Origin of the sequence: Pseudomonas sp. NPDC087626, from assembly GCF_044743405.1 — a bacterium.
Classification (GTDB): domain Bacteria; phylum Pseudomonadota; class Gammaproteobacteria; order Pseudomonadales; family Pseudomonadaceae; genus Aquipseudomonas.
This window is the reverse complement of the sequence record NZ_JBIUWJ010000001.1, coordinates 327,194-377,767: the sequence shown is the minus strand read 5'-3', so window position 1 is coordinate 377,767 and position 50,574 is coordinate 327,194. Positions and strand designations below refer to the sequence as shown.

47 protein-coding genes are annotated in these 50,574 nt (G+C 60.7%); 23 read left to right on the top strand and 24 right to left on the bottom strand.

Features of this window, described 5'->3' with window-relative positions; genetic code table 11:
* Positions 1-483: 483 nt before the first annotated feature.
* Positions 484-1,683: a tyrosine--tRNA ligase gene (gene tyrS, locus ACIOVD_RS01730; protein ID WP_095170513.1), complete on the bottom strand. Its 1,200-nt coding sequence runs from the start codon at positions 1,681-1,683 to the stop codon at positions 484-486.
* A 209-nt stretch (positions 1,684-1,892) separates the two neighbouring features.
* Between tyrS and ACIOVD_RS01725 the strand changes: the two genes are divergently transcribed.
* Entirely contained in the window at positions 1,893-3,311 is a 1,419-nt protein-coding gene (locus ACIOVD_RS01725) for a peptidoglycan DD-metalloendopeptidase family protein (protein ID WP_401125706.1), read from the top strand.
* A 3-nt stretch (positions 3,312-3,314) separates the two neighbouring features.
* Positions 3,315-4,406, top strand: a complete 1,092-nt coding sequence (locus ACIOVD_RS01720; protein ID WP_095170517.1) for an anhydro-N-acetylmuramic acid kinase — start codon at positions 3,315-3,317, stop codon at positions 4,404-4,406.
* 73 nt (positions 4,407-4,479) lie between these two features.
* Here ACIOVD_RS01720 and erpA read toward each other — a convergent pair whose 3' ends face one another.
* Complete coding sequence (gene erpA / locus ACIOVD_RS01715; RefSeq protein ID WP_027617200.1) at positions 4,480-4,830, bottom strand: iron-sulfur cluster insertion protein ErpA; 351 nt, start codon at positions 4,828-4,830, stop codon at positions 4,480-4,482.
* A 166-nt stretch (positions 4,831-4,996) separates the two neighbouring features.
* Positions 4,997-6,031, bottom strand: coding sequence for an N-acetyl-gamma-glutamyl-phosphate reductase (gene argC / locus ACIOVD_RS01710; RefSeq protein WP_095170518.1), 1,035 nt, complete (start codon positions 6,029-6,031; stop codon positions 4,997-4,999).
* Positions 6,032-6,166: 135 nt separating this feature from the next.
* Here argC and hemJ point away from each other — a divergent pair, with 135 nt between their 5' ends.
* The 6 genes from hemJ to coq7 all read left to right on the top strand — a co-directional run bounded on the left by hemJ (position 6,167) and on the right by coq7 (position 10,613).
* Entirely contained in the window at positions 6,167-6,598 is a 432-nt protein-coding gene (gene hemJ, locus ACIOVD_RS01705; protein WP_095170520.1) for a protoporphyrinogen oxidase HemJ, read from the top strand.
* 33 nt (positions 6,599-6,631) lie between these two features.
* Positions 6,632-7,600: an NAD(P)H-dependent flavin oxidoreductase gene (locus ACIOVD_RS01700; RefSeq protein ID WP_401125701.1), complete on the top strand. Its 969-nt coding sequence runs from the start codon at positions 6,632-6,634 to the stop codon at positions 7,598-7,600.
* An 81-nt stretch (positions 7,601-7,681) separates the two neighbouring features.
* Complete coding sequence (locus tag ACIOVD_RS01695) at positions 7,682-8,587, top strand: DUF805 domain-containing protein (RefSeq protein ID WP_095170524.1); 906 nt, start codon at positions 7,682-7,684, stop codon at positions 8,585-8,587.
* Between the two features lie 62 nt (positions 8,588-8,649).
* The gene (locus tag ACIOVD_RS01690) at positions 8,650-9,438 is read left to right on the top strand and encodes an SDR family oxidoreductase (RefSeq protein ID WP_159998201.1); all 789 of its coding nucleotides are present in this window, start codon (positions 8,650-8,652) and stop codon (positions 9,436-9,438) included.
* An 81-nt stretch (positions 9,439-9,519) separates the two neighbouring features.
* Entirely contained in the window at positions 9,520-9,858 is a 339-nt protein-coding gene (locus ACIOVD_RS01685) for a histidine triad nucleotide-binding protein (protein WP_095170527.1), read from the top strand.
* Positions 9,859-9,965: 107 nt separating this feature from the next.
* On the top strand, positions 9,966-10,613 hold the full coding sequence (gene coq7 / locus ACIOVD_RS01680) for a 2-polyprenyl-3-methyl-6-methoxy-1,4-benzoquinone monooxygenase (RefSeq protein ID WP_095170529.1): 648 nt from the start codon (positions 9,966-9,968) through the stop codon (positions 10,611-10,613).
* A 109-nt stretch (positions 10,614-10,722) separates the two neighbouring features.
* On the opposite strand, the gene ACIOVD_RS01675 is transcribed toward coq7, so the two are convergent.
* Complete coding sequence (locus ACIOVD_RS01675; protein WP_005792019.1) at positions 10,723-11,145, bottom strand: OsmC family protein; 423 nt, start codon at positions 11,143-11,145, stop codon at positions 10,723-10,725.
* Between the two features lie 238 nt (positions 11,146-11,383).
* On the opposite strand from ACIOVD_RS01675, the gene crp reads away from it, so the two are divergent.
* A complete protein-coding gene (crp, locus tag ACIOVD_RS01670) occupies positions 11,384-12,028 on the top strand; it encodes a cAMP-activated global transcriptional regulator CRP (RefSeq protein WP_095170531.1) in 645 nt (214 codons plus the stop codon).
* On the opposite strand, the gene ACIOVD_RS01665 is transcribed toward crp, so the two are convergent.
* The 4 genes from ACIOVD_RS01665 to ACIOVD_RS01650 all read right to left on the bottom strand — a co-directional run bounded on the left by ACIOVD_RS01665 (position 12,025) and on the right by ACIOVD_RS01650 (position 15,278).
* Positions 12,025-12,726, bottom strand: a complete 702-nt coding sequence (locus ACIOVD_RS01665; RefSeq protein ID WP_095170533.1) for a lipoyl protein ligase domain-containing protein — start codon at positions 12,724-12,726, stop codon at positions 12,025-12,027. The two genes, crp and ACIOVD_RS01665, sit on opposite strands and share 4 nt — an antisense overlap.
* Positions 12,727-12,792: 66 nt before the next feature.
* On the bottom strand, positions 12,793-13,629 hold the full coding sequence (trpC, locus tag ACIOVD_RS01660) for an indole-3-glycerol phosphate synthase TrpC (RefSeq protein ID WP_095170535.1): 837 nt from the start codon (positions 13,627-13,629) through the stop codon (positions 12,793-12,795).
* Positions 13,626-14,675, bottom strand: coding sequence for an anthranilate phosphoribosyltransferase (gene trpD / locus ACIOVD_RS01655; RefSeq protein WP_095170537.1), 1,050 nt, complete (start codon positions 14,673-14,675; stop codon positions 13,626-13,628). Before trpD ends, trpC begins: the two co-directional genes overlap by 4 nt.
* A 9-nt stretch (positions 14,676-14,684) precedes the next feature.
* A complete protein-coding gene (locus ACIOVD_RS01650; RefSeq protein ID WP_095170539.1) occupies positions 14,685-15,278 on the bottom strand; it encodes an aminodeoxychorismate/anthranilate synthase component II in 594 nt (197 codons plus the stop codon).
* A gap of 401 nt (positions 15,279-15,679) precedes the next feature.
* On the opposite strand from ACIOVD_RS01650, the gene estP reads away from it, so the two are divergent.
* On the top strand, positions 15,680-17,590 hold the full coding sequence (gene estP, locus ACIOVD_RS01645) for an esterase EstP (protein WP_095170541.1): 1,911 nt from the start codon (positions 15,680-15,682) through the stop codon (positions 17,588-17,590).
* A gap of 65 nt (positions 17,591-17,655) precedes the next feature.
* Here the strand turns inward: estP and trpE are convergent, their stop codons facing one another.
* The 10 genes from trpE to ACIOVD_RS01595 all read right to left on the bottom strand — a co-directional run bounded on the left by trpE (position 17,656) and on the right by ACIOVD_RS01595 (position 29,899).
* Entirely contained in the window at positions 17,656-19,137 is a 1,482-nt protein-coding gene (trpE, locus tag ACIOVD_RS01640) for an anthranilate synthase component I (RefSeq protein ID WP_095170542.1), read from the bottom strand.
* Positions 19,138-19,207: 70 nt separating this feature from the next.
* Positions 19,208-20,026 (bottom strand): phosphoglycolate phosphatase, encoded by an 819-nt coding sequence (locus ACIOVD_RS01635; protein WP_095170544.1) that lies wholly within the window; start codon positions 20,024-20,026, stop codon positions 19,208-19,210.
* Positions 20,023-20,697, bottom strand: coding sequence for a ribulose-phosphate 3-epimerase (rpe, locus tag ACIOVD_RS01630; protein ID WP_095170546.1), 675 nt, complete (start codon positions 20,695-20,697; stop codon positions 20,023-20,025). The genes ACIOVD_RS01635 and rpe overlap by 4 nt, the downstream gene beginning before the upstream one ends.
* An 80-nt stretch (positions 20,698-20,777) precedes the next feature.
* The gene (locus ACIOVD_RS01625) at positions 20,778-21,926 is read right to left on the bottom strand and encodes an iron-containing alcohol dehydrogenase (RefSeq protein WP_095170548.1); all 1,149 of its coding nucleotides are present in this window, start codon (positions 21,924-21,926) and stop codon (positions 20,778-20,780) included.
* A 146-nt stretch (positions 21,927-22,072) separates the two neighbouring features.
* On the bottom strand, positions 22,073-22,897 hold the full coding sequence (locus tag ACIOVD_RS01620) for an ABC transporter permease (RefSeq protein WP_095170550.1): 825 nt from the start codon (positions 22,895-22,897) through the stop codon (positions 22,073-22,075).
* Between the two features lie 13 nt (positions 22,898-22,910).
* Positions 22,911-24,158, bottom strand: a complete 1,248-nt coding sequence (locus tag ACIOVD_RS01615) for an ABC transporter permease (protein WP_095170552.1) — start codon at positions 24,156-24,158, stop codon at positions 22,911-22,913.
* 139 nt (positions 24,159-24,297) lie between these two features.
* Positions 24,298-25,341, bottom strand: coding sequence for an ABC transporter substrate-binding protein (locus tag ACIOVD_RS01610; RefSeq protein ID WP_095170554.1), 1,044 nt, complete (start codon positions 25,339-25,341; stop codon positions 24,298-24,300).
* 44 nt (positions 25,342-25,385) lie between these two features.
* Positions 25,386-26,510: an ABC transporter ATP-binding protein gene (locus ACIOVD_RS01605; RefSeq protein ID WP_095170555.1), complete on the bottom strand. Its 1,125-nt coding sequence runs from the start codon at positions 26,508-26,510 to the stop codon at positions 25,386-25,388.
* Positions 26,511-26,849: 339 nt separating this feature from the next.
* Positions 26,850-27,479 carry a response regulator transcription factor gene (locus tag ACIOVD_RS01600; RefSeq protein ID WP_084318557.1) on the bottom strand — a complete coding sequence of 210 codons (630 nt, stop codon included), beginning with the start codon at positions 27,477-27,479 and terminating at the stop codon, positions 26,850-26,852.
* A 17-nt stretch (positions 27,480-27,496) separates the two neighbouring features.
* The gene (locus ACIOVD_RS01595) at positions 27,497-29,899 is read right to left on the bottom strand and encodes a PAS domain S-box protein (RefSeq protein ID WP_401125689.1); all 2,403 of its coding nucleotides are present in this window, start codon (positions 29,897-29,899) and stop codon (positions 27,497-27,499) included.
* Between the two features lie 74 nt (positions 29,900-29,973).
* Here ACIOVD_RS01595 and ACIOVD_RS01590 point away from each other — a divergent pair, with 74 nt between their 5' ends.
* On the top strand, positions 29,974-30,963 hold the full coding sequence (locus ACIOVD_RS01590; RefSeq protein ID WP_401125686.1) for an alpha/beta hydrolase family protein: 990 nt from the start codon (positions 29,974-29,976) through the stop codon (positions 30,961-30,963).
* 27 nt (positions 30,964-30,990) lie between these two features.
* On the opposite strand, the gene ACIOVD_RS01585 is transcribed toward ACIOVD_RS01590, so the two are convergent.
* The 3 genes from ACIOVD_RS01585 to ACIOVD_RS01575 are packed head-to-tail and all read right to left on the bottom strand — an operon-like array spanning position 30,991 to position 33,453.
* A complete protein-coding gene (locus ACIOVD_RS01585; RefSeq protein WP_401125684.1) occupies positions 30,991-31,758 on the bottom strand; it encodes a TerB family tellurite resistance protein in 768 nt (255 codons plus the stop codon).
* A 1-nt stretch (position 31,759) separates the two neighbouring features.
* Positions 31,760-32,431 carry an N-acetylmuramate alpha-1-phosphate uridylyltransferase MurU gene (gene murU, locus ACIOVD_RS01580; protein WP_159998213.1) on the bottom strand — a complete coding sequence of 224 codons (672 nt, stop codon included), beginning with the start codon at positions 32,429-32,431 and terminating at the stop codon, positions 31,760-31,762.
* Positions 32,428-33,453 carry an aminoglycoside phosphotransferase family protein gene (locus ACIOVD_RS01575; protein WP_401125681.1) on the bottom strand — a complete coding sequence of 342 codons (1,026 nt, stop codon included), beginning with the start codon at positions 33,451-33,453 and terminating at the stop codon, positions 32,428-32,430. The genes murU and ACIOVD_RS01575 overlap by 4 nt, the downstream gene beginning before the upstream one ends.
* A gap of 130 nt (positions 33,454-33,583) precedes the next feature.
* On the opposite strand from ACIOVD_RS01575, the gene ACIOVD_RS01570 reads away from it, so the two are divergent.
* The 11 genes from ACIOVD_RS01570 (at position 33,584) to ACIOVD_RS01520 (ending at position 47,760) form a co-directional block, all read left to right on the top strand.
* Positions 33,584-36,385 carry an LPS-assembly protein LptD gene (locus ACIOVD_RS01570; protein ID WP_159998217.1) on the top strand — a complete coding sequence of 934 codons (2,802 nt, stop codon included), beginning with the start codon at positions 33,584-33,586 and terminating at the stop codon, positions 36,383-36,385.
* Positions 36,366-37,682: a peptidylprolyl isomerase SurA gene (surA, locus tag ACIOVD_RS01565; protein ID WP_143501275.1), complete on the top strand. Its 1,317-nt coding sequence runs from the start codon at positions 36,366-36,368 to the stop codon at positions 37,680-37,682. Before ACIOVD_RS01570 ends, surA begins: the two co-directional genes overlap by 20 nt.
* Positions 37,679-38,668: a 4-hydroxythreonine-4-phosphate dehydrogenase PdxA gene (gene pdxA, locus ACIOVD_RS01560; protein WP_159998219.1), complete on the top strand. Its 990-nt coding sequence runs from the start codon at positions 37,679-37,681 to the stop codon at positions 38,666-38,668. The genes surA and pdxA overlap by 4 nt, the downstream gene beginning before the upstream one ends.
* A complete protein-coding gene (gene rsmA, locus ACIOVD_RS01555) occupies positions 38,665-39,477 on the top strand; it encodes a 16S rRNA (adenine(1518)-N(6)/adenine(1519)-N(6))-dimethyltransferase RsmA (RefSeq protein ID WP_095170572.1) in 813 nt (270 codons plus the stop codon). The genes pdxA and rsmA overlap by 4 nt, the downstream gene beginning before the upstream one ends.
* 208 nt (positions 39,478-39,685) lie before the next feature.
* On the top strand, positions 39,686-40,066 hold the full coding sequence (apaG, locus tag ACIOVD_RS01550; protein WP_095170574.1) for a Co2+/Mg2+ efflux protein ApaG: 381 nt from the start codon (positions 39,686-39,688) through the stop codon (positions 40,064-40,066).
* Positions 40,066-40,947 carry a symmetrical bis(5'-nucleosyl)-tetraphosphatase gene (locus ACIOVD_RS01545; protein WP_401125677.1) on the top strand — a complete coding sequence of 294 codons (882 nt, stop codon included), beginning with the start codon at positions 40,066-40,068 and terminating at the stop codon, positions 40,945-40,947. The genes apaG and ACIOVD_RS01545 overlap by 1 nt, the downstream gene beginning before the upstream one ends.
* Positions 40,948-40,980: 33 nt before the next feature.
* Positions 40,981-41,310, top strand: coding sequence for a thiosulfate sulfurtransferase GlpE (gene glpE, locus ACIOVD_RS01540; protein ID WP_159998223.1), 330 nt, complete (start codon positions 40,981-40,983; stop codon positions 41,308-41,310).
* 286 nt (positions 41,311-41,596) lie between these two features.
* Complete coding sequence (locus tag ACIOVD_RS01535; protein ID WP_095170580.1) at positions 41,597-43,519, top strand: PrkA family serine protein kinase; 1,923 nt, start codon at positions 41,597-41,599, stop codon at positions 43,517-43,519.
* A gap of 117 nt (positions 43,520-43,636) precedes the next feature.
* The gene (locus tag ACIOVD_RS01530) at positions 43,637-44,908 is read left to right on the top strand and encodes a YeaH/YhbH family protein (RefSeq protein ID WP_095170582.1); all 1,272 of its coding nucleotides are present in this window, start codon (positions 43,637-43,639) and stop codon (positions 44,906-44,908) included.
* The gene (locus ACIOVD_RS01525; protein WP_095170584.1) at positions 44,905-46,467 is read left to right on the top strand and encodes a SpoVR family protein; all 1,563 of its coding nucleotides are present in this window, start codon (positions 44,905-44,907) and stop codon (positions 46,465-46,467) included. Before ACIOVD_RS01530 ends, ACIOVD_RS01525 begins: the two co-directional genes overlap by 4 nt.
* A gap of 63 nt (positions 46,468-46,530) precedes the next feature.
* Positions 46,531-47,760 carry a multifunctional CCA addition/repair protein gene (locus tag ACIOVD_RS01520; RefSeq protein ID WP_320333136.1) on the top strand — a complete coding sequence of 410 codons (1,230 nt, stop codon included), beginning with the start codon at positions 46,531-46,533 and terminating at the stop codon, positions 47,758-47,760.
* 78 nt (positions 47,761-47,838) lie between these two features.
* Here the strand turns inward: ACIOVD_RS01520 and folK are convergent, their stop codons facing one another.
* Positions 47,839-48,357: a 2-amino-4-hydroxy-6-hydroxymethyldihydropteridine diphosphokinase gene (gene folK, locus ACIOVD_RS01515; RefSeq protein ID WP_401125674.1), complete on the bottom strand. Its 519-nt coding sequence runs from the start codon at positions 48,355-48,357 to the stop codon at positions 47,839-47,841.
* Positions 48,348-48,701 carry a dihydroneopterin aldolase gene (gene folB / locus ACIOVD_RS01510; protein ID WP_095170590.1) on the bottom strand — a complete coding sequence of 118 codons (354 nt, stop codon included), beginning with the start codon at positions 48,699-48,701 and terminating at the stop codon, positions 48,348-48,350. The genes folK and folB overlap by 10 nt, the downstream gene beginning before the upstream one ends.
* Before the next feature lie 74 nt (positions 48,702-48,775).
* Between folB and plsY the strand changes: the two genes are divergently transcribed.
* On the top strand, positions 48,776-49,345 hold the full coding sequence (gene plsY, locus ACIOVD_RS01505; protein WP_401125672.1) for a glycerol-3-phosphate 1-O-acyltransferase PlsY: 570 nt from the start codon (positions 48,776-48,778) through the stop codon (positions 49,343-49,345).
* Between the two features lie 34 nt (positions 49,346-49,379).
* Here plsY and tsaD read toward each other — a convergent pair whose 3' ends face one another.
* Entirely contained in the window at positions 49,380-50,405 is a 1,026-nt protein-coding gene (gene tsaD / locus ACIOVD_RS01500; protein ID WP_095170594.1) for a tRNA (adenosine(37)-N6)-threonylcarbamoyltransferase complex transferase subunit TsaD, read from the bottom strand.
* Between the last annotated feature and the right edge of the window lie 169 nt (positions 50,406-50,574).

Below are 50,574 nucleotides of genomic sequence, written 5' to 3'. Positions count from 1 at the left end.
GGTTTTTAAGAAACCCTAAACTTGGCTCAGCAATCGTTGGTTACATCTTTGATTTCTCGCGGAGTAACTTGTGATGCTGATAATCTTTTTGACTATCAGTCTGACAGCACAAGCACCCACACGAATTGCTTGATTCAGTTGTTAAAGAGCGGTTGGTTAAGATCTTTCGTCTCAACCGAGGCGCGCATTCTACAGCAGCCTCATTTGCTGTCAAGCGGTATTTTCAGAAGTTTTTGAAGATTTCCTCAACAACTTCAACCACTTGCGCTTCCGATCACTCGGTAGCGGGAGGCGAATTCTACAGCGTTACACGCTGCTGTCAACACCTCTTTTTCAACTCCTTTCGTGCCTCGATGAACTGAAGCAACCTGCTGCCGAAAACTGCGTAACTCATTGTTTACCAAGGAGTTTTCCGTTTCGACTGCGCCGGAAGTGGGCGAATTATAGACCGTTACAATTCGCCGTCAAGCCCTTATTTCAGCATTACTCGGATTTAAGCGTAATACGCGCAAATGCTTTCTTGCCGGCCTGGCAAACATGGGTCGCGCCCAGTACGTATATAAAGGTGCGATCAACCACTTCACCATCAATGCGCACACCGCCCGAACCGAGCAGGTCACGAGCAACTGCCGAGTTCTTTACCAGCCCTGCCTTATTAAGGACGGCTGCGATCGGCATATCCTCAGTGGCTGTCAGTTCGATTTCCGGCAAGTCGTCTGGCAGCTCGCCTTCTTTCATGCGATTACCCGCAGCACGGTGAGCATTGGCCGCAGCCTCTTCGCCGTGGAAACGCGCAACGATCTCTTCCGCCAGCTTGATCTTGATATCCCGCGGATTGGCACCTGCCTCGACATCAGCGCGCAATGCATCGATCTCTGCCATGGAGCGGAAACTGAGCAGCTCGAAGTAACGCCACATCAACGCATCCGGAATCGAGACCAGCTTGCCGTACATGACGCCCGGCGCTTCCTGGATCCCGACGTAGTTGCCCAGGGACTTGGACATCTTCTTCACGCCATCCAGCCCCTCAAGCAACGGCATGGTCAGAATGCACTGGGCTTCCTGACCATAGCCGCGCTGCAGCTCACGCCCCATCAACAGGTTGAACTTCTGGTCGGTACCGCCCAGCTCGACGTCGGCGCGCAAAGCCACCGAGTCGTAACCCTGGACCAACGGATAGAGGAACTCGTGAATCGCGATAGGCTGGTTGGTCGAGTAGCGCTTGTCGAAGTCATCGCGCTCGAGCATCCGCGCCACGGTGTACTGCGAAGTCAGGCGAATGAAGTCCGCCGGCCCCATCTGATCCATCCAGGTGGAGTTGAACGCCACTTCGGTCTTGGCTGGATCAAGGATCTTGAACACCTGAGTCTTGTAGGTCTCGGCATTCTCGAGGACCTGCTCGCGGGTCAGGGGCGGACGGGTTGCGCTCTTGCCGCTCGGATCACCGATCATCCCGGTGAAGTCACCAATCAGGAAGATCACCTGGTGACCCAGATCCTGGAACTGGCGCAGCTTATTAATAAGCACCGTGTGGCCCAGGTGCAAATCCGGCGCAGTCGGGTCGAAGCCAGCCTTAATACGCAGCGGCTGGCCACGCTTGAGCTTCTCGATCAGCTCGGACTCGACCAACAGTTCTTCCGCACCACGTTTGATCAGCGCTAGCTGCTCTTCAACCGACTTCATAACCAACCTGCAAGGCTCAGATTCAAAGGGACCCAACCATACAAGATCGCGCACCAAATACAAGTTTTGCCCGGCGCACGGCCAGCAATCCACGAACAGAGCACTCGCGACTTGCTTAAGAGATGATTTGGTTATATTTTATACAGTTATTTCATCTTCATCATGTCATTCATCTTTTCCAATTCATCTTTTCCAAAGTCAAATTACCTATGACCACAGAACCGTCTAAAGCGCCGCCGCTTTATCCGAAGACCCACCTGCTCGCTGCGAGCGGCATTGCCGCCTTGCTCAGCCTGGCGCTCCTGGTGTTTCCATCCAGTGACGTCGAAGCCAAAAAGACCACTCTGAGCCTTGAGCTGGAAAGCCCCCTAGAACAACTGACACAAGATCAAGACGCTGCCGACGCCGCTCAAGCCACAATTGAACCCGTAGAACCGCCCTTCGCCCAGATCGAAAACAGCACCGAAGACACCCCGCAAACCGCTGAAGCGGCCCCTGCACCGGTGGTCGAAGAGAAAAAGGCACCAAGCCACCGCGAAGTAATTGTCGCCAAGGGCGACACGCTGTCCACGCTGTTCGAGAAGGTTGGACTGCCCTCCACTTCCGTCAACGAGATCCTGGCCAGCGACAAGCAAGCCAAGCTCTTCACCCAGCTCAAGCGCGGCCAGAAACTCGAGTTCGAACTGGGTCCAGACGGCCAGTTGACGACGCTGCACAGCAAGATCAGCGACCTCGATAGCATCAGCCTGACCAAGAATGCCAAAGGCTATGCGTTCAATCGCACTACGGCCAAGCCGACCGTACGTACCGCTTATGTCCACGGCGTGATCAACAGCTCGCTGTCCCAGTCGGCAGCGCGTGCCGGCCTGTCCCACAGCCTGACCATGGACATGGCCAGCGTGTTTGGCTACGACGTCGACTTTGCCCAGGACATTCGCCAGGGTGACGAGTTCGACGTGATCTACGAACAGAAAGTGGTCAACGGCAAGGCTGTCGGCAATGGCCCGATCTTGTCCGCCCGCTTCACCAACCGCGGCAAGACCTACACCGCCGTGCGCTACACCAACAAACAAGGCAACAGCAGCTACTACACCGCCGATGGCAACAGCATGCGCAAGGCGTTCATCCGTACACCGGTGGACTTCGCCCGTATTAGCTCGCGTTTCTCCATGGGCCGCAAGCATCCAATTCTGAACAAAATTCGCGCCCACAAAGGCGTCGACTACGCCGCACCGCGCGGTACGCCGATCAAGGCTGCCGGCGACGGCAAGGTCCTGCTGGCGGGCCGCCGCGGTGGCTACGGCAACACCGTGATCATTCAGCATGGCAATTCCTACCGCACCCTGTACGGCCACATGCAAGGCTTTGCCAAAGGCGTGAAGACCGGCGGCAGCGTCAAGCAGGGCCAGGTGATCGGCTACATCGGCACCACCGGCCTGTCGACCGGGCCGCACCTGCACTATGAGTTCCAGGTCAACGGCGTTCACGTCGACCCTCTGGGCCAGAAGCTGCCGATGGCCGACCCGATCGCCAAGGCCGAACGTGCGCGCTTCCTGCAGCAGAGCCAGCCACTGATGGCGCGCATGGAGCAAGAAAAATCCACCCTGCTCGCTTCGAGCAAACGCTAAGCCATGGCGCTCTATATCGGCCTGATGTCCGGGACCAGCCTGGATGGCCTGGACATTGCGCTGATCGAGTACGAGGGGGCGATCAAGCTGATCGCCACCCACTACATCCCCATGCCTGACTCCCTGCGCACCGAGCTGCTTGGCTTGTGCGCCAGCGGGCCGGACGAGATCGCCCGATCAGCGCTTGCCCAGCACAACTGGGTCACCCTGGCGGCCGAAGGCATCAACGCCCTGCTAGCCACGCAACAGCTCCAAGCCGCCGACATCCGTGCGATCGGCAGCCACGGCCAGACCATTCGCCACGAACCCGCACGCGGGTTCACCGTGCAAATCGGCAACCCGGCCCTGCTAACCGAGCTGACTGGAATCAGCGTCGTCAGCGATTTCCGCAGCCGTGATGTCGCAGCCGGCGGCCAAGGTGCACCGTTGGTACCGGCCTTCCATGAAGCCCTGTTCGGCCAGCATCACGGTAATCGTGCCGTGTTGAACGTGGGCGGCTTCAGCAATCTGAGCCTGATTGAGACAGGCAAGCCGGTCTCGGGATTCGACTGTGGCCCCGGCAACGTCCTGCTGGATGCCTGGATTCATCAGCAACGCGGGGAAACCTTTGACCGCGACGGCGCTTGGGCGGCCAGTGGCCGTGTCGAGCCGGCCTTGCTGAACGCCTTGCTCAGCGACCCCTTCTTCCTGACCAAGGGTCCGAAAAGCACCGGCCGGGAAGTGTTCAACCTGCCCTGGCTGACCCAGCACCTGGCCCGCCTGCCGGGATTCGCCGCCCAAGACGTACAGGCCACGCTGCTTGAGCTGACTGCCCTGACCATTGTTGAATCACTGCAAGCCGCGCAACTCGACACCCAGACCCTGCTGGTGTGCGGTGGCGGTGCCCACAACGCAACACTGATGGCCCGCCTTGCCAGCCTGCTACCCAACGCAGGTGTCGACAGCACCGCAGCGTACGGCGTCGATCCGGACTGGGTCGAAGCCATGGCTTTTGCCTGGCTGGCCCATTGCTGCCTCGAAGGCATCCCGGCCAATCGCCCGAGCGTCACTGGCGCCCGCGGCCTGCGAGTCCTTGGCGCCATCTACCCCGCCTGAACCCCAGACAGCAAAACGCCGCAAAAGCCTTGGGCCCTGCGGCGTTGAGTACAGCGGATACTACGTATAGCGATCAGATCGAGAACGAGGAGCCACAACCGCAGGTGGTTGTCGCATTCGGGTTCTTGATCACAAACCGTGAACCTTCCAGACCTTCCTGATAATCCACCTCGGCACCGGCCAGGTACTGGTAGCTCATCGGGTCGACCACCAGGCTGACGCCTTCGCGCTCGACGATGGTGTCGTCATCGGCCACTTCTTCATCGAAGGTAAAGCCGTATTGAAACCCCGAACAACCGCCGCCCGTAACAAATACGCGCAGCTTCAAGCGATCATTACCCTCTTCATCGACCAGGCTCTTCACCTTGTGCGCGGCACCGTGGGTGAATTGCAAAGCCGTGGGGGTGAAGGATTCGACGCTCATGCTGACTATCTCCCGGCGTTACGCCGCCATAATGCGTGATGACGGGCATTATCCGCTTCTCCCAGAAAATCGGTCAACTATTGTTATGGTATAGCAATCAACCTAGCCGTTTCCCAGACAGCAAAAAGGCCCGTTTGACGGGCCTTTTTGTTCGACGCTGCGACGCTTAAGGCAGCATGCCCGCGTGGGACAGCCCCAGGCGTTCGTCCAGGCCAAACAGGATGTTGAGGTTCTGTACCGCCTGGCCCGAGGCGCCTTTGACCAAGTTGTCGATCACCGACAACACCACCACCAGGTCGCCATCCTGCGGGCGGTGCACCGCGATCCGGCAAACATTGGCACCGCGTACGCTGCGAGTTTCCGGGTGGCTGCCAGCCGGCATGACATCGACGAACGGTTCGTTGGCATAGCGCTTCTCGAACAATGCCTGCAGGTCCACGGAGCGATCGACCACTGTAGCGTACAGCGTGGAGTGAATGCCGCGAATCATCGGGGTCAGGTGCGGCACGAAAGTCAGGCCAACGTCCTGGCCAGCGGCGCGGCGCAGGCCCTGGCGAATTTCTGGCAGGTGCCGGTGGCCTTTGACTGCGTAGGCCTTCATGCTTTCCGACGTTTCCGAGTACAGCGAACCAACAGCGGCGCCGCGACCCGCACCACTGACCCCGGACTTGCAGTCGGCGATCAGGCGCGAAGTGTCGGCCAGACCCGCTTCCAGCAATGGCAGGAAGCCCAGTTGAGTGGCCGTTGGGTAGCAACCCGGCACAGCGATCAGGCGAGCCTGCTTGATCTGCTCGCGATTAACTTCCGGCAGGCCATAAACCGCCTCCTCCAGCAGTTCCGGTGCACCGTGCGGCTGGTTGTACCACTTGGCCCACTCATCCGCGTCCTGCAGACGGAAGTCGGCAGACAGGTCAATGACCTTGGTCCCGGCCGCGAGCAGCTCGCCAGCCAAGGCGTGGGCTACGCCATGAGGGGTGGCGAAGAACACTACATCGCAGGCACCCAGGGTCTTGATGTCCGGAACGCTGAACGCCAGGCCATCGTAGTGGCCACGCAGGTTCGGGTACATGTCTGCCACGGCCAGACCGGCCTCGGATCGGGAAGTGATTACCACCACTTCTGCTTGCGGATGCTGCGCCAACAGACGCAGCAATTCGACACCGGTGTAACCCGTGCCGCCGACGATACCGACCTTGACCATAAACCTGCCCTCAACGAACCCACTGGAAAGCCGTCGATAATAGGGGCCGCGCGCCCCTGCGACAACCGTCAAGGTGACGTGCGGGCGCTCAAGCCTCTACTATTCGGGCTACCGTGAACCTGGGAATAACTAAAAATGCTTTATCTGTGGCTAAAAGCTTTTCATATCATCAGCGTCGTGTGCTGGTTTGCCGGCCTGTTTTACCTGCCGCGCCTGTTCGTCTACCACGCTCAAAGCGAAGACAGCATCAGCAAGGAGCGCTTCAGTCTCATGGAGCGCAAGCTGTACCGGGGCATCATGGGCCCGGCAATGATCGCCACGTTGATCTTTGGCGGCTGGCTGATCAGCCTCAACCCCAGCGCCTACTTCACCCAGGGCGGCTGGATGCACGCGAAGCTGACCCTGGTGGTGCTGCTGATTGGCTACCACCACATGTGCGGCGCCCAGGTGAAGCGTTTTGCCCGTGGCGAAAACACCCGCAGCCATGTCTTTTATCGCTGGTTCAACGAAGTGCCGGTTCTGATATTGCTGGCTATTGTAATTTTGGTCGTCGTACGGCCGTTCTAATCCTACTGAACGCTTTCCATCGGGGTACTTCCAATGTCGCTGCCCGCTTTGCTTGAACAACACCTGCGCCTGCCCGTAGTGGCGGCGCCGATGTTCCTGATCTCCAATCCACAGCTGGTGCTGGCGTGCTGCCGCAATGGCGTGGTCGGCAGCTTTCCGGCCCTGAACCAGCGCGAAAGCAGCGGCTTCAAGGCCTGGCTGGAGGAAATCGAAGCGGGTCTGGCGCTGCTGCAGAACCCCGCGCCCTATGCCGTGAACCTGATTGTGCACAACAGCAATCCACGGCTGCAGGCCGACCTCGCGATCTGCATCGAGCATAAAGTGCCGATCGTGATCACCAGCCTGGGTGCAGTGAAAGAAGTGGTGGATGCGGTGCACAGCTACGGCGGCCTGGTGTTCCACGACGTGACAACCCGTCGGCACGCCGAGAAAGCCGCCGAAGCCGGGGTCGATGGTTTGATCGCGGTTGCCGCCGGTGCCGGTGGTCACGCCGGCACGTGGAGCCCCTTCTCGCTGATTGCCGAGATCCGGCAGTTCTTCGACAAGACCCTGTTACTGGCCGGCTGCCTGAACCACGGCCATGAAATTCTCGCCGCGCAACTGCTCGGCGCGGACCTGGCCTACTTCGGCACACGGTTTATCGGTACCACTGAAAGCCATGCACCTGAGGCTTACAAAGAGATGCTGCTGACTTCCAGAGCAGCCGACATCGTTCATACGCCAGCGGTCTCGGGCGTACCGGCAAGTTTCATGCGCCAAAGCCTGCTCAACGCCGGTTTTGATCTCGACGCGCTGCAAGGCAAAGGCGAAATCAACTTCGGCGCCAAGCTCAAGCCCATCAGCGATGAAGCCAAAGCGTGGAAAACCGTGTGGTCAGCCGGTCAGGGCGTCGGTGAAATCGACGACCTGCCCAGCGTTGACGAACTGGTCGCGCGGCTGGATACCGAGTACCGCAAAGCGCAGGAACTGGCAGCTCAACTGCCCAAACGCTGGCCACGTTAAGCCACCTACCTTGGGTCAGCCGGGTACGGCTGGCCCCGGTAACGCGCACACCCCGATCAATCGCGACAAGGAAGTACTGGCATGAGCGAAAACCGTTTCAAGATTGTCTTCGACGGCGCCCTGCTGCCAGGGGTCGAGATCACCACGGCGAAACTCAATCTCGCCGAACTGTTCAAATGTGACGTCAGCGCCATCGAGCGGCTATTTCGTGGCGAACCCGTCGCCCTCAAGCACAACCTTTCCCAGGCCGATGCGCAGACCTATCTCACAGCCCTGGCAAAGACCGGCGTTGATGCGCGGATCGAGGCCGAGCCTTCGATCGAGCTCAACCTGAGCGAAGTCAAACCCATCACGGCCCCACTGCCGGAGGCCAACACCTCTCCCTACGCTCCGCCCCACGCGCCAGTGGGTGAGGTCAACACCACGTTTTCCGAACTCAAGGTCTTCAGTGTCCAGGGCCGTATCGGTCGCTTGCGGTATCTGGCCTGGTCGCTGGCTGCGCTGCTGATCATGGGCGGGGCCGCCGGCACATTGGGATTGGGCCTGTTGGCGGGCGATAACATGGTATTGGCGGCAATTGTTTGTGTCGTCGGCCTGCTTGCCTACTTCTATGTGAATATCACCATCAGCGTGCAGCGCCTGCATGACCTGGGATGGTCTGGCTGGCTGTGGTTCCTGAACCTGGTGCCCATTGTCGGCGGCCTCTTCCCCATCGCACTGGCGGTCATCCCGGGCAACCCCGGCGCCAACCGCTACGGCGCACCGCAACCGCCCAACAGCACGGCGGTGAAAGTATTGGCCGGGCTTTGGCTGGTGGTGATTGCCGTGGTGTTTGTCGGCGCATTGGCGGGTGGCCTCAGCGCCGTCACTGAAGAATACGAAAGCACCATGAGCAGCAGCTATGAGATCGACGAGTCGGCTGAAAACGTTGAGGCAGACGATGCGGCGCAACCTGCCCAGCCCCCTGTAGACTATGGACAAGAATAAACGCGCTGGCGACCTGTGAGCTCTCTGTCCACAGGCCTCGAGCCGTTGCGATGGAGAACTGCATGACCCGTTACGCTCTGATCACTGGTGCTTCCAGCGGCATCGGCCTGGCTATGGCCGAAGCCCTGGCGCGCCGCGGCCGCAGCCTGATTCTGGTGGCTCGCCAACGTGATCAGCTGGAAAGCATCGCCATCGAATTGACCCAGCGCTTTGGCGTCGAGGTGCTGTTTCGCGCCTGCGACCTGGGTGAACCACTGCGCTTGTCCGGCTTTCTGCTGGAGCTCGAAGAAGGCGAACGGCAGATCGACCTGCTGGTCAATTGCGCCGGCATCGGCACCTGCGGGCCATTCCTGGCCCAGGACTGGATGACTGAGCAAGACCTGATTGAAGTCAACATCCTCGCCCTCACACGCCTGTGCCATGCCATTGGCAACAGCATGGCCCTGCAGGGTGGCGGACAGATTCTCAACGTGGCGTCCGTGGCGGCCTTCAATCCAGGCCCGTGGATGAGCACCTACTACGCCAGCAAGGCCTACGTGCTGCACTTTTCCGAAGGCCTGCGGGTGGAGCTGAAAAAATGTGCGGTCAAGGTTTCGGTGCTGTGCCCCGGCCCAACCCGGACCGCCTTCTTTCGCACCGCACAGCTGGACGACAGCAAACTGAACGCCAGCAAGCTGCTGATGAGCCCCGAGGAAGTGGCGTTGTACACCGTGCGGGCACTGGATAAGAACCGTGCAATCATCATCCCTGGACGGCGCAATCGCTGGTTCGCCTTCCTGCCGCGCCTGGGCTCGCGCTGGTTGACCCGGACCATCGTCGGCATGGTCAACAAGGCCTATTGCCCGCGCTGAGCACCCACGCAATAAAAGGTCGGGCGCCGGAGTGGCCCCTTCAGTACACTCAGTGCGGCCCATCAACATGGAGAAACAGCTGTGGATACTCTGTTCACCAAGATCATCAACAGAGAAATACCTGCCAAGATTATTTACGAGGATGACCAGGTCCTGGCCTTCCACGACATCGCCCCGCAGGCCCCCGTGCACTTCCTGGTCATCCCGAAGAAGCCGGTGCGCACCCTCAACGACCTCACCGAGGACGACAAGGCGCTGGCCGGGCATATTCTGTTCACCGCCCAACGCCTGGCGCTGGAACTGGGATGCGAAGAAGGCTTTCGCGTGGTGATGAACTGCAATGAACTGGGTGGACAGACCGTCTACCACATTCATATGCACGTCCTGGGTCAACGCCAGATGCACTGGCCACCGGGCTGATCCCAGCCTGTTGCTCCGGGTTGTGTCGCCGATCGTCATGACCCAGGGCAAACCTTCCCCCGCCGATTGCGGTAAACTGGCCGCCGAGATTCTTCCCGGAGGTCAGCATGACTACCCAACGTCACTACTCGCCCATTGACCGTCTTCTGTTGCAAGCCGATACCGCGATGCGCACCTTGCTGCCCTTCAGTGGCCAGCCTTATCGCCCGTCGCCAGCCATCCTGCAGCCAGAGAGCAAAATGAGCGACGAGGACACCCGGCACGTCGCCGGCCTGATGCGCATCAACCATACCGGTGAAGTCTGTGCCCAGGCGCTGTATCAAGGCCAGGCCCTGACCGCCAAGCTGCCGCAGGTGCGGGCGGCGATGGAGCATGCGGCCGAGGAAGAGATCGATCACCTGGTCTGGTGCGAGCAACGCATCCGCCAACTGGGCAGCCATACCAGCATCCTCAACCCATTGTTCTACGGCATGTCGTTCGGCATCGGTGCAGTGGCCGGGCTGATCAGCGACAAAGTCAGCCTGGGCTTCGTGGCAGCGACCGAAGATCAGGTCTGCAAGCACCTGAACGAACACCTGGAGCAACTGCCGGCCGAGGACGAAAAGTCGCGAGCCATTCTTGAGCAGATGCGCATCGACGAAGAACAGCACGCCGAAAGTGCGCTGGATGCCGGTGGTTTTCGCTTCCCGGCGCCGGTGAAGTTCGGCATGAGCCTGTTGGCCAAGGTGATGACCAAAAGCACCTACCGCATTTGACGCACCTCGACACCGAGACGAAAAAAGGGCGCTGATATCAGCGCCCTTTTTTGTGCTCGCAGCCACCGCATCAAAAAGGACTGGCCCTCTTCGCGATAACGAACCCGACTCAACCCAGCTCGATGATTTCGTAGTCGTGGGTAATGGCCACGCCTGCGGCCCCCAGCATGATCGATGCCGAGCAGTACTTCTCTGCCGACAACTCGATGGCGCGCTTGACCTGGGCTTCCTTGAGCGCTCGGCCCTTGACTACAAAATGCATGTGAATCTTGGTGAACACCTTGGGATCTTCAGTCGCACGCTCGGCTTCAAGGAAGGCTTCGCAGCTTTCCACCGCCTGGCGCGACTTCTTGAGGATGCTAACTACGTCGAAATTGCTGCAACCGCCCACACCGAGCAGGAGCATTTCCATCGGCCGAACCCCCAGGTTGCGACCACCGGCCTCGGGCGGACCGTCCATGACCACGACGTGACCACTGCCGGATTCACCGAGGAACATGGCTTCGCCAGCCCATTGGATGCGTGCCTTCATCGCCAAGTCTCCACTGTAAAAAAAGGGTCGCCAGCTTAGCACAGGGCTTGGGATAGACAGCGTGCCACTGCAGTGCAAGCCGGCGGCCGCGCGCATTGATAATTTCTCTAATGACACCAGAATGTGTCTGTTAAGCTGGCGCCAATTCACTGGCGCAACACCCGTCCTAGAGCACACGCTCTGCAGCGCCTCATAAAAACAACCACGTCACACCGTGCAGTCTTTTCGGGATTCAACCATGGTTGCTATTGCCCCAACCCCCAAGATCAAGAACCTCGACAAGCTACTGATGCATTGCCAGCGCCGTCGCTACCAGGCCAAGAGCAATATCATTTGTGCAGGTGACCGTTCCGACACACTGTTTTTCATTATCAAGGGTTCAGTCACCATCCTGATCGAGGATGACGACGGCCGGGAAATGATCATCGCCTACCTCAACAACGGGGACTTTTTTGGCGAGCTGGGTTTGTTTGAACAAGCAGGCCAGGAGCAGGAACGCAGTGCCTGGGTACGCGCCAAGGTCGAGTGCGAAGTGGCCGAGATCAGCTACAGCAAATTCCGCGAACTGTCCCAGCACGACCCGGACATCCTCTACGTGCTCAGCGGGCAGATTGCCCAGCGCCTGCGTAACACCACACGCAAGGTCGGCGACCTGGCGTTCTTCGACGTCACCGGTCGGGTTGCGCGCTGCTTACTGGAGCTGTGCAAACAACCCGACGCCATGACCCACCCCGACGGCATGCAGATCAAAGTCACCCGTCAGGAAATCGGCCGGATCGTCGGCTGCTCGCGGGAAATGGTCGGGCGCGTGCTCAAGGACCTGGAAGAGCGCAACCTGGTGAACGTCAAGGGCAAGACTATGGTGGTGTTCGGCACCCGCTAAGGCGCCAGCACCTGGGCCAGCATCTGCCGATACAGCGTGTCCAGGCGCTCAATCGCCTGGGGCGCGGCGAATCGTTCGTGCAGGGCGATATGGCTTGCCGCACGCACCCGCTGCTCAAGGCCGCACACCTGGTTAAAACGGTTGACCGCCTGCACCATCGATTCGCGTTCATCGTCCAGCAACAATGCGCCATGCACCAGCCCTACCGGCCGCTGCCCACCTTTGCTCTGGCGCCAGCGTTGCGCGGTGCCAACCATCTTGCGACCGTCGAGATTGACGTTGAAGCGTCCATCACAGAACGCGCCCTCCACTTCCCCCAAAGACGCCTCGCCCCCCAGCTCTGTCAGCAACATGCAAATCGGATCGCACAGGCGCCGATAGGCGGTTTCGATACGTCCGTGATCACCTTCGCTGCGTGGCGGCGCGTAGACCAGCGCAATGTTGATGGTGGCCGCCGACTGCGGCACCGGCTCGCCCCCGGTTTCGCGCAGTAACACCGGCCAGCCATTCTCCGCCGACGCTACACAGGCAGCGTCGAACCCCGGCAAACGACTCAAGCGCCGGGGCATGACCAGCGCACGATCGCTCGGTTGCCAGAACAACAGAGCGAAATCCTGGTCACCAGCACACACCGTCGCCAGCAAATCCTGCTCAGCTTGCAGGCCCGCTTCGACGGTCAAGGCAATGGGTTGGGTCATGGCAGGCAAATCCTTGGCTGTGGATACAAAAAAGCCGGCATCGCCGGCTTCTTGATTAAATCAGGTTCAGTCGAGTGTAGAACCGCTGACCGGTACACCGCGCTCCGGGAAGAACAGGCGTTGCAGCTCCGCCCCCGGGCTCTCGGCGCGCATGAAGGCTTCGCCCACCAGGAACGAATAGACCTCACTGATTTCCATCAGCTCGACATCCGCACGGTTGAGAATGCCACTTTCAGTGATCACTAGGCGATCGCGAGGGATGCGCGGCAATAGATCGAGGGTGGTTTCCAGATTCACTTCAAACGTATGCAGGTTGCGGTTGTTAACCCCGACCAGCGGTGTGTCGAGGGTTTTTAATGCCCGCTCCAACTCGTCACCGTCGTGAACTTCCACCAGTACGTCGAGGCCAACGCCTTTGGCAACGGCAGCCAGCTCAGCCATCTTGACGTCGTCCAGCGCGGAGACGATCAGCAACACACAATCGGCGCCCAGTGCACGGGCCTCAACGATCTGGTACGGATCGATCATGAAGTCCTTGCGAATCACCGGCAGGTTGCAGGCCGCACGAGCCTGCTGCAGATAGCTGTCCGCACCCTGGAAGAAGTCGACATCGGTCAGCACCGAAAGACAGGTTGCCCCGCCCTTCTCGTAGCTGACTGCGATTTCGGCGGGGACGAAGTGCTCGCGGATTACCCCTTTGCTTGGCGACGCTTTCTTGATTTCGGCGATGACCGCCGGTTGCTTGAGCTTGGCCTGGGTGATCAACGCCTGGGCGAAGCCACGAGGGGCGTTCGCCACTTTTGCCATGGCTTCCAGTTCGGCCAGTGTCACGCGAGCGCTACGCTCGGCCACCTCCTCAACTTTGCGGGCGAGAATCTTCTCGAGCACCGTCGGTACACTCATGCCTCATTCTCCACTTTGAATACTGCAGTAAATGCACCCAACTCTTCGAGCTTTTCTCGCGCAAGGCCGGTGTGCAGCGCGTCATGAGCCAGGGCAACCCCCTCTTTCAGACTGCTCGCATGATCAGCGGCGTACAGCGCAGCACCAGCGTTGAGCACAATCATTTCGGCCGCTTTCTGGCCGTTCTCGGTTTTACGGCGACCCAGTGCATCGCGAATCAGTTCCAGCGAAGCGGCCGGGCTGTCCACAGCCAGACCGTGCAAGCTCTGGCTCTTCATGCCCAGGTCTTCAGGTTCGACCCAATACTCAGTGACCTGGTCATTCTTCAATTCGGCGACAAACGTCGGCGCCGCCAGACTGAACTCATCCAGGCCATCCTTGGAATGCACCACCAGCACGTGTTTGCTGCCCAGACGTTGCAATACTTCGGCCAAAGGCCGGCACAAAGCCTGACTGAACACCCCCACCACCTGATGCTTCACACCGGCCGGATTCGTAAGCGGGCCAAGCATGTTGAACAGTGTGCGCAAGCCCAGGTCACGCCGTGGACCTGCCGCGTATTTCATCGCACGATGGTGGGATTGGGCAAACATAAAACCAATACCAACGTTGTCGATGCAGCGCGCCACCTGCACCGGTGTCAGGTTCAGGTAGATCCCGGCCGCTTCCAGCAAGTCGGCACTGCCGCTCTTGCCCGAGACGGCGCGGTTACCGTGCTTGGCCACGGTGCAGCCGGCAGCCGCCACCACAAAAGAAGAGGCGGTCGAGACGTTGAAGATATTCGCACCGTCGCCGCCAGTGCCCACCACATCCACCACGCCATCGAGGGTTTTCAGCTCGACCCGGTCAGCCAGCTCGCGCATCACCGAGACGGCGCCGACGATTTCGTCGATGCTCTCGCTCTTCATGCGCATGGCCATCATGAACGCACCAATCTGCGAATCCGTGCATTGCCCGGTCATGATTTCGCGCATCACATCGCTCATTTCCTCAGTGCTCAGGTCGAGGTGGCCGACGATACGGCTCAGGGCAGTCTTGATATCCATGGAAAGTCCTTAGCGCGTGCCGCCGGTTTGTTTGAGGAAGTTGGCGAACAGTTCGTGGCCCTGCTCGGTGAGGATCGACTCAGGGTGAAATTGCACACCCTCGATGTTCAGCGTCTTGTGGCGCAGGCCCATGATCTCATCGACCGAACCGTCTTCGAGCTGGGTCCAGGCGGTCAGTTCCAGGCAATCGGGCAGGGTTTCGCGCTGCACAATCAGGGAATGATAACGAGTGACGGTCAGCGGGTGGTTCAGACCTGCAAACACGCCCTTGTCCTCGTGGAATACCGGACTAGTCTTACCGTGCATGACTTGACGGGCACGTACCACATCGCCACCAAACGCCTGGCCGATCGACTGGTGCCCCAGGCAGACGCCGAGGATCGGCAGCTTGCCGGCGAAATACTTGATGGCTTCGATCGACACACCGGCTTCGGTCGGCGTGCATGGGCCGGGGGACACGACAATGCGCTCGGGGTTGAGTGCTTCGATCTGGGCGATGGTCAGCTCATCGTTGCGCACTACCTTGACCTCTGAGCCCAGCTCGCCGAGGTACTGCACAACGTTGTAGGTAAAGGAGTCGTAGTTATCAATCATCAGCAACATGGGTTCAAACCTCTTGAATTCACTGACTTTTAAAACAGCCTTCGAATGATTGACCCGCACAGTGGCGTCGCTCGGTCAGATGCTGGAAGTGGAGCCAGCAAAAGCGGCAGTTCATACGGGTATAGAAGGCAAACGGGTACAGGTCCGGCCGAGCCGGCAGAGAAAGTTCAGGCGCGCCAACGCCAACGGGCGTGTGCCTTGACGACTTGATCCAAGAGTTTGCTGACGATCAACACGGGGAAGGTCTCATTCATACATTCCAGCACAGTAACTTAGCTGGGCAGAGGGTGCAATATGGCGTAACGCTAGCGGGGGGATCCGGCCTTTAGCCATAGCTAAAGCGCAAAAGTTTTTGGTACTGTCGTTTTGTTCAACACAACAATAAATAAACGGACTTGATCATGATCAGACAGACGCTGTTTGTACCGCTGGCAGGAGGCCTTCTCGCGATGGCTTGCGCCCAAGCGATCGCTGCACCGACGCCCTACTCGAACTTCGTGGTCTTTGGCGACAGCCTCAACGATGCCGGCCAGTTCGCTGACCCGGACGGCCCGGCAGGCGCCACGCAGCGCTACACCAACCGGGTGGGGCCAACCTACCGGGACGGCAGCGGGGAAGTCCGTTCTGCCAACTCGACACAATTGCTGGGGGGCAAACTGGGGTTCTCGGATGATCAGACCGCCGCCTCGACCTCGGCGGTCCGCGCCGAGCAGGGCCTGGTCGATGGCAGCAACTGGGCGGTTGGCGGTTATCGCACCGACCAGATTCTCGACTCCATCACCACCACCTCAGCCACCGGCGAGCGCTCACGCCCAGGCTATCTGCCGAGTAATGGCTTGCGCGCCGATCCCAACGCCCTCTATTACCTCTCCGGGGGCGGCAACGATTTTCTCCAGGGCCGGATTCTCAACCCTGCCCAGGCCGACGCGGCAGCCGGCCGGTTGGTCGATAGCGTGCAAACCCTGCAGCAGGCAGGTGCCAAATACATCATGGTCTGGCTGCTCCCGGATATCGGCCTGACGCCGGCAATCAACGGCAGCCCACTACAAGGTTTCGTTTCCCAACTCAGCACACAGTTCAACACCGAGTTGGTGCGACAACTACAGACCGTTGACGCCGAAATCATCCCGCTGAACATTCCAGTATTGCTCAACGAAGCCTTCGCCAACCCGGCGCAATTCGGCCTGGCCACCGACCAGAACCTCACCGCCACCTGCTTCAGCGGCAATGGCTGCACGGAAAACGCCCGGTACGGCATCAACAGTGCGACCCCCGACCCAAGCAAGCTGATCTACAACGACTCGGTCCACCCCACCGAAGCCGGCCAGCGCCTGATCGCCGACTACGCCTACTCCTTGCTGGCCGCGCCCTGGGAAGCCTCACTGTTGCCAGAAATGGCCCACGGCACCCTGCGTGCGCACCAGGATGAACTGCGCAACCAATGGCAAGCCGACTGGGAAAATTGGCAGGGCGTCGGCCAATGGCGAGCCATTGTCGCTGGCGGTGGCCAGCACCTGGACTTCGACGGCCAGAACAGTGCCGCCAGCGCAGATGGCACTGGCTACAACTTGAACATCGGTGGCAGCTACCGCCTCAACGATGCCTGGCGTGTCGGCGTCGCAGCCGGGTTCTATCGTCAAAGCCTGGAAGCCGGGCACAACGACTCGGACTACAAACTCAATACCTACATGGGCACCGCCTTTGCGCAGTACCAGGAAAATCGTTGGTGGGCGGACGGTGCGCTGACAGCCGGGCACCTGGACTACGACAGCCTCAAGCGCAAGTTCGACCTGGGCGTCAACGAACGCGGCGAAAAAGGCGATACCAGCGGCACCGTGCTGGCAGCCAGCGGCCGGATCGGCTACGACATCGCGCAACAGGCGAGCAGCCCGTGGCACCTGTCACCGTTCCTCAGCGCGGACTTCGCCAAGGTCAAAGTCGACGGTTACTCCGAGGACGACAACACCGCCACTGCGCTGACCTACGACGACCAGACCCGCAACTCGCGCCGCTTGGGTATCGGTTTGCAGGGCAAGTACCTGTTCACCCCGCAGACCCAGGTGTATGGCGAATACGCCCACGAGCGCGAGTATGAAGACGATACCCAAGACGTGACCATGAACCTCAACACCCTGCCCGGCAACCAGTACACCCTGGCCGGCTACACCCCGCAATCCCACACCAACCGCCTGAACCTGGGCGTCAGCCACAAGCTGACGGCCGACCTGGCGTTGCGGGCCGGCTACAACATCCGCAAGGACGATGACTTCACCCAGCAAGGGTTGAATGTCGGCGTGGTACTGGACTTCTAAAACCCGCAGCCAAAAAAAAGCTGCCTCCTCACGGGGGCAGCGTTTTTTTGTGCCGCGCTACACCCTCAATCCCGGGGTGTCTGCTCGGCCAGTGCCACGGCACGGAACATCGCGCGGCGCTTGTTCAGGGTTTCTTCCCATTCCAGCGCCGGCACCGAGTCGGCAACGATGCCGCCGCCGGCCTGTACGTGCAATTCGCCGTTCTTGATCACTGCCGTGCGGATCGCAATCGCCGTGTCCATATTGCCATTCCAGGCGAAGTAACCCACCGCCCCACCGTACACACCGCGCTTGACCGGCTCCAGTTCGTCGATGATTTCCATCGCGCGAATCTTCGGCGCGCCCGACAAGGTGCCCGCTGGCAGAATCGCCCGCAGCGCATCCATTGCAGTCAGGCCGGCTTTCAACTGGCCCGTGACGTTGGAAACGATGTGCATCACGTTGGAATAACGCTCGATGACCATTTTCTCGGTCAGCTTCACCGAACCGATCTCCGAAACCCGTCCGGTGTCGTTGCGGCCCAGGTCAATCAGCATCAGGTGCTCGGCGATTTCCTTGTCATCCGACAGCAGGTCCTCTTCCAGCGCCAGGTCGGCTTCTTCGTTCGCGCCACGAGGACGCGTACCGGCAATCGGGCGTACGGTGATCAGGTTGTCTTCAACCCGCACCAGGACTTCTGGCGAACTGCCAACCACATGGAAGTCGCCGAAGTTGAAGAAGTACATGTACGGCGTCGGGTTGAAGCAACGCAGGGCGCGGTACAAATCAATGGGCGCCGCCTTGAAGTCGATGGACATCCGTTGCGACGGCACCACCTGCATGCAGTCACCGGCCAGGATGTACTCCTTGATGGTGTCGACGGCGCGCTCGTAATCGGCTTGGGTGAAACTGGAACGGAATACCGGGTCCGCCGCCTGCTGCTGGCTGAAATCCAGGCCACGGCGCGGGGTAATCGGCTGGCGCAGTTGCTCCAGCAATTGCTCGAGGCGCGCCTGCCCTTGTTCAAAGGCGTTTTCCTGCGCCGGATCGGCCAGCACGATGGCGTGCATCTTGCCTGCCAGGTTGTCGAACACCACCACCGCATCGGAGACCATCAGCAGAATGTCCGGCACGCCCAGCGGATCAGGGTTCGGGCACTTGCCCAGACGCTTTTCCACGTAACGCACGCAGTCATAGCCGAAGTACCCCACCAGGCCGCCGTTGAAGCGCGGCAGGCCAGCAATGGTCGGTACGTTGTAGCGCGCCTTGAAGGTCTCGACGAAGGCCAGCGGGTCTTCGACATCGTGGCTTTCGACCTCGACCCCGTCGACGGTCACACTTACATGCAGGTCATGCACCCGCAGTACCGTGCGGCACGGTAGGCCAATGATCGAATAGCGCCCCCACTTCTCCCCGCCCTGCACCGACTCCAACAGGTAGGAGTTGGGTTGATCGGCCAGTTTCAGGTAGATCGACAGCGGCGTGTCGAAGTCGGCAAGGGTTTCGCAGGCAAGCGGAATGCGGTTGTAGCCGGCAGCGGCCAAACGCAGGAATTCTTCGCGGATCATGAGGTGCCTCGTGGCATGAGGGTCTAACGGTCAGGTGTGCAAACGCGCCGGCTAGCCGGCCAGGATCACGTCAGGCGCGCCAACGCCAGCGGGCCAGGGCCTTGATGACTTTCATCCAGAGTTTGCGGGTAACCACCACGATGGCATTTCCAGGAGGGGATTGGACAGCGTCGGGCAACGTTATCCCAGCGGCAGAATCCAGGCAACCGGGAATTAGCTTGCGCAGATCGTCGATCACCAGCGCCGGCGACTCTTCGGCAATCGGCCGGCCATGGTTATAGCCGTAGCTCAGGGCCACACACTTGACGCCCGCCGCCTTGGCCGCCAGGACGTCACTGCGCGAGTCGCCAACGAACAACGACTGCGACGCCGGTACGTTGGCCATTTTCATCACGAAAAACAGCGCCGCCGGGTCAGGTTTTTTCTGCGGCAGGGTATCGCCGCCGATGATCCACTTGAAGTAGCGGCCGATTTTCATCTGATCCAGCAAGGGCGCGACGAAGCGCTCCGGCTTGTTGGTGATCAGCGCCATCTCGACACCCTGCTTGTGCAACCACTTGAGGGTGTCGCGCACGCCAGGGTAAACCACCGTCAATTCATGGCCGTCTGCATAGGCGTCCATGAAAATCTCCAGCGCATGTTCGGCCTCGACGTCGTCGACCCGACTGTGATCGATATCACCGGCCAGGGCCCGACGGACCAGCACCGGCGCCCCGTTGCCGACCCACTCGCGCACGGCGCCCAGGCCGGCCGGTGCGCGCCCCAGCTTGAGCAGCATGTGATCCACGGCCACTGCCAGGTCCGGTACCGAATCGATCAGGGTGCCATCCAGATCGAACATCACCAGCCGCGGCAATTGCCCTGGGAACAACTGCTCAAAACCACTCATGGACGAGCCAGCGCCAGTTCGGCACGCATCTTCTCGATCACTTCCTGGTAGTTCGGCGCGTTGAAGATCGCGGAGCCGGCCACGAAGGTGTCAGCGCCAGCCGCGGCGATTTCGCGGATGTTGTTGACGTTCACCCCGCCGTCGATTTCCAGGCGGATATCACGGCCCGAGGCGTCGATCAGCGCGCGCGCTTCACGCAGTTTGTCGAGGGTTGCCGGAATGAACTTCTGGCCACCAAAACCCGGGTTGACGCTCATCAGCAAGATCATGTCGACCTTGTCCATCACGTACTTGAGTACGTCCAGCGGAGTCGCCGGGTTGAACACCAGGCCGGCCTTGCAACCGCCTTCGCGGATCATCTGCAAGGAGCGATCGACGTGAATCGTGGCGTCCGGGTGGAAAGTGATGTAGGTGGCGCCGGCCTCGATGAAGTCACCGATGATGCGGTCGACCGGAGACACCATCAGGTGTGCGTCGATCGGCGCGGTAACGCCGTACTTGCGCAGTGCCGAGCAGACCATCGGGCCGATGGTCAGGTTGGGCACGTAGTGATTGTCCATGACATCGAAGTGGACGATGTCGGCACCCGCGGCCAGAACGTTGTCCACTTCTTCACCCAGGCGGGCGAAGTCGGCGGAGAGAATCGACGGAGCAATAGCGAAGGGCTGCATGACGCACCTTTTTTGAGCAGGATCACGATGGCGCGCATTGTATACCTCATGCTTTGACGCGCGCACCGTGGCTGTAACGATCAGTAAGCCGCTCGATAGATCTTCTCGATATCAAGGGCCGTCAACTGGCGCGGATTATTGCGCATCAAACGCTCGATTCCCGCGGCCTCCAGCGCCATGGCCGGGATCGCCTCCTGGGGCACGCCGAAACTGCGCAAGCCCTGGGGAATTTCCACTGCGGCACACAGTCGCGCCATCGCCGCGACCGCCTGGTCCGCCGCTTCATCGGCACTCAAGTGCGTGATATTGAGGCCAAAGGCCTGGGCAATGTCCTGCATGCGCTCCACGCACGCCATCTTGTTCCAGGCCATCACATGGGGCAGCAACAGCGCGTTGCTCACGCCATGGGCAATATTGAAGCGCCCGCCCAGCGGATAGGCCAGGGCATGCACCGCGCCGACCCCGGCGTTGCCGAACGCCATGCCGGCCATCAGGCTGGCAGTGGCCATGTCCTCACGGGCCTGCAGGTTCGCGGGATTGGCATAGGCCTTGGGCAGCGCCTTGGCGATCAGCTTGATGGCACCGATGGCCAGGGCGTCGGTAATCGGCGAAGCATTCACCGAGAGGTAGGACTCGACCGCATGCACCAGGGCATCCACCCCGCTGGCGGCGGTGACGCTGCGCGGACAGGTCAGGGTCATTTGCGGGCTGACCAGCGCCACGTCAGGCAACAGGTAGTCGCTGACGATGCCTTTCTTCAGTTGGGCCTGCTTGTCGGAGAGGATCGCCACGTTGGTGACTTCCGAGCCCGTGCCAGCGGTGGTCGGGATCGCGATCAGCGGCGGGCCCTTGCGCGGCACTTGGTCGACGCCGAACAAATCCTCGAGCGCGCCGTGATAACCGGCATAGGCCGCGACGCTTTTGGCGATATCGATGGCACTGCCGCCGCCCAGGCCGATCAGGCCGTCATGCCCGCCCTCGCGGTAGACACGCATGCAGTCCTCGACGATGGCGATTTCCGGGTCGGGCAACACCCGGTCGAAAATCTCGTAGGTGCGTCCACCCAGTTGCGCCAGCGCCAGCTCCACGGTGCCGGACTTGACCAGCGCCGCATCGGTGACAATCAGCGGGTGGTCGACATCTAGGCGGGTCAACTCAGCGGCCAGTTGCTCGATGGCACCGGTGCCGGTGAGCAGCTTATGAGCGATTTTGAAAGAACAAAGACTCATGTGCGCAGCCTCTTATAGATAGGGGAGCTGGGCACAATAGTAGCTGTCGATTGGGTTTTGTCTGTTATTCAGCCCGTGAATGGCTTCAAGCCCACTGAACACCCCAGTGGGAGCGAGTCTGCTCCCACTGGGGTTGATGTCAGGTTTCAGACCTGTGCAGTACGCAATTTCTCACTGCGCCCACGCAACCACTCCAGGGTCAGCAGCAGGATCACCGAGAAGGCAATCAGCAGCGTTGCGGCGGCGGCGATGGTCGGGCTGAGGTTTTCGCGGATACCGCTGAACATCTGCCGCGGCAAGGTCGCTTGCTCGGGGCCGGCGAGGAACAGGGTCACCACTACTTCATCGAACGAGGTGGCAAACGCAAACAGCGCACCGGAAATCACCCCGGGGGCGATCAACGGCAAAGTCACCCGGCGGAACGCCGTCAGGGGCGAGGCGCCGAGGCTGGCCGCGGCGCGCACCAGGTTGTGGTTGAAGCCTTGCAGGGTCGCCGACACCGTGATGATCACGAACGGCACGCCCAGCACCGCGTGCACCACAATCAGCGAGAAGAAGCTGTTACCCAGTCCCAACGGGGCGAAGAACAGGTAACTGGCCACCCCGATGATCACCACGGGCACCACCATCGGCGAAATCACCAGGGCCATCACCAGCGCCTTGCCCGGAAAATCGCCGCGGGTCAGGCCAATGGCCGCCAGCGTCCCGAAGATCATCGCCAGTACGGTCGCGGCCGGGGCCACGATGATGCTGTTCTTCAGGGCGCGCATCCACTCGGCCGAGGCAAAGAAATCCTGGTACCAGTGCAGCGAAAATCCTTGCAGCGGGTAGACCAGGAAGCTGCCGGAGTTGAACGACAGCGGGATGATCACCAGCACCGGCAAGATCAGGAACAACAGAATCAAGCCGCAGAGAATCCGCAAGCTGTAGAACCACACCCGTTCAACGGGGGACATATAAGGACTCAGCATTTCGATTCTCCCCTTAGCTCAGGCGCAGGCGGCTGGCGCCCACCAGCCAGCTGTAAATCAGATAAAGCACGATGGTCGCCAACAGCAGCAGCCCGCCGAGCGCCGTCGCCATGCCCCAGTTGATGCTGGTGTTGGTGTAGAAGGCGACGAAGTAGCTGACCATCTGATCGTTCGGGCTACCCAGCAGTGCCGGGGTGATGTAGTAACCAATCGCCAGGATGAACACCAACAGGCACCCGGCGCCGACACCGGCATAGGTCTGCGGGAAGTACACCCGCCAGAAGCTGGCGAACGGATGGCAGCCCAGGGAAATCGCCGCCCGCATGTAGGTCGGCGAGATGCCTTTCATCACGCTGTAGATCGGCAGGATCATGAACGGCAGCAGAATGTGCACCATCGAGATGTACACCCCGGTGCGGTTGAACACCAACTCCAGGGGTTTATCGATAATGCCCATGGCCATCATTGCGCTGTTGATCAACCCGCCCGACTGCAGCAACACGATCCACGCGGCCACCCGCACCAGGATCGAGGTCCAGAACGGTAGCAACACCAGGATCATCAGCAGGTTGCTTTGCCGGGCCGGCAAGTTGGCCAGCAGGTAGGCCAGGGGATAGGCCAGCGCCAGACAGATGGCCGTGATCACCAGGCCCATCCAGAAGGTGCGGGCAAAGATGTCGAGGTAGATCGCCTGGTCGGGCGTGGCCGGGGCGACTTCGCCGAGGTCGTCGATGCGGTGATCAACCGCCGCCAACAGGTAGTACGGCGTCAGGCTGCTGGTATTGCGGCGCACGGCCTGCCAATAGGCCGGGTCGCCCCAACGCTCGTCCAGCGCTTCGAGCGCGTCTTTATAAGACGCCGGCTCGCTCTTGAACGGCAGCGCGCGGGCGGTCTTGGTCAGCAGGCTGCGGTAGCCGGCCAACTCCATGTTCAGGCGCTTGGACAGGTCGCCCAAGGTTTGATTCTTGCGAGCTTCGGCCAGGTCTTCACTGGCGGCCTTGTACACCGGGTCCGCTGGCAGGCCTCGGCCATCCCAGGCAGCGATCGCTGCTACGGTGCGCGGCATGCCGCCGACCACTTCCGGGTTACCGACGCTTTTATAGAGCAGCGCCACAATCGGCACCAGAAACACCAGCAACAGAAACAGCACCAACGGCGCAATCAGGGCTTGGGCCTTCCAGCGGTTGACCCGCTCGGCACGCGCCAGGCGCTGCTTCAAGGTGCGATGGGTGCCCTCGTTCAGGGGAACGGCGATGGCCATGGCGAACTCCGAAAATCTTTGATCGTTACAGAGGCAGACAAACAACCTGTTGGAGGGAGCTTGCTCGCTCCAACAGGGATTACGCTGTCAAACCTCTAACTGACTGGCAGTGGGCAAGCCCTCTGCCACAGGGTCGCGCTTACTTCGCTGCCCAGGAGTTGAAGCGCTGCTCCAGTTGCTCACCGTTGTCCGCCCAGAAGCTGACGTCGATCTGCACCTGGTTGGCGATGTTTTCCGGGGTGGTCGGCATGTCTTTCAGAATTTCCGGGTTCAACAGGGGTACCGCCTGGGTATTGGCCGGGCCGTAGGCAATGTTTTCCGAATAGGTTTTCTGCTGTTGTGGCATGACCGAGAACGCGATGAATTTCTTCGCCGCTTCAGCGCGGGTCTTGTCCAGGCCTTTAGGAATGGCCCAGGCGTCGAAGTCGTAGATACCGCCGTTCCACACCACCTTCAGGTTGCTTTCCTTTTGCACGGCAGCGATCCGGCCGTTGTACGCCGAGCTCATGACCACATCACCGGACGCCAGGTACTGCGGCGGCTGGGCGCCAGCTTCCCACCACTGGATGCTCGGCTTGAGTTCGTCGAGCTTCTTGAAGGCACGGTCCTGGCCATCTTTACCGGCCAGCACTTTGTAGACATCTTTCGGCGCCACGCCGTCGGCCATCAAGGCAAATTCCAGGGTGTACTTGGCGCCTTTACGCAGGCCACGTTTACCCGGGAAGTTCTTGGTGTCCCAGAAGTCGGCCCAACTGGTCGGCGCGGTTTTCAGCTTGTCGGCGTTGTAGGCCAGCACGGTCGACCAGACGAAAAAACCAACGCCGCACGGCTGGATCGCACCCTTGACGTAATTTTCGGTGTTGCCGAACAGTGCAGGGTCGAGTTGCTCGAACATGTCCTCGTCGCAACCGCGGGACAGCTCTGGCGACTCTACTTCGACCAGGTCCCAGGACACGCTCTTGGTGTCGACCATGGCCTTGACCTTGGCCATTTCACCGTTGTATTCACCGGCGACGATCTTGCCGTTGCCCGCTGCTTCCCAAGGCGCATAGAAGGCCTTGACCTGTGCGGCCTTGTTCGCGCCGCCAAACGACACCACGGTCAGGTCCGAGCCCGCGGCCATCGCGTGTGCCGCACCCATCATGCCCAGAGCCAGGGCGGTGAATTTCAGGGATTTCAACATTTATTGTTCTCTCCACGTGCAGGGTTGGTGAAGCAAGGGGGCGATCAATTCGCCTCTAGAAGGGGATCGAGAGCACGGACGTGTTCGACCTGCCAGCCAAGCGGCACCACGTCTCCGACGGCCAGCGCCGGATCCAGCTCGGCGATCGGCTGTTTCACGAAGAAATCGGTCTTGCCGCAGACTTCCAGGCGCACACGGACGTGGTCGCCCAGATAGATGAATTCCGCCACCCGCCCAGAGAAGCGGTTGACACACGCCTCACTGGAGCCGTTGAGGCTGACCCGCTCCGGACGAATGGACAGAGTCACTGGCTCGCCGGTCTTGCCGACATTCACCGCCAGTGCCTCGACCTTTTCCCCGCGCCCAAGCTCGACAATGCAGCGCTCGCCGGTCTGACTGTGGAGACGGCCATTGAGGCGGTTGTTTTCGCCAATGAAGTTGGCCACGAAGGTATTTTTCGGTTCTTCGTACAGGGTGCGAGGTGGGGCGATCTGCTGGATTTCGCCTTGATGGAACACCGCCACCCGGTCGGACATGGTCAGGGCTTCGCCCTGGTCGTGGGTCACATAGACCACGGTCACACCCAGGCGCTGGTGCAGGTGCTTGATCTCCATCTGCATGTGTTCACGCAGCTGTTTATCGAGAGCGCCGAGCGGCTCGTCCATCAGCACCAGTTGCGGCTCGAACACCAGCGCCCGGGCCAGGGCCACCCGCTGCTGCTGTCCACCAGAAAGCTGGGCCGGGTAACGCTGGGCGAAGGCATCGAGCTGAACCATGCTCAGGACACGCTTGACCCGGTCACTGACGTCACTCTTGTTCAGACCACGCACGGTCAGCGGGAACGCCAGGTTCTCGGCCACCGTCATGTGCGGGAACAGGGCGTAGTTCTGGAACACCATGCCGATGTCACGCTTGTGCGGCGGCACGTTGTTGATCGAACGCCCGGCCAGCAGGATCTCGCCGGCGGTCGGGGTTTCGAAACCGGCGAGCATCATCAGGCTGGTGGTCTTGCCGGAGCCGGAAGGCCCGAGCAAGGTGAGAAACTCGCCTTTGCGAATATCCAGGTTGAGGTCTTTGACGATCAGGTTCTCGCCGTCGTAGCTCTTCTGCACGCCACGAAAGCTGACCAGTACATCATTGGTCCCCGCGCTTGAATCGACCTCGCTCATACCCACACCTTTATTGTTGATGACTGCCGTGGATTAAGCCTAGTGGCTACGCACAGCCACGCAAATCGGGGCGCAGGAGAGAATCGCCTCAGCCAGATGGAAGGTTGGGGGTAGGGATTGCCCTACAAGGATGGCGCGTTTGGACAGGTCGACAGCGAGTTTTCCGCTACAAGCCACAAGAACAGGCAAAAGCGGTTTGGCGGGATGTCGTAAATGGATATGCCGACACGGTGCTCTGTAGGAGCGAGGCTTGCCCACGAAGGCGGTGTGTCAGTCACATTGATGTTGAATGTGCTGACATCTTCGCGGGCAAGCCTCGCTCAGGGGATCGCGTATTGTTCAGAGCAGCTTGTGCTCCATGGCGTACTTCACCAACTCCGCCAGTGAGGTGATGTTGAGTTTCTGCATCAGCCGCGCCTTGTGGGTGCTGATGGTCTTACTGCTCAACGCCAGTTGCTGGGCGATGTCATTGACGTTGGCGCCCTGCGCGAGGCGCTCGAACACCGAGAACTCGCGCTCCGAGAGTAGCGAATGCAGGGGCCGTGAATCAGTCAGGCCGACTTCGAAGACCATTCGATCCGCCAGCTCCGGATCGATATAGCGCCCGCCAGCCGCCACCTTGCGAATCGCCGTCAGCAGCAGTGCCGGGTCGCTGTCCTTGGTGGCATAACCGGCGGCCCCGACCTTCAAGGCTCGGGCGGCCATCTGCGCCTCGTCGTGCATCGATAGCACCAGAATCGCCGGTGGATTGTTCAGCGCGCGAATCCGCGGGATCGCCTCCAGGCCATTCACCCCGGGCATGGAAATGTCCAGCAACACCACCTCACAGGGCACGTGGCGCAAGGTTTCGAGCAACTGTTCGCCATTGCTCGCTTCCCCCACCACCAACAGATCCTTGGCCAGGCCGATCAATTGCTTGATGCCTTCACGCACGATGGTGTGGTCTTCGGCTACCAGTACACGGATCACAGGCTTCTCCAGAAAAATCAGTTGCACGCTTCATGCAAAGGCACACGGACCTCAAGGGTGGTGCCCTCGCCCGGCACGCTGTCGAGCTGCAGTGTGCCACCCATGATCAACACTCGCTCGCGCATGCCCACTACCCCAAAGGAAGTTGGCCTACCGGCTTGAGCGACAAAACCTACACCATCGTCGCTGACGGTCAGGCACAGCTGCTCGTCTTCCAGCACCAGTGTCAATTCGACAGTATGCGCCTGGGCGTGGCGCATGACATTGGTCAGTGCCTCCTGGAGGATCCGGAACAAGCCAATCGCCTTGGCGTCACTCAGCACCGGCAGGTTGTCGGGCACCTGCACCAGGCAGGGAATCTGGGTACGCGCCTCAAAACGCCGGGCCTGCCACTCGATGGCCGAGGCGATGCCGGCGTCCAGAATCGGCGGACGCAGCGCCGTGGCCACGTCCCGCACCAGTTGGAACAGCTGGGCGATCAGGCGTTTCATGCTGTTGAGCCGATCACTCAGGCCCGGGTCCAGTTCGGCGTAGGCCAATTCGCACATCGAGGTTTCCAGCTTGAGTACCGTCAGCATCTGTCCCAACTCATCGTGGACTTCCCGGGCAATCCGCGCCTTTTCCTCTTCGCGCACACTCTCCAGATGCGCCGACAGCTCACGCAGTTGCTCGCGGGAGCTGGCCAGTTCCAGTTCGATGCGCTTGCTCTCGCTGATGTCCCAGACGATCCCGTCCCAGACAAAGGCGCCATCGTCGAGGCGCCGAGTGATGGCCTTGATCTCGGCCCAGCGTTGCTGCCCCTGGCGGGTGAGGATGCGGCCTTGCCACGACCAGTCACTGTCGGTGTCCAGCGCGTGATCCTGGGTGCGGTGGTAACTGGCTCTGTCCTGCGGATGTACCACACTGCGCAGGCCCATGTCGCGATGGCTCAAGGTGGCGGGCGAGTAGCCCACCAGGCTCTCACTGCCTTCGCTGATGTAGGCAAAGTCGATTTGCCCGGTCACCGGCGCCCGCTCAAGACGAAATACCAGTCCGGGTACGTTGGCGGCAATCCCCTGCAACCGTGCCTCGCTTTCGCGCAAGGCCGCCAAGGCCCGCCGGCGCTCAGTGACGTCATTGAGGTAGACCACCAGGTATTCGCTGTCGCGAAAGCGCAGGAAGCTCAAGGTCACGTCAGCCGGCAAAATGCTGCCATCGGCGCGCAGGCAATTGGTTTCGAAGCTTTGCGGCCCCTCCTCGCTGGCCCGCGCGCGTTTCCACAGGTTCAACCAACGGTCCATGTGCAAGTTGGGTTCGAAGTCGATCAGCGGTCGGTCGATCACCCCGCCCGAGACATACCCGAGCATGTCCTCGGCCGCCCGGTTGGCGTAGCGCACGTGGCTGTCCCAATTGACCCAGAGGATCCCGACGGTGCTTTGATCGATGGAGAACTGTGTCAGGCGCAACGCTTCTTCGCTGGCCGCGCGCAGGGCAATGTCCTCGCGGGCGGCGAGCAAGCGCTGCTCGAGCAGGTGTTGCTGGCGCCGTTGCCAGATCACGATGGCCATGGCGCTCAGCAGCAATACCCCCAGCAACAGGCAGAGGTTCTGCCAGAACCCCGGGGACTCCGACAAACGTGGGTACTTGGGTTGCAACCAGCGTGCGTGCAATTGCTCCAGGTCCTTGGCCGGAATCGCGTGCAAGGCGCTTTCGACGATGCCGGCCAACTCCGGCCAATCGCGACGGGTAGCCACCCGCAGCAACTGCGGCAGGCCGATATCCCCCACTACGGCCAACCCGGCAAACTCGGACTCGGCGGACAGCCGGCTGAGTTGGGCCTCATCGATGACCGCGTAACGCGCTTGCTGGGAGAGCAACAGTTGCAGGGCCTGGCGTTCCTGGGGCACGCCCTGCAAATTGAGGTTGGGGTAGTTGCTGCGCAGGTAATCGGCGATCGCACTGGGCATCCGCACCGCGACCCGTGACTGATCGTCGAGCTTCTCAAGATCCACCGCGCCGGCGCCCTTCTGTTGACCCACCACCAATTGCGGCACGCGCATATAGGGGTCAGTGAATTGCCACAAGCGCAGGGCGGCTGGGGTTTGGGTCAGGCCTGGGGCCAGGTCGACCTCCCCCTCACGCACCGCCTGCTCCAACTGCGCGACATCGGGAAAGTTGCGCCAGGTCAGCTCGACCTTCAGGGCGCTGGCCAGCCACTGCATCAATTCGATATTGGCCCCGGACAGGCGCTGCAGCCGCCGGTCGTACTGCGCGTAAGGCGCCTGCAGCACCACACCGACCCGCAGCTCAGAGTGACGGGCCAGCCATTGCCGTTGCTCGCTGCTCAGTTGCGCCACGCGCGCAGGCGGCGCGGCAGCCGCCCAGGCCATCAAGGGAAGCCAGAAACAGCCGATAAGCAACAGGCAGCAAAGACGTTTCATGCGAACTCTCACACACTGACAAATACTGACCAACCCATTAGGCTGCCGGGAATACTTCTGGCCTGGAATATCCGATGCCCCCTGTCTACCGCCTGGCACTGCCAGTATTGTGCCTGTCGTTGATCTTGCCTGGCGCCCTTTCCGCCCAGGCTGCCGAGCCAACGGAACCTGCGGCCAGCGCACCCTCCGAGCAACGCCAGCCCCTGCCTGAGCGTAGCCAGGAAGAAGCTTTTGCCCTGCAACGCAGCCTGCCCCCTGGCGAACAGCAACAGTTGTCGGCAGGCAGCGAGACCTTCCTGGCCCTTTGGCAGCCGGCCAACACCAGCGAGCCCCAAGGTACGGTGATTATCGTCCCGGGCACAGGCGAAACAGCTGACTGGCCTCAAGCCGTCGCGCCGTTGCGGCAAAAATTGCCCGACGCCGACTGGAGCAGCCTGAGTCTTACCCTGCCGGACCTGCAAAGCAATGCCCCACAGCCGCGCATCCTCGAAAGTGCAACGGCACCGGTCAGCACCGAGCCCCCGAGCAAAGACGCCAGCACTGCGGCCCCTATCGAGCAAGTGGCCGGTGGCGAAGGTGAGGAGGCTGATCAGCCGGTGGCGCAGACCCACGATGAACATCTCAAGGCCGATACCCAGCGAATATTCTTGCGCATCGACGCCGCCCTGGCGTTTGCAGAGCAACAGAACGCCCGCAGTATCGTCCTGCTCGGCCACGGCACCGGAGCTTACTGGGCCGCCCGTTACCTGAGCGAAAAACAGCCTGCCCAAGTCGCGAAGCTGGTGATGGTCGCCGCCCAGGTACCCGCCTCCAGCACACCCGGGCTGGCGGAACTGACCAGCGGATTGAAATTGCCAACCCTGGATCTGTACTACAACGACAAACCGTTGCTGCAACGCGCAGCCCAGGAACGCCTGCAGGCCAGCAAACGGCTGAAGGATTCGAGTTTCCGGCAGATTTCCCTGAACGCCCTCCCCGGCAACAACGCCGCCCAACAGCAACAATTGGTACGCCGGGTGCGAGGCTGGTTGACCCCGCAGGACAACGCCGCGCGGTTGCCCTAGACAGGGCGCTACTGCGCTCGATGCTCCCTAGCGAAAATCGCGGCGCTGACGAATCAACGCATAGGCGCTGTGCAACTCCCGGGTCTTCTCCGTTGCTTCGCGCACCTGGGACGGCGAAGCCCCGCTACCGGCGATCTTGTCCGGGTGATGCCGACTGAGCAGGCGTCGGTAGGCCCGCTTGATCTGGTCCGGCTCGCTGCTCAGCGTCACCCCCAGCAGGCGCATGGCGTGTTGGTAAGCCTCGCCACTGTTGGCCAAGGGTCGCTTGTGCAGTTCGTAATCCTGGGCCAGGGCCTGCACCTGCTCCGGCGTCCAGTCCAGCCATTTGCCCCATTGGGCCAGCAGCTCGCGCTCGGCACGGCCCGCACGCCCGTCTGCCCAGACCATCCGCCAGCACGCCCGCAACACCCCTTCGGCAGCATGGGGCTGTGCGCGCAAACGGCGCAGGTAGCCACGCAACCGATCGTGCCCGCTCTTGCCACGGTTGAACGCCGCAATCGCGCGTTTCTGGGCAAATTCGTTCATCTCCAGTGCGCGCATTTCCTGGCGCGCCTGGTAGATATGGCCGTCGCCCACCCGGCCGTCGCTCTTGGCCAGGCGCCCGAGCAGCACGAACAGCAATTCATCGTTGCGCAACATCGCGCGCCCGCCCAGGCGCTCGCGCAGATGCCCCAGGCTTTGCAGTTGCAAGCGCCGATCCAGCGCCTGCCCCAACAATGCGCCAAGCATGGCCCCCGGAATGCTGGCGATGGCAAAACCCGCCCCGGCTCCGATCAGAGTCCCTGGCCACAACATCTCAGCGGCTCGCTTGCAGCAAGTGTTCGACTTCGGCCAGACGCTCGTGGGTGCCGACATCCACCCAATGACCTGACAACCGCTCGCCACTCACCTGCCCTTGGGCCATGGCGTTGCGCAATAGCGGCGCCAATTTGAACGCACCGTCGCTGCAACCGGTGAACAGCTTGGGGTCGAGCACGGCGATGCCGCTGTAGGTCAGGGTCGGCGCATCGGCCTGGCCGTCGAAGACCTGTCCTTCGACCAGGGCAAAATCCCCTCCTGGGTGGTGGGCCGGGTTATCGGCCAGCACCAGGTGGGCCAAGCCGGCCAGTGGCCGGCGCAAGACACTGAAGTCGTAATCGGTCCAGATGTCGCCATTGACCACCACAAAGGCGCCCTCGCCCAGCATCTCCAGGGCACGGAAGATCCCGCCCCCGGTTTCCAGTGGCTCGCCTTCCGGCGAGTACTGAATGCTCAGGCCATAACGCGAACCGTCTCCCAGGTAGTCTTCGATCTGCTGCCCCAACCAGGCGTGGTTGATCACCACCTCGGTGAAACCCGCCGCCGCCAGGGCCTTGAGGTGGTACTCGATCAGCGGTACGCCGCCGACCTGCACCAGTGGCTTGGGCGTGGTCAGCGTCAAGGGGCGCATGCGCTCGCCCTTGCCGGCCGCCAGAATCATCGCCTTCATACACAAGCTCCGGGCGCCGGGCGCAGACTGGCCAGCAGCTCAGCCAACTCCGCCAGTTCTGGCCGACGGGCCAATACGGCTTCTATATAAGCAAAGAACCGCGGCACGTCCGTCAGGTAGCGCGGCTTGCCGTCGCGGTGGCAGATACGGGCGAAGATCCCGATCACCTTCAGATGCCGCTGCACACCCATCAGGTCGCTGGCTCGCAGGAACTCCTGGAAGTCCGCCTGGACTGCAATCCCGAGTTCACCGGCCTGTTGCCAGTAACGCTCCAGCCAGCCGAGCACGCGGGCCTCGGGCCAACTGAGGAAGGCGTCCTTGAACAGGCAGGTCACGTCGTAGGTCACCGGGCCGTACACCGCGTCCTGGAAATCGAGCACGCCTGGATTCGGCTCGCTGATCATCAGGTTGCGCGGCATATAGTCACGATGCACCAGCACTTTCGGCTGGGCCAGGGCGCTGTCGATCAGCAGGTCGCTGGCGCGCTGCCAGAGGGCTTGCTGGTGCGAGTCGAACTCGATCCCCAGTTCGCGCTTCACGTACCACTCGGGGAACAGCTCCAACTCGCGACGCAACAGGGGAACGTCATAACTGGGCAACGGCGCCACCATCGGCAGATGCTGGAAAGCCAGCAACGCCTGCAGGGCGTCATCGAACAAGCGATCGGCGTTTTCGTCGTTGATCACGTCCAGATAGGTCTGGTTACCCAGGTCATTGAGCAAAAGAAATCCGCGCTCGAGGTCCTCTGCGTAGATTTTCGGCACGTTAATCCCGGATTTCGCCAGCAAAAAGGCGATATCCACGAACGGTTTGCAGTTTTCCTGGGGCGGTGGTGCATCCATGACGACAAAACTCCTGCCATCACCTTCCCACCGGAAGTAACGGCGGAAACTCGCGTCGCTGCTGGCCGCAGTCAACGTGGCCTGGGGCACAGCCCCCCAGCCTTGTGCGGCAAACAGGATGGCCAATTGCTCATCGAGCCAAACTTTCAGGTGTAGCAAGCGTACATCTTGATCAGGCATTGCAAGGGTCTCCGACGGCGCTAGCCGTCAAGCGGGTCATGCTTTATTATCCAGCATCTTTTTCAGACCATCGAGAGGCGTGCGGCCCACACCGCGGGCAGATGGCACGCAGGAAGCCCGGACTAATAAGATGGCATTGAAATCCCCCGCGTTTCGTAAAAAATTTCCGTTGTTGGTTACCGGCAGTCTGCTGGCCCTGCAACCTCTAGCCACTTCCTTCGTGGTCGCCGCGGAACAGTATGACTGCTCAGTCTCTGCTTCGGGTGCCTGGGATTGCGCGCCGAAAACCAACGCGGCTCAACTGCCTCCGCGCCCTGTGCATGATGCCAGTGCGGTCAGCTCGGGCAACGAATCGGCAGCAGACACCAGCGTTGCCGGCGAAAGCGCCGACAAACCGGCGTTGGTTACCGAAGCCAAGGGCCGCGGCCTGAAGTCGCGCAGCGCCGACTACAGTCACCTCGACTGGGTCCCGCGTGAACAGCTTACCGCTGCCCAACTGGCCGAAACCGGTCCGTACTGCTCCGGTGCCTATGTCGAACCGACTCGTCCTGGCATGAATGACAAGACGAGCAAAAGCGACGCGCCGACCTTTATCGGTGCCAAGGCTTCCCGCTACCAGCAGGAACAGCAGATTGCCACCCTCGCCGGTGACGTGGTCATGCGCCAGGGCAGCATGCAGGTCGAGGCCGACGAGGCCAGCCTGTACCAGGCCGAGAACCGTGGCGAGCTCAACGGCAACGTCCGGGTGCGCGACAACGGCGCGCTGATCGTTGGCGACCACGCCGACGTACAACTGGACACTGGCGAAGCCAAGGTCGACAACGCCGAATACGTGTTGCACAAGTCCCGTGTGCGCGGTAACGCGCTGTACGCCAAGCGTGCAGAAAACGCGATCATCCGCCTCAAGGACGGTACCTACACCACCTGTGAGCCGAACAGCAACGCCTGGCAGCTCAAGGGCAACAACATCACGCTGAACCCGGCGACCGGCTTCGGTACCGCGACCAACGTGACGCTGCGGGTCAAGGACATTCCAGTCCTGTACACGCCGTACATCTATTTCCCGATCGATGACCGCCGCCAGTCCGGCTTCCTGCCGCCGACCATCGGCAGCGGCAGCGATACCGGGATGCTGTTGGTCACGCCGTACTACTTCAACCTGGCACCGAACTACGATGCCACGTTGTACCCGCGCTACATGAGCAAGCGCGGCATGATGGTGGAAGGCGAGTTCCGTTACCTGACCGAATCCAGCGAAGGCCAGTTCGGTGGGGCGTACCTGGACGACCAGGAAGACGAGCGCAAGCTGCAGTCCGACTACGAAAAAACCCGCTACATGTACAACTGGCAGCACAAAGGCGGCCTCGATTCGCGGGTCTTCACCGAAGTCGACTACACCAAGATCAGCGATCCCTACTACTTCCAGGATCTGCAGACCGACCAGTTGGGCGTTAAAAGCGTTTCCGATTTCGTCAATCAGCAAGGTGCTGTCAGCTACCGTGGCGACACCTTCACTGCACGTTTGAACGCGCAGGCCTATGAGTTGGCGTCGGTATCGAACATCACACCGTACGACCGCATGCCACAGATCACCTTCAACGGTTTTCTGCCACAACAACCGGGCGGGCTGAACTTTGCCTACCAGACCGAGCTCGTACGCTTTGACCGCGATCTGCAAACAGGGACCTTCTTCGATGAAAACGGCAACCCTGACGACCGCCTCGACACTAACGTCCAGGGTCTGGCGCGAGCTACCGGCAACCGGATGAATCTGGCGCCAAGCGTCAGTCTCCCGCTCGACTGGACCTATGGCTTCGTGAAGCCATCGCTCAAGTACCAATACACTCAGTACGACCTGGACCTGGACGGCACCGGCAAGAGCCAGATTGCTGCACAGGACGCGGAAGGCGATCGCCTCAACGGCACTTATGACCGCAATCAAAACCGCGCCGTGCCGATTGCCAGCATCGACAGCGGCCTGTACTTCGACCGCAATACCCAATGGTTCGGCAAGAACTACCGCCAGACCCTGGAACCGCGCCTGTACTATCTCTATGTTCCCGAGAAAGACCAGTCCGACATTCCAGTGTTCGACACCAGCGAATCCGTGTTCAGCTACTCCTCGCTGTTCCGCGACAACCGTTTCACCGGCTCCGACCGTGTCGGCGACGAAAACAAACTGTCGCTGGGTGTAACCAACCGCTGGATCGAAGAAAACGGCTTCGAGCGTCAACGCATCAGCGTCGGCCAGGCCTTGTACTTCAAGGACCGCGAAGTTCAGTTGCCGGGTATCGATGCCAAGACCCGCGAGGATGCCCACTCCAACGTGTCGCCGTATGCCCTGGAATACGAATACCGCTGGAACCGCGATTGGCGCACCACGGCCGACTACAACTGGGACCCGGACAGCCACAGCCCTCGCTCGGGCAGCGCGATGTTCCACTACCAGCCTGAAGACAACCCGAACAAGGTTATCAACGCTGGTTATCGCTATCGCAACGACCAGGTCCGCTACGACCAGAACACTGGTAAATGGACTGTGGGCGGCGGCGACTACGGCACCCCGGGCCAGCCTGGCTACGTCAAGGATTACTACAAGATCCAACAGCACGACTTCTCGGTCATCTGGCCTGTCGTGCCGCAATGGAATGCCATCAGCCGCTGGCAATACGACTACAACCGCAACCGTACGCTGGAAGCCTTCGGTGGTTTCGAATACGACAACTGCTGCTGGAAACTGCGCCTGATCAACCGTTACTGGGTGTCCTATGACGAATTCAGTCAGGAAGCCCCGCAAAACGAAAAAGGCGACCACGGCATCTTCCTCCAAATCGTTCTGAAAGGTCTCGGTGGCGTAGTTGGCACCAAAGTAGAGAGCTTCCTCGACAAAGGCATCCAAGGTTATCGTGAACGTGAAGACCAAGCTTTCTGATTGTCTGCGCCCGCTGATGCTGGGCGCGCTGTTCCTGAGTACCGCGGCCAGCGCCGCGGTACAGTCCATCGACAAAGTGGTGGCCATCGTCGACAACGACGTGGTCATGCAGAGCCAACTGGACCAACGGGTTCACGAAGTCCAACAAACCATCGCCAAGCGTGGCTCGGCTGTTCCACCGGCCGGCGTGCTGGAACAACAGGTGCTTGAGCGCCTGATCGTCGAAAACCTGCAACTGCAGATCGGCGAACGTTCCGGCATCCGCATCACCGATGAAGAGCTGAACCAGGCGATCGGCACCATTGCCCAGCGCAACAACATGACCGTGGACCAATTCCGCGCCGCCCTGTCCCGCGATGGCCTGTCTTATGAAGACGCTCGTGAGCAAGTGCGCCGTGAAATGATCATCAGCCGTGTGCGTCAGCGTCGGGTCGCCGAGCGCATCCAGGTCACCGAGCAGGAAGTGAAGAATTTCCTCGCCTCTGACCTGGGCAAGATGCAGCTGTCGGAAGAACTGCACCTGGCCAACATCCTGATTCCGACCCCGGAAAGCGCCAACTCCGAAGCGATTCAGGCTGCGTACCGCCAGGCGATGGAGGTTTACCAGCAACTCAAGCAGGGCGCCGACTTCACCCAACTGGCGATTGCCAAATCCGGCAGCGACAACGCCCTGGAAGGCGGCGACATGGGCTGGCGCAAGGCCGCTCAACTGCCACCGCCGTTCGACCGTGAACTGAGTGCCATGTCCGTCGGTGACATCACCCAACCAGCACGTACCCCTGGCGGTTTCATCATCCTCAAGCTGCTGGAAAAACGCGGCGGTGGTAATCAGACCCGTGACGAAGTCCACGTTCGTCACATCCTGATCAAGCCGAGCGAAATCCGCAGCGAAGAAGAAACCAAGCGCCTGGCGCAGAAACTCTACGAGCGCATCGAAGCGGGTGAAGACTTCGCCGAACTGGCAAAGACCTACTCCGAAGACCCAGGTTCTGCCCTCAACGGCGGCGACCTGAACTGGATCGATCCGAACGCACTGGTACCGGAATTCCGTACCGTGATGAACAACACCCCGCAAGGTCAGTTGTCCAAACCGTTCAAGAGCCCGTATGGCTGGCACGTCCTGGAAGTCCTTGGCCGTCGCGCCACCGACAGCACCAGCCAGGCGCGCGATCAACAAGCGATGACTGTGTTGCGTAACCGCAAGTACGACGAAGAGCTGCAAACCTGGTTGCGTCAGATCCGTGACGAAGCCTACGTTGAAATCAAGCTCCCTGGCGTCGACCAGGCGCCGAAGTGAAACCCAGACGTTTCGCTCTGACACCCGGCGAACCAGCCGGCATAGGTCCCGACCTGTGCCTGCTGCTCGCCTCGCACGCCCAGCCACACCCCCTGATAGCCATCACCAGCCGCGACCTGCTCCTCGAGCGGGCCGCGCAGCTGGGCGTGGTCGTTGATCTGCTGAGCGTCAGCCCCGGGCACTGGCCGGACGTTCCCGCGCCCGCCAACAGCCTGTACGTCTGGGATACACCACTCAACGCCCCGGTCGTTGCAGGTCAACTGGACCCGGCCAATGCCGCCTTTGTCCTGCAAACCCTGACCCGCGCGGGCCAAGGCTGCCTGGATGGCGACTTTGCCGGAATGATCACCGCCCCGGTGCACAAAGGCGTGATCAACGAATCCGGAATTGCCTTTTCCGGGCATACCGAATTCCTGGCCGACCTGACCCATACCAGCCAAGTGGTGATGATGCTTGCCACCCGTGGCTTGCGCGTCGCCCTGGTGACCACTCACCTGCCGTTGCGCGAGATTGCCGACGCAATTACCCCGCAGCGCCTGGAGCGGGTCACGCGGATCCTGCACGCCGACCTGCAACACAAATTCGGCATCGCCCAGCCACGCATCCTCGTCTGTGGACTCAACCCCCACGCTGGCGAAGGCGGCCACCTGGGCCATGAAGAAATCGATATCATCGAACCCACCCTTGAGCGTCTGCGCGGCGAAGGCATGGACCTGCGTGGTCCCCTGCCCGCCGACACTCTGTTTACCCCCAAATATCTGGAGCACTGCGACGCAGTGCTGGCGATGTACCACGACCAGGGCCTGCCGGTGTTGAAGTACAAAGGCTTCGGCGCGGCAGTCAACGTAACCCTGGGCTTGCCGATCATCCGCACTTCAGTCGACCACGGCACCGCCCTGGACTTGGCTGGCAGCGGAAAAATCGACACCGGCAGCCTGCAAGTTGCCCTGGAAACCGCCTACCAGATGGCCGAGACCCGTTTATGACCGAGCATTACCAACACCGGGCGCGCAAGCGCTTCGGCCAGAACTTCCTGCACGACGCCGGCGTAATCGACCGTATCCTGCGCTCCATCCACGCCAAGGCCGACGACCGCCTGCTGGAAATCGGCCCGGGCCAGGGTGCCCTGACCGAAGGCCTGCTCAACAGCGGCGCGCAGCTTGATGTCGTGGAGCTGGACAAGGACCTGATCCCGATCCTCAACCAGCAGTTCGCCGGCAAGAGCAACTTCAACCTGCACCAGGGCGATGCACTGAAGTTCGATTTCAACAGCCTGAATGCCGCGCCCAACAGCCTGCGCGTGGTCGGCAACCTGCCGTACAACATCTCCACGCCGTTGATTTTCCACCTGCTGAACAACGCCGGGATCATTCGCGACATGCACTTCATGCTGCAAAAGGAAGTGGTCGAGCGCCTGGCGGCGGGTCCTGGTGGTGGCGACTGGGGCCGTCTGTCGATCATGGTCCAGTACCACTGCCGGGTCGAACACCTGTTCAATGTCGGCCCTGGCGCGTTCAACCCGCCACCCAAAGTCGACTCGGCTATCGTGCGCCTGGTGCCCCACGCGGTACTGCCGCACCCAGCCAAGGACCACCGCCTGCTGGAGCGGGTCGTTCGCGAAGCCTTCAACCAGCGTCGCAAGACCCTGCGCAACACCCTCAAGGCCTTGCTCAGCAACGCTGAAATCGAAGCCGCCGGCGTCGATGGCAGCCTGCGCCCGGAACAGCTCGACCTGGCAGCCTTCGTGCGCCTGGCCGATCAACTGGCAATCCAGCCCGCGCCGGCCGCTGAATAACTCAGAGCCCCTGTAGGAGCCAGCTTGCTGGCGATGGCGTCGGCAAAGTCGACAGATCCACTCGCTGGCAACCCAGCTCCTACAAGGCAGACCACATCGTTCTCCTGTCCTCGGCCACAGCATCTCTGGCCTACTGCCTGCCAGTTGGCCTAGACTGATCACCTCTCGCGTTAGGTAATCTGCGCTTTTGCTTTTAAGGCCTTCTTGCATGTCCGATCCTCGTTATCAGGTCGACGTCAGCGTCGTCACTCGCTTTCTGGCAGAACAGTCGCAACCCGAGCAGAACCGTTTCGCCTTCGCCTACACCATCACCGTGCACAACAACGGCTCGCTACCCGCCAAGTTGCTCTCGCGGCACTGGGTGATTACCGATGGTGACGGCCATGTCGAAGAGGTTCGTGGTGCGGGCGTGGTTGGCCTGCAACCGTTGATCGCCGCCGGCCAGAGCCACACCTACAGCAGCGGCACCGTAATGACCACCCGCGTCGGCAACATGCAGGGCAGTTACCAGATGCTCGCCGAAGACGGTACACACTTCGACGCCATCATCGCGCCCTTCCGCCTGGCGGTGCCCGGAGCCCTGCACTGATGGCGACGTATGCCGTCGGCGATCTGCAGGGCTGCCTCGAGCCGCTGCAGTGCCTGCTCAAGCAGGTCGCCTTCGATCCGCAGACCGACCGTCTGTGGCTGGTGGGCGACCTGGTCAACCGTGGCCCGCAGTCGCTGGAAACCTTGCGCTTCCTCTATAGCATCCGCCAGTCGCTGGTCTGTGTGCTGGGTAATCATGACCTGCACCTGCTGGCCGCCGGGAACAAGATCGAGCGCCTGAAGAAAGCCGACACCCTGCGCGAAATTCTCGAAGCGCCCGACGCCAAGGAACTGCTTGAGTGGTTGCGCCAGCAAAAGCTCCTGCACTACGACGAAATCCGCGACATGGTGCTGGTGCATGCCGGCATCCCGCCGCAGTGGTCCCTGCGCAAGGCCCTCAAGTGCGCCGCCGAAGTCGAGGCCGCCCTGCGCGATGACAACCTGTTCGCACCCTACCTGGACGGCATGTATGGCAACGAGCCGGCCAAGTGGGACAGCGACCTCAAAGGCGTGACTCGCCTGCGGGTGATCACCAACTACTTCACCCGCATGCGCTTTTGCACCAGCGAGGGCAAGCTTGACCTCAAGGGCAAGGAAGGCGCCGACACCGCGCCACCCGGCTACGCGCCCTGGTTCAAGCACAAGGATCGCAAGACTCGCGGCCTGAAGATCATTTTTGGCCACTGGGCCGCACTCGAAGGCCGGTGCGACGAGCCCGGCGTCATCGCCCTCGACACTGGCTGTGTCTGGGGCGGCGCCATGACCCTGCTGAACATCGACACCGGCGTACGCCTGAGTTGCCAGTGCGACGAGCACGGCCATGTCGCGCCAGTTGTCGCCCCACCTACCCCCGAACCATTGTCGGCCAGCGTCAAGCGCTAGGCTGCGCTGTCAGTCTGGCCACAGGAGCCCGCCATGAGCGAATTCAAACGTATCCCCCCCGAACAAGCCCAAGCCCTGCGCGAACAAGGCGCCGTGCTGGTCGACATCCGCGACCCCGCGACCTACGCAGCGCTGCACATCAGCGGCTCCACGCATCTGGACAACCACTCCATCTCGGACTTCATCCGCGCCGCCGACCTCGACGCGCCAACGGTAGTGGTCTGCTACCACGGCAACTCCAGCCAGGGCGCTGCCGCCTACCTGGTCAGCCAGGGGTTTTCCGACGTCTACAGCATGGACGGTGGCTTCGAGCTGTGGCGTACGACGTACCCTTCAGAAACCGCGAAAAGTAGCGGCGAATAATTTTTTTCAGCGCTCCAGCCCACGTCCCGCGTGGGCTGACGAACGGTAGTACACAACAAATTGCGCATTGCTCCTTTACCTCGCGGATTACCAACTATCCTTAGCCTCAGGCCATCCAAAACAGGGGAGAGCCGGTACACCGGCGAGCGGGTCATCGGGAGTAGCTTTCAGGGTTGATAGCTTTGAAGGTGTTCTGGGGGGGTAAAAAGCAGCTGAAATTGCGGCTGCTGACCAGCATCGACTGAATGATCCGACGTCGGCTCCACGTATCGAGCGAGGTGACGTCATGAGTATCTTTAGCCACTTCCAACAACGCTTCGAGTCAACACGCCAGGAAGAACTCTCGCTGCAGGAGTACCTGGAACTCTGCAAACAGGACCGTAGCGCCTACGTTTCCGCCGCCGAGCGTCTGCTGCTGGCAATCGGTGAACCCGAATTGCTGGACACTTCGACCAACTCGAGGCTGTCGCGCATTTTTTCCAACAAGGTGATCCGACGCTATCCGGCCTTCGAGGACTTCCACGGGATGGAAGAATGCATCGACCAGATCGTCTCCTACTTCCGCCACGCCGCACAGGGCCTGGAAGAGAAGAAACAGATCCTCTACCTGCTCGGCCCCGTCGGCGGCGGCAAGTCGTCCCTGGCCGAAAAGCTCAAACAACTGATCGAGAAAGTGCCCTTCTATGCCATCAAGGGCTCTCCAGTATTCGAGTCGCCACTGGGGCTGTTCAACGCCACCGAAGACGGCGCGATCCTGGAAGAAGACTTTGGCATTCCCCGGCGCTACCTGAACACCATCATGTCGCCTTGGGCGACCAAACGGCTGGCCGAATTCGGCGGCGACATCAGCCAGTTCCGCGTGGTCAAGCTCTACCCTTCGATCCTCAACCAGATCGCGGTCGCCAAGACCGAGCCGGGCGATGAGAACAACCAGGACATCTCGGCACTGGTGGGCAAGGTCGATATCCGCAAGCTCGAAGAATTCCCGCAAAACGACGCCGACGCCTACAGCTACTCGGGCGCCCTGTGCCGGGCCAACCAAGGCCTGATGGAATTCGTCGAGATGTTCAAGGCGCCGATCAAGGTCTTGCACCCACTGCTGACCGCCACCCAGGAAGGCAACTACAACAGTACCGAAGGCCTGGGCGCGATTCCGTTCACCGGGATCCTGCTGGCGCACTCCAACGAATCGGAGTGGCACACCTTCCGCAACAACAAGAACAACGAAGCCTTCATCGACCGGATCTACATCGTCAAGGTGCCTTACTGCCTGCGGGTCAGCGATGAAGTGAAGATCTACGACAAACTGCTGTTCAACAGCTCCCTGGCCAAGGCTCACTGCGCCCCCGACACCTTGAAGATGCTCGCCCAGTTCACCGTGCTCTCGCGCCTCAAGGAGCCGGAAAACTCGAACATCTACTCGAAAATGCGGGTCTACGACGGTGAAAACCTCAAGGATACCGATCCGAAGGCCAAATCGATCCAGGAATACCGCGACACCGCCGGTGTCGACGAAGGCATGAACGGTCTTTCGACCCGGTTCGCCTTCAAGATCCTGTCGAAAGTCTTCAACTTCGACCCGCACGAAATCGCCGCCAACCCGGTGCACCTGCTTTACGTGCTGGAACAGCAGATCGAGCAGGAGCAGTTCCAGGCAGAAACCCGCGAACGGTACCTGCGCTTCCTCAAGGAATACCTGGCACCGCGCTACATCGAGTTCATCGGCAAGGAAATCCAGACCGCGTACCTGGAGTCCTACAGCGAGTATGGACAAAACATCTTCGACCGCTACGTGCTGTACGCGGACTTCTGGATTCAGGATCAGGAATACCGCGACCCGGAAACCGGCGAGATCCTCAACCGCGTCGCCCTGAACGAAGAACTGGAGAAAATCGAAAAACCGGCGGGCATCAGCAATCCGAAGGATTTCCGCAACGAAATCGTCAACTTCGTCCTGCGTGCCCGGGCCAACAACAACGGCAAGAACCCGACCTGGCTCAGCTACGAGAAACTGCGGGTGGTCATCGAGAAAAAAATGTTCTCGAACACCGAGGACCTGCTGCCGGTCATCAGCTTCAACGCCAAGGCCAGCAAAGAGGACCAACAAAAGCACAACGACTTCGTCACACGGATGGTCGAGCGCGGCTATACCGACAAACAGGTACGACTGCTCTCCGAGTGGTACCTGCGGGTCCGGAAATCGCAGTGAGATAGCTGCAAGCTACAAGCCACAAGCTGCAAGAGAAAAGCGCGTAAGCCCGAAAGCCGGGTAACGGCCTCTACTTGCAGCTTGCAGCTCACAACTTGAAGCTGCCCGGAGGGCCCTATGAGCTATGTGATCGACCGACGTCTCAATGGCAAGAACAAGAGCACGGTAAACCGTCAGCGGTTTCTGCGGCGTTACCGTGATCACATCAAAAAGGCCGTCGAAGAGGCGGTCAGTCGGCGTTCCATCACCGATATGGAACACGGCGAACAGATCAGCATTCCCGGTCGCGATATCGACGAACCGGTGCTTCATCACGGTCGTGGTGGCAAACAGACCGTGGTGCATCCAGGCAACAAGGAATTCACCAGCGGTGAGCATATTGCCCGTCCACCCGGTGGAGGTGGCGGTAAAGGCCCGGGCAAGGCCGGCAACTCCGGCGAAGGCATGGATGAGTTCGTCTTCCAGATTACCCAGGAAGAATTCCTCGAATTCATGTTCGAAGACCTGGAACTGCCCAACCTGGTCAAGCGCAACCTGACCGGTACCGACACCTTCAAGACCGTGCGAGCCGGCATCAGCAACGAAGGCAACCCATCGCGGATCAACATCATCCGCACCCTGCGCTCAGCCCATGCCAGGCGTATCGCCCTGTCCGGCAGCAGCCGCGCCAAACTGCGCGACGCCAAGGACGAACTGGCACGACTGAAACTGGAAGAACCAGACAACTTCGGCGATATCCAGGAAATCGAAGCAGAAATCGAGCGTCTTAGCGCACGTATTCACCGCGTACCGTTCCTGGACACCTTCGACCTCAAGTACAACCTGCTGATCAAGCAACCCAACCCCAGCTCCAAGGCGGTGATGTTTTGCCTGATGGACGTTTCCGGCTCCATGACCCAGGCGACCAAGGACATCGCCAAGCGCTTCTTCATCCTGTTGTACCTGTTCCTCAAGCGTAACTACGACAAGATCGACGTAGTCTTCATCCGCCACCACACCAGTGCCCGGGAAGTGGACGAAGAGGAGTTTTTCTACTCCCGCGAAACCGGCGGCACCATCGTCTCCAGCGCCTTGAAACTGATGCAGGAGATCATGGCCGAGCGTTATCCAAGCAACGACTGGAACATCTACGCCGCCCAGGCCTCCGACGGCGACAACTGGAACGATGACTCGCCGATCTGCCGCGACATCCTGATCAACCAGATCATGCCGTTCGTGCAGTACTACACTTATGTGGAGATTACCCCGCGCGAACACCAGGCCCTGTGGTACGAATACGAGCGTATTGCCGAAGCCTTTTCCGACAATTTTGCCCAGCAGCAACTGGTTTCGGCCGGGGATATCTATCCGGTCTTCCGTGAACTCTTCCAGCGCAGGTTAGTGACATGACCGCCAAAGAGCAGAAGCGCCAACCCATCTCCACCGGCTCCGAATGGACATTCGAGCTGATCCAGGCCTACGACCGCGAAATCAGCCGTATTGCGGCCCGTTATGCGCTGGATACCTATCCCAACCAGATCGAAGTGATCACCGCCGAGCAAATGATGGATGCCTACGCCTCCGTGGGCATGCCCCTGGGCTACCACCACTGGTCCTATGGCAAACACTTCCTCAGCACCGAAAAATCCTACAGCCGAGGCCAGATGGGGCTGGCCTACGAAATCGTGATCAACTCGGACCCCTGCATCGCCTACCTGATGGAAGAAAACACCATCTGCATGCAGGCATTGGTGGTGGCCCATGCCTGCTACGGCCACAACAGCTTTTTCAAGGGCAACTACCTGTTCCGCACCTGGACCGATGCCAGCTCGATCATCGATTACCTGGTGTTTGCCAAGCAGTACATCATGCAATGCGAGGAGCGCCATGGCATCGACGCCGTCGAGGACCTGCTGGACTCCTGCCACGCCTTGATGAACTACGGCGTCGACCGCTACAAACGCCCATACCCGATCTCGGCGGAGGAAGAACGGCGCCGCCAGAAAGACCGTGAAGAACACCTGCAAAAGCAGATCAACGACCTGTGGCGCACCATTCCCAAGGGTGCCGACAAGTACAACGAGAAAGACAACGCGCGTTTTCCCGCCGAACCCCAGGAGAACATCCTGTATTTCATCGAGAAACACGCACCGCTGCTGGAGCCCTGGCAGCGGGAAATCGTGCGCATCGTGCGCAAGATCGCCCAGTACTTCTACCCGCAACGCCAGACCCAGGTGATGAACGAAGGTTGGGCGACGTTCTGGCACTACACCTTGATGAACGACCTGTATGACGAAGGCCTGGTCACCGACGGTTTCATGATGGAGTTCCTCACCTCGCACACCAGCGTGGTCTACCAGCCGGGGTTCGACAGCCCGTACTACAGCGGGATCAACCCCTACACCCTGGGTTTTGCCATGTACCGCGATATCCGGCGCATGTGCGAAGAGCCCACCGAGGAAGATTACCGCTGGTTCCCGGACGTCGCCGGGACCGACTGGCTGTCGAGCATCAAGTTCGCCATGAGCAGCTTCAAGGATGAGAGCTTCATCCTGCAGTACCTGTCGCCCAAGGTGATCCGCGACCTGAAGCTGTTCAGCATCCTCGATGACGACCAGAAGGACGACCTGCTGGTGCCCGCCATCCATGACGAGGACGGTTACCGGACTATCCGGGAAACCCTGGCGGCTCAGTACAACCTGGGCAATCGCGAACCCAACGTGCAGATCTACAGCATCGACCGCCGTGGCGACCGCTCGCTGACCCTGCGCCATCAACAACACGATCGCAAACCCCTGGGAGAGTCGACCGAGGAAGTACTCAAGCACCTGCACCGTTTGTGGGGCTTCGATATTCACCTGGAAACCCTGCAAGGCGACCAGGTCATGAAAACCCATCACGTCCCGCCCAGATCGGAGCACAGCGAGGGCGACTACGGCCGGCTCGACCTGGCCGTCATTCATCTTTGAAACCAACCTGGCCTCCGTTGGCTCGATGCAAGGGTTATCCTGTCGAGCTAACGGAGGTTTTTTATGCAGATTTATAAAGTCGGCGGCGCAGTGCGAGATCGCCTGCTCGGCAAACCTGTTACCGATATCGACTGGGTCGTGGTGGGTGCCAGCACCGAAGAGATGCTCGCCAAGGGCTTTCGCCCGGTTGGTGCTGACTTCCCGGTGTTCCTGCACCCCAGGACGGGGGAGGAATATGCCCTCGCCCGCACCGAACGCAAGAGCGGGCGCGGGTATGGCGGGTTCACCTTTCACGCCAGTCCCGAAGTGACCCTGGAAGAAGACCTGATTCGCCGGGACCTGACGATCAACGCCATGGCCGAAGACGATCACGGCCAATTGACCGACCCCTACCAGGGTCAACGCGACCTCCAGGCCCGCGTACTGCGTCACGTTTCCCCCGCGTTCGCCGAAGATCCCCTACGAGTCCTGCGGGTTGCCCGTTTCGCCGCCCGGTATGCCGCGCTCGGTTTCACCGTAGCCCCAGAGACTCTGGAGCTGATGCGCCAACTCAGTGAGTCCGGCGAATTGCAGGCACTGACTGCCGAGCGCAGCTGGAAGGAAATCTCCCGCGCCCTGATGGAGGAGCAGCCCCAGGTGTTCATTCAGGTGCTACGCGACTGTGGCGCACTGAAGGTTTTGTTGCCGGAGATTGATGCGCTGTTCGGCGTGCCCCAACCCGAAGTCCATCACCCGGAAATCGACAGCGGCGTGCATACCTTGAGCGTCCTGCACCAGGCCGCCCTACACAAACAACCGCTGACCGTGCGCTGGGCCTGCTTGCTGCACGATCTGGGGAAAGGCCTGACCCCACAAGACGAGTGGCCCCGGCACATTGCCCATGAACACAAGGGCCTAAAGTTGATCAAGGCGGTCAATAACCGCTTCAAGGCTCCGCGCGACTGCCAGGAACTGGCATTGCTGGTGGGCGAGTACCACACCCACGGCCACCGCGCACTGGAGCTAAAGCCCTCGACCTTACTCGAACTGCTGCAAAGCTTTGACGTTTATCGGCGCCCGCAGCGCTTCGAAGAATTCATCGTCGCCTGCGAGATGGATGCTCGTGGGCGCAAGGGCCTGGAGCAAAGAAGTTATCCACAAGCGGATTACTTGCGTGGCGCAGCGACCGCCGCTCGCAACGTGGCGGTTCAGCCGTTGCTGGAACAGGGATTCAAGGGCCCGGAACTGGGCGAAGCGCTCAAGCGCGAACGGCTCAAGGCACTGAAAGCCTACAAAGAGGCGGCTTCTGCCTGAAAAGCATCACGGGCAAGCGGAGCAGCGCCCGGCCAGCTCCCACATGGACGGTGTTCATCCTGGATGTGGGAGCCGGGGTCAGAGCAGATTCAAAGGCGTCAGCGGCTCTCCACGCCACTCGAATGCCACCGGCGCCAACACCTGATCAATCTGCGCCTCAGCCCACAGCGTCGCGAAGCTTTTTCCCGCTCCCGGATGCACCCGGTCCGGGGCAATCAGCGACAACGGCCACAACACAAAGGCATTTTTCAGAATTTCGGCACGCGGAAGAATCAAACCGTCAAAGTTGCCCACCAGATCGCCGTACAACAACACGTCGATATCCAGCGGCAACCCCTTGCGATCCGGCGCGTAACGGCCGTTATCGGCCTCGATGAACTTCAAGCGGCGATCCAGTTCGATCAACGGCAGGCCGGTAAACGCCGACACCACAAAGTTGAAAAACGGCCCGCTCTTGATCCCCACCGGCTGGCTTTCGAATACCGCCGAGCAGCGCATATCCACCAAAAACCCACTCAGCGCTTCCAGCCCCGCCAACAAATGGGTTTCACGCTCGACATTACTGCCCAGCCCAAGAAATACCTGAGTTAGCGACATCCGCGCTCGATCTCCACGCCCACGCCAGTAGCCGCCGGAACGGCCCCTGGCTTGGTCAGTTTGAGACGCATCCAGGTGATCTTGAATTCGCTCATCAACACTTCGGCCAGGCGCTCGGCAAAAGTCTCCACCAACTGGAACTGGGCTTGCTCGGCAAACGCCTGGATACGCGTCGAAACACTGGCGTAATCGAGCGCCAGGGTCAGGTCATCGCCGGCTGCTGCCGGACGATTGTCCCAGGCAAAGCTCAGATCAAGACGCAGGCACTGACGGATGCCGCGCTCCCAGTCGTAGGCACCGATTACCGTGTCGACTTCCAGGCCCTCGATAAACACTCTGTCCAAGCACTTTTCTCCGCAGCACGACAAGGGCGCAATGCGCCGTTAGAATCAGGGCGTCCTCGCCCGGAATAGTTAGCATGTTTTGGTCACTGGCGATTTTCGCCTACCTGCTTGGCTCGCTGTCCTTCGCCATTTTGCTCAGCCGCCTGACCGGTAACCCCGATCCGCGAATGAGTGGCTCGGGTAATGCCGGCGCCACCAACATGTTACGCCTGGCGGGAAAAAAACTCGCGGTCCTGACGTTACTGGGCGACCTGTGCAAAGGCCTGCTGCCGGTTCTGCTGGCGGCCATCGCCGGGCTGTCGATCCAACAACAGGCCTGGGTCGGTATCTGCGCCATCATCGGCCACCTGTTCCCGCTGTACTTTCGCTTTCGCGGCGGCAAAGGCGTGGCGACCGCCGCCGGCATGCTGCTGGGGCTCTACCCGCCGGCTGCACTCCTGGCCATTGGCGGCTGGCTGCTGACCTTCTACCTGACCCGCACCAGCTCGCTGGCGGCGTTGATCGCCACACCCCTGACCTTGCCATTGCTGGCCTGGCAGGAGCCGGCAGCGCTACTGCCCATGAGCGTCCTGACGATCCTGATCGTCTGGCGCCATCGCGGCAATCTACGCGACCTGTTTGCCGGGCGCGAACGGCATTTTTAACCCCGCCCCCTGAGCCACCTTCACCAGACCCGGTTTACAGCGCCGACAACTGCTCCATTGGCCAACGTGCCTGCACGCTGATCGCCAGGCTTTCATGCTGCCCAGCCTGCAGACGCTGGCAGCCGGCAAAAGCGATCATCGCGCCGTTATCGGTGCAGAACTCCGGGCGGGCGTAGTAAACGTCGCCCTTCATATCACCGAGCATTTTCTCCAGGGAAACCCGCAAAGCCTTGTTCGCGCTCACGCCGCCAGCGATCACCAGACGCTTGAGACCCGCCTGTTTCAAGGCGCGCTTGCACTTGACGGTCAAAGTCTCCACCACCGCCTGCTGGAAGGCCAGTGCGATGTCGCTACGAGTCTGCTCGCTGTCGTCTCCAGCGCTGACGCACTGCTGCCAGGTGTTCAGCGCAAAAGTTTTCAGGCCACTGAAGCTGAACGCCAGGCCCGGTCGGTCGCACATCGGCCGCGGGAAGGTGAATCGTCCCGGGACACCGTGCTCTGCCAGACGAGCGATTTCCGGACCGCCGGGGTAATTGAGCCCCATCATCTTCGCCGTCTTGTCGAATGCTTCACCCGCAGCATCGTCGAGGGTCTCGCCCAACAGCTCGTATTGACCGATTGCATCGACCCGCACCAGCTGCGTATGCCCACCGGAGACCAACAAAGCGACGAACGGAAATTCGGGCGGTTGCGGCTCGAGCATCGGCGCCAGCAAATGCCCTTCCATGTGGTGCACGCCGAGGGCCGGAATACCCCAGGCAAACGCCAGCGCCTGGGCGCAGGAAGCCCCCACCAGCAAGGCGCCCACCAGGCCGGGACCCGCGGTGTAGGCGATCGCGTCGATCTCGGTCGGCACGCAGTCCGCCTCAGCCAAGACCTGACGGATCAAGGGCAGCATGCGCTTGACGTGATCCCGTGAAGCCAGCTCTGGCACCACGCCACCATAGGCACGGTGCAGGTCGATCTGACTGAACAGTGCGTCGGCCAGCAGACCTTTTTCACTGTCGTAAAGTGCGACGCCGGTTTCGTCGCAGGAGGTTTCTAATCCCAGTACTAGCATGGGTTTGCGCCTTGTTTAGGCTAAATTCGAAGGCGCGCATAATAGTCCCCATGGGATGCCCCGACCAGCGGTTTTCGATCAGAGGCTTTGCATTCCGAGCGATGAGGGGTTAACATCCGCAACCCTTAAAAACCGACGTCTTCAAGTGCTCTTTTGCCGCGAGGATGTA

Excerpts from the sequence above, each read along its gene's own strand:
- ACIOVD_RS01695 (WP_095170524.1), top strand. The coding sequence starts at position 7,682 with ATGAGCGAAAACCGTTTCAAGATTGTCTTCGACGGCGCCCTGCTGCCA.
- rpe (WP_095170546.1), bottom strand. The coding sequence starts at position 20,697 with ATGCAGCCCTTCGCTATTGCTCCGTCGATTCTCTCCGCCGACTTCGCC.
- ACIOVD_RS01610 (WP_095170554.1), bottom strand. The coding sequence starts at position 25,341 with ATGTTGAAATCCCTGAAATTCACCGCCCTGGCTCTGGGCATGATGGGT.
- estP (WP_095170541.1), top strand. The coding sequence starts at position 15,680 with ATGATCAGACAGACGCTGTTTGTACCGCTGGCAGGAGGCCTTCTCGCG.
- ACIOVD_RS01605 (WP_095170555.1), bottom strand. The coding sequence starts at position 26,510 with ATGAGCGAGGTCGATTCAAGCGCGGGGACCAATGATGTACTGGTCAGC.
- rsmA (WP_095170572.1), top strand. The coding sequence starts at position 38,665 with ATGACCGAGCATTACCAACACCGGGCGCGCAAGCGCTTCGGCCAGAAC.
- ACIOVD_RS01690 (WP_159998201.1), top strand. The coding sequence starts at position 8,650 with ATGACCCGTTACGCTCTGATCACTGGTGCTTCCAGCGGCATCGGCCTG.
- ACIOVD_RS01585 (WP_401125684.1), bottom strand. The coding sequence starts at position 31,758 with ATGTTGTGGCCAGGGACTCTGATCGGAGCCGGGGCGGGTTTTGCCATC.
- murU (WP_159998213.1), bottom strand. The coding sequence starts at position 32,431 with ATGAAGGCGATGATTCTGGCGGCCGGCAAGGGCGAGCGCATGCGCCCC.
- apaG (WP_095170574.1), top strand. The coding sequence starts at position 39,686 with ATGTCCGATCCTCGTTATCAGGTCGACGTCAGCGTCGTCACTCGCTTT.
- ACIOVD_RS01675 (WP_005792019.1), bottom strand. The coding sequence starts at position 11,145 with ATGAAGGCACGCATCCAATGGGCTGGCGAAGCCATGTTCCTCGGTGAA.
- ACIOVD_RS01545 (WP_401125677.1), top strand. The coding sequence starts at position 40,066 with ATGGCGACGTATGCCGTCGGCGATCTGCAGGGCTGCCTCGAGCCGCTG.
- tsaD (WP_095170594.1), bottom strand. The coding sequence starts at position 50,405 with ATGCTAGTACTGGGATTAGAAACCTCCTGCGACGAAACCGGCGTCGCA.
- ACIOVD_RS01720 (WP_095170517.1), top strand. The coding sequence starts at position 3,315 with ATGGCGCTCTATATCGGCCTGATGTCCGGGACCAGCCTGGATGGCCTG.
- ACIOVD_RS01570 (WP_159998217.1), top strand. The coding sequence starts at position 33,584 with ATGGCATTGAAATCCCCCGCGTTTCGTAAAAAATTTCCGTTGTTGGTT.
- ACIOVD_RS01595 (WP_401125689.1), bottom strand. The coding sequence starts at position 29,899 with ATGAAACGTCTTTGCTGCCTGTTGCTTATCGGCTGTTTCTGGCTTCCC.
- trpE (WP_095170542.1), bottom strand. The coding sequence starts at position 19,137 with ATGATCCGCGAAGAATTCCTGCGTTTGGCCGCTGCCGGCTACAACCGC.
- ACIOVD_RS01575 (WP_401125681.1), bottom strand. The coding sequence starts at position 33,453 with ATGCCTGATCAAGATGTACGCTTGCTACACCTGAAAGTTTGGCTCGAT.
- ACIOVD_RS01620 (WP_095170550.1), bottom strand. The coding sequence starts at position 22,897 with ATGCTGAGTCCTTATATGTCCCCCGTTGAACGGGTGTGGTTCTACAGC.
- ACIOVD_RS01530 (WP_095170582.1), top strand. The coding sequence starts at position 43,637 with ATGAGCTATGTGATCGACCGACGTCTCAATGGCAAGAACAAGAGCACG.
- glpE (WP_159998223.1), top strand. The coding sequence starts at position 40,981 with ATGAGCGAATTCAAACGTATCCCCCCCGAACAAGCCCAAGCCCTGCGC.
- ACIOVD_RS01520 (WP_320333136.1), top strand. The coding sequence starts at position 46,531 with ATGCAGATTTATAAAGTCGGCGGCGCAGTGCGAGATCGCCTGCTCGGC.
- tyrS (WP_095170513.1), bottom strand. The coding sequence starts at position 1,683 with ATGAAGTCGGTTGAAGAGCAGCTAGCGCTGATCAAACGTGGTGCGGAA.
- argC (WP_095170518.1), bottom strand. The coding sequence starts at position 6,031 with ATGGTCAAGGTCGGTATCGTCGGCGGCACGGGTTACACCGGTGTCGAA.
- ACIOVD_RS01635 (WP_095170544.1), bottom strand. The coding sequence starts at position 20,026 with ATGAGTGGTTTTGAGCAGTTGTTCCCAGGGCAATTGCCGCGGCTGGTG.
- ACIOVD_RS01625 (WP_095170548.1), bottom strand. The coding sequence starts at position 21,926 with ATGAGTCTTTGTTCTTTCAAAATCGCTCATAAGCTGCTCACCGGCACC.
- plsY (WP_401125672.1), top strand. The coding sequence starts at position 48,776 with ATGTTTTGGTCACTGGCGATTTTCGCCTACCTGCTTGGCTCGCTGTCC.
- ACIOVD_RS01650 (WP_095170539.1), bottom strand. The coding sequence starts at position 15,278 with ATGTTGCTGATGATTGATAACTACGACTCCTTTACCTACAACGTTGTG.
- coq7 (WP_095170529.1), top strand. The coding sequence starts at position 9,966 with ATGACTACCCAACGTCACTACTCGCCCATTGACCGTCTTCTGTTGCAA.
- ACIOVD_RS01700 (WP_401125701.1), top strand. The coding sequence starts at position 6,632 with ATGTCGCTGCCCGCTTTGCTTGAACAACACCTGCGCCTGCCCGTAGTG.
- trpD (WP_095170537.1), bottom strand. The coding sequence starts at position 14,675 with ATGGATATCAAGACTGCCCTGAGCCGTATCGTCGGCCACCTCGACCTG.
- ACIOVD_RS01590 (WP_401125686.1), top strand. The coding sequence starts at position 29,974 with ATGCCCCCTGTCTACCGCCTGGCACTGCCAGTATTGTGCCTGTCGTTG.
- ACIOVD_RS01725 (WP_401125706.1), top strand. The coding sequence starts at position 1,893 with ATGACCACAGAACCGTCTAAAGCGCCGCCGCTTTATCCGAAGACCCAC.
- crp (WP_095170531.1), top strand. The coding sequence starts at position 11,384 with ATGGTTGCTATTGCCCCAACCCCCAAGATCAAGAACCTCGACAAGCTA.
- hemJ (WP_095170520.1), top strand. The coding sequence starts at position 6,167 with ATGCTTTATCTGTGGCTAAAAGCTTTTCATATCATCAGCGTCGTGTGC.
- ACIOVD_RS01665 (WP_095170533.1), bottom strand. The coding sequence starts at position 12,726 with ATGACCCAACCCATTGCCTTGACCGTCGAAGCGGGCCTGCAAGCTGAG.
- folK (WP_401125674.1), bottom strand. The coding sequence starts at position 48,357 with ATGTCGCTAACTCAGGTATTTCTTGGGCTGGGCAGTAATGTCGAGCGT.
- ACIOVD_RS01525 (WP_095170584.1), top strand. The coding sequence starts at position 44,905 with ATGACCGCCAAAGAGCAGAAGCGCCAACCCATCTCCACCGGCTCCGAA.
- ACIOVD_RS01535 (WP_095170580.1), top strand. The coding sequence starts at position 41,597 with ATGAGTATCTTTAGCCACTTCCAACAACGCTTCGAGTCAACACGCCAG.
- trpC (WP_095170535.1), bottom strand. The coding sequence starts at position 13,629 with ATGAGTGTACCGACGGTGCTCGAGAAGATTCTCGCCCGCAAAGTTGAG.
- erpA (WP_027617200.1), bottom strand. The coding sequence starts at position 4,830 with ATGAGCGTCGAATCCTTCACCCCCACGGCTTTGCAATTCACCCACGGT.
- ACIOVD_RS01615 (WP_095170552.1), bottom strand. The coding sequence starts at position 24,158 with ATGGCCATCGCCGTTCCCCTGAACGAGGGCACCCATCGCACCTTGAAG.